Source organism: Chryseobacterium sp. Leaf394, assembly GCF_001424105.1.
Taxonomy (GTDB): Bacteria; Bacteroidota; Bacteroidia; order Flavobacteriales; family Weeksellaceae; genus Chryseobacterium.
This window is the reverse complement of sequence record NZ_LMQH01000006.1, coordinates 3,556-61,226: the sequence shown is the minus strand read 5'-3', so window position 1 is coordinate 61,226 and position 57,671 is coordinate 3,556. Positions and strand designations below refer to the sequence as shown.

Below are 57,671 nucleotides of genomic sequence, written 5' to 3'. Positions count from 1 at the left end.
ACTTTCCAGATCTTCGAGCTCAAAATTTTCTTCATCCACTTTTTGGGAAGCAAAGAAACTCGTGGGCGGCATCTGCTTCGGGTCGCCCACAATAATCGCCTGTTTTGCCCTTGCCAAAGCACTTACTGCCTCAGAAGTCGGCAACTGCGACGCTTCATCGAAAATTACCAGATCAAAATGCTCTTCATTCACATCAAAATACTGCGCTACCGAAATCGGACTCATCAACATACACGGTTTCAGCCGCGGGATTAAAGTTGGAATCTGGTCAAATAATTTTCTGATGGATAAACCTCTACCTTTGTTCCGGATTGCTTTCTGCAAAATCCCGATTTCTGAGCTCTGAACGGCTTCCTGAGAAAAATTCGGGATGCGGTCGCTGAGCTTCATCGTCAGCTGGTTTTTCGTCAGTTCAGTAAATTCTTTATGCAGATTTTTATACTGCTGAATCTGAGATTCATAAATATTGGCATCAAAACCGTTCAAAGTTCCCGAGCTGTAAATGGTTTTAATGAATAAATTCAGATGAATGATTTTTTCAAATTCGAGTTCCAAAGATTCCGTGTCAAGCCAGCCTTTTTCAAGGAAATCGATGAACCAGGTGAGGTTCAAATCCTTCGCTTTCTCTTTTAAGCCATTAAAATTAATCCAGTCTTCCAGCTGATTAATATTCTGAACAACGGTCTGCAGATCAGCATCGCCAGGAATTTCTTCTACATATTCCAAGAGATTATTTTCGGCATCGTGGAGCTCTTTCAGCTTTTCAACATTTTCAGAAATGTTCTGACTGTTATTCTGTTTTAAAGAAAAATCTTTCAGCCATTCCGGGAAATTTCTGATGGATATTTTTTGGGCTAAATCTTTCGCATTTTCAATGGTTTTTAAATCTTTTTCAATCGCCGAAATATCAAATGCACTTCCATTAAAATAAAGATTCGTCACCGGTGAAAGCGCGTTGTAATGGAGATTGGAAAGTTGATTTTTAAGCTGCTGATAATTTTCAAGCTTCTCAAAAAGTCCGTCAATCTGCACATCAGATTCTATTCCTGATTTGGCGTAACCGTTCAGCTGTTGCTTGACTTTCCTCTGTTTAAACCATTTTGGAATAAACCAGGTATGTTTCGCCTGATTCCACAACAGTTTTAATGAAGCAAAATCAATATTTAAGATGGAAGAATTAAAATTGGAAGTGATTTGACTTTCAGTTTGTTGAAACTGCGTCTGTTGCGCCATCCAGTTTTTAAATAAATTCAGCTGACCTTCATTAAAAACCAGATCAATCAACCCTGATTTTACCGGATTATCTTTTAAAAACTCAAGTAGTTCCACACTATCCGCATTCGAAACTTCCTCGAGCTGAAACAGTATTTTAATCTGCGTAGCCGCATTTTTCTTTTCATTAAACTGAGAAATTGCCGACAGAATCAGGTTTTTATTTTCAAACTGATGGCTCGATGTTTTGATCGGTCGCAAAGAATGAAGCGAAGGCTGCCCAACCTTTTGCACAATCGAAGCGAATGGAATCAACCAGTCTTTCCACTGATTCCAGTTGAAAACATCAGCACTTTCCAGAGGAAAATTGATGTGAAAACGTTCGTCTGCTTTTACGTGATTGGTTTCCAGAAAGGCAATCGTATCAAATAAACTCCAGCCAATCGGGAATTTCTGATGCAGATCATTCACATATTTTCCGAGTTCTTTTCTGCGCTCGTCAAGGCGTTTTGCCTCTTCGTGATAATCAGCGTTGATTTTATATTTCGGAACTTCCAGTGTTCTTTCAAACTGTTTCAGAACATCCGATTTCTTCGATTTATTGGAATGCAGTTCGAGACAGAATGCGCCCAGACCAATATTTTCCAGACGGTTGTGAACCACATCCAAAGCGGCTTTTTTGGCAGCCACGAAAAGCACTTTTTTATCATTCGACAAAGCGTCGGCGATGATGTTGGTAATCGTCTGTGATTTTCCGGTTCCGGGAGGCCCGTGGAGAATGAAACTTTTGTTGAGGTTGGCATTTTTTACGGCATTCAACTGAGAATTGTCCGTTGAAATCGGCAAAACCAATTCAGAAGCAGAGATGTTTTCCAGACTTTCCACATCATTTTCCACGCTTTCCAAAGTTCCGGTCAGGCGGCCGTCGATCAGACTTTTTACAATCGAAGATTTCTGAATTTCTTCTGAATACTTTGAAATATCCTGCCAAAGAATCAATTTATTGAAAGAAAAAATACCCAAAACCAACTGCTCCAGAACATCCCAACCTTCAAGATTGAGAACGGCATTTCGGATAATCGCCAAAACTTTCGGAACATCAACTCCCGATTCGTCCATCGGAAGATTTTCGAGGCTGTTGATGTTGAGTTTGAATTCCTGTTTTAAATATTCAAGCAGCGTAATGTTGATCATGGTTTCCTCCTCACGGCTTCGAAGCGTAAATTTAGAATTCACTGACTTCCGCGACAGTTCCACGGGAATTAATAAAATAGGAGCGAGCCTCGGAATGTCTTTATTTTTAGGTTCAAACCATTTCAGCAATCCGATTCCCAGATAGAGTGTACTTTTTCCGTTTTCTTCTTCGGCAAGTTTGGCGCTTCGGTAAAGGTTCGTGAGAATATTGTCGAGGTCGTCCTGATGATAATACGTTAAAAGTCGGTTGTATTTGAACTCATCTTCCGCCAGTTTGAAAAGCGGTTGCGATTGATGCAGAGGTTCGCCGTACAGACTGTATTTTCTCAGCACCGCCTGATTGTTATCGGAATGAATCGTGAATGATTTTCCGTCTGCTAAGCTGTCTTCGAGCACATTTATTTTCGTGTCAATCAGCTGAAGCATACTTTTGGTAAAGCGAAGATTCAGAAGATTGTTTCTGAGCGAAAGATCGAGCAGTTTTCTTTCCCAGACTTTCTGTTTGGTTAAATTTGAAAAATCGGTCAGCTCGAGATCGTCGTACTGCGTTCCCAAATTAAAATCCTGATCGAGCTCAGTTGAATGTGGAATTGAACTGAAATCCTGACTCTGAATTGTTTCATTTTTAAGAAGTGGGAGCGGAGAGATTCCTGCTGATCTTGCGTTTTTAATATCCAGTGACAACAGAAATTTCGATGAATCCATCAGCTGGGTCTCCGCAGAGTTCATGGCATCTTTGAATGAAATTTGAGTCCCTCTGCATAAACTGGTTGATTCGATTAAAGCAATTTCTTTAATTCCCGAAGCAATTCTTTTGGAAATCGCCGCCTGATCAAAATTGACGATTCCGTCGAAACGATGATCATCCAACCAGACTCCAACAAAGGCATGACCTTCCGTTACAACGATGATCGGATTGAGATCAATCGCCTCCAGACACGCTGCGAAAAGCAGTGAAATATCAATGCAGTTCCCGAATTTTGTTTCCAAAACGGTGTCTACAAGCCTGATTCTTTGTCCGTTCTTTTCAAAGCTTGGCGGCATTGAGCTGTAAATCAAATCCAGATTTTGAATAGATTTATAAATCGCCGAAACCATTTGTAAAACTCTTTCCTTACTTTTCTGCTGATAGCCCTCAAACGACGGCGTGAGTTTATTTCTCGCTAAAATATCAATGGCATCCGCTTTCAGTTTATACAAAGAAGTGTTGTTGGAAAGAACGTAAGAGGCCAGAAGTTGCGGATACGACTGCAGTCCACCAAAATAATCCATCGGCAAAACTTCTATGCTGAAACTCTTTTCAAAAATAGATTCACCGTCTTTAAAAACCTGAATTTTAATCTGATCTAAATCTTTTTCCGTCAGTCTCTTCAGCAAATTATTATTAAAAACAAAGTTGAAAAGGGAGATTTTATACAGCGCATTCGCCTTAATTTTATCGATATAAACATCGTATTTTTCAAACAAACCTAATGAAGAACTGATCTGAAGATTGAGGTTTTCAAAATCCTCAGTCACGTCTCTGAAGGCAATGCTCTGTAGAAAAGGATATTGGTTCAGGCAAAAAGTATAGTTGAAATAAGGGCTGTGCTGTATCTGTAAGTCAAACGGAATAATCTGATTCATAAATGTATTTTGTGATCACTCTCTTTTTCGGGAGATAATGCAATTTAGAAATAAAAGGGGTAATCACAAAATGGTTTGCCGTAAAGAGAAAAATTAAGACTTAAAATTGTTTTTTTAAGCAGTAAATTCTGTTTTTTCTAAGATTTTTCAAGAAACGAATTAATAATTTTTTCTAATTTGGTTCGATCATCATTGCCAATTTCAGATTCTGTATCGTTTAATACTTCTATTAAAATATTGTACTCGCAAAAATCTTTTATTTTATTTCTTTTTAAAATTTTAAAAATGATATTATTGATTTCTGCAGTTAATATTTCAATTTTAGGAAGATTGTTAGCTATTAGTTTACTATTTAAGGCTTCTGTTTGACCTTTTGTCAAATATTTTATTTGACTTAAATTATCCATTAATCCTACTTTTAATGCTTTATGTGCTCGTACACTACTTTCAGTTTCCCATTTGGTAAGTATTTTTATAGGAGATATTTCATCAGAAAATTCAATACCCATCAAACTTGAATTAAACTCCCAAAGCACTTCTAAAATTGCTTTATATTTGTAGTAATTATTTTTATTTATCTCTAACATTTAGAAGTTTTTTCATTACAAAATTATTAATTTTATTTACTTAAAAACCACATCCAGCGCCAGATAACTCACATCATACGGGTGATTTCCTCCCACCAGATTATTCATATACTTAATACTAAATTTCAGGGTAGTAATTTTTATTTAAGATTATTCCAGATATTTTTTTATCTCATCCTCAATCTGATCCAGCTCGCCTAGTTTTCTGGCTACAATTTTTCCGTTGCGGTCAATCAATATCTGAAGAGGGTATCCTGAGGCGTTGAGTTTTTTCGGAAATTCTTTTTTTACATCGAAATAGTTTTTCCATTCAACATTGTTTTTTCTCAAAATTTCAGTTGCTTTTTCCATGCTTTCTTTTTTATTCTCGTCGGCCACACTTATAAAGTTAATTCCTTTCTCTTTAAATTTCTTATGAAGTTCAACGAGTTTTGGAAGATCCTCGATGCAAGGTTTGCACGTGATAGACCAATAATCAACCAGCGTCAATGTATGTTTGGAAAAGTTATCCTTAGAAATTTCTAAAGTCTTATCGAAGATTACATCGGGAAAATTTCCACCAACACCAGTCGAATTTTCAATATCAATAATCTTTTTAAATTCTGTATAGCTTGAGTTTTTCTTCAATTCTTTAGAGAATAGAGCTAATGATGCAAGATAAGATTTGTTAAACTGATATCTCGAAAAATCACTTACTATTTCCCAAAATGCAACAATAGAGTTAGGGTTTTTCCTGATATAATTTTGCAGAAATTGGTGTTTGGCTTCAATATCATTTGGATCATTATTTTGAAAAATTTTTAATTTGCTGTCAAAGTCTGATAACTGTTTTTTTAATGCAGCGTATTCCTTATTAGCAGGTGTTTCTGTGTCTAAGAATAAGGTGATATGTTCTTTTCTGCTGATTGAAATTTTCATGTCGCCTTTCTCCATGAAAAAAGGTTTTGTCATATAACCACCATTAATTTTGGGATCGTAATAAGAAATTTCAAATGGCTGCGGATATTTAATTATCCCTTCAACATTGTTCTCGGAGTTTATTTTAATTTTTACAGATTTATATTTTTGATCAAAAATGACTTGTTGATCTGAACTGACATCATAATTGTAAATTTTATTAATGTTTCCCGTACTCGTTAAAGGTTGTATGAATAGCGAATCTTTATCGAATTCGGGCGCATTTATTCTTAAATTGAAATTGCTCTGCGCAGACACAAATCCCGTAATAAATATGCTGTAGATTACAAAACATTTTTTCATTTGTTTTTTGTTTTTTTTGTTTTCTCAAAAATAGGTTTTTTGTGAATTCGAAATATAATTTTATTAATTTGTGGCTTGAAGGTAAATTCTACATATATTAAGTACAGTAACGACTGAATCTCAAAATAGAACAACCTACAGACTTGCTATTTCTTCTTTTTTCCACTAAAAACCATATCCAGCGCCAGATAACTCACGTCATACGGGTGATTTCCTCCCACCAGGTTATTCATATAACCAATATCAAAAGTCACAGCGGAATTTTTTGGGGTGACGGAGTAATAAGCGAGAAAACGGCTTTCATGGTATTTCAAATCGCTCCATTCTTTTGACACAAAATCTTTTTCGGTGGAAAATAACTGCTCGGAACTGATAATTACTTTTTTGGTGGCATCTTCATTCAGGTCAACACTCAATTGCAGTCGCAACCGGCTTCTTAAAGCAAAAGTTTCAGCATCTTCCAGACTTTTCGGGGCGAAAAATTTTCTGAATTCCTGTCTGAAAGTGGGTGTTATTTTAAATTTTGAACCTTTAAAAGCATAAGACAGTCTTCCATACAGCCTTATTTCCTGCTGGTCAACCGTTTGATTCGTTGCAGCCATTTTTTCTTTCTGATCCCTCAGACTTAATGCGAACGAATACTTCCAGTTGCTTTTAAATGTTCTGTAAAACTCCTGATTAAGAACCCAAATTGAAGATTTTTGCACAGGATTAAGCAACGTTTCACCCGTTCTTCCCATTGCGACGTAGCTCATGGATTCCCATTTTTTATTGATTTTTTTCTTTATTCCCAAAGCAAACCAGCCCGCCGATTTTGCATGTCCTAATCCCGGCGGACTGATTTGTGCAGAAATATGCAAGACAATGCCTATTAAAGCACTGAGAACCAAAAATTTCTTCATTTTAATCTGCTCTCTTCTCTAAAATTCTTCCCTGCGCGTCAAAAACCACTTTCCATTCCTGAGAAATATTTTTCAGTTCGACATGGTAAATTACTTTTCTGCCTTCCGTAATTTTCTTAAGATCATCGGTTCTGTAGCCTGCAAAAGATTTGTTGATCGAGGCCAATACAGCTTTCGGAAGATTACCTTTAGAAATTTCTTCCTCGTGTCTCACCAGTTTTCCGTCTCTTGAATACAGAACTTTGTGGTCGTCGCCTAAAAATCCTGTTTCAAATTCCACTTCATATAGATTTCCTTTAATTTCCCAGTCGGTATCTGCGGCTTTTGGAAAACTCTTCTGAAAGTTGTTGAGAATCACGGAAGGAACTTCATTCTGATGAATATCCTGCGCTGAAATGTGGGTTAAACTTAAACCAAAAATGCTGATGGCTGCAATTAAATTTTTCATAACGTAAATTTTTTATAATGCTAATTTCCGACACGATTCTGGAAACAATTGGGAATATTTTTTAATTTTTTAAACCATTAAGATTTGTTAAGGAGTTAAAATGGTTTAAGGGAAATAAATTTCTTGAGATTCAACTTTATTTTCTCTCACAGATTAAATGTTTTTGAATGTTTCTTCTGAGTAAAATCTGGGTGTTTTTTTGAAATACTTTAAAGTTTTTAGATCCGAAAACTATTGAAAGCCGGAAATTCAGAACAGAATTGAATATCTTTGAAAAGATTGTTTTAATAATTTAAAAATGAAAATATTTTCACCACTCATCGCTGCCGTCTTCATCATGCTGTTTCAGCAAAAAATGTATGCTCAGAAAGTTGAACAAGCAAAAGTGCCTGGTAATTACACCATCGAAAATTGCGTCAACGAATTTGATTTAGCTCAGGCAAAAAAAACAAATTCCGGTTATCAGTATTGGTTCGCCGACAAAAAGTTTACTGAAGAAAACACCTTAAAGATGAGTATTGTAGAGCCCGGAAAATCTACACATGCACCACATCGTCATCCTGAAGAAGAATTTTTTTATATTTTGGAAGGAAAAGCTTCGTTTTATCTCAACGGAAAAACCGTCGAAGTCGGCCCGAATACCAGTTTGTACTGTCCGCCCAACTCAGAGCATGGAATCAGCAATGCTGGAGATAAAGATTTGAAATATCTGGTGATTAAAAAGGATTTGCGGTAATTTTAAAACCTTTTTATTTGAAAAAAAATATCATACAGATGAAACAGATTGAGCAGAAAAATTAAAAATCTGCGGGAATTTTTAAAAAAAATTAACGATGATCCACAATTTTTACTTTTAAAAGTACTCTGTATTTCTTGTTTAAGTCAACGCCTTTGTATAACTTAAAAACGATCATAATTGGAAATTCTCTGTTTGACTTTGCGTTAAATTAAATTTTATAACTAATCACGGATGTTCAAAAAATTTGATCAAAGATGAATTCCTGCTTTAGAAAGTTTAAGAAATTCAGCGGATTGCGTTGTCAATAGCAATAAAAATTACAACTTTAATCAAGGCTCATATACCAATCTGAAAAACGAAGACATATTTTCTTTATCGTGAGAAACAGGAATTCCCGTTACGATTCCTACCGCAAAATGAGAATCCAGTTTGATTTTGATTTGTGGACGGAGCGTGACAAACATTTTTCCGTGGGTGATTTCTTTATTCACTTCCATCCCGATGAAATGACCGGAGTTGGGTAGCGAATACATCACGGAAGTATTGATCTGCCAGTCGACCAGAGTTCCTTTTTCGCCCAGTTCATGCTGAATCATCGGATAGGTATAAACCAAAGTGTGTATGTTTGAACCCCATTTTTTCGCTGCCACAAAAAACGGACTGTACACCAAGGCGGTAATGAATTTTCCTCTGCCGTAATTTTTAAAATCTGTGAACTCCAGAACCTGCGTGTAGCCCAAAGCCATCGAAGTCTGAGATTTTTCCGAAACAAAAAACGTGTACTGCGCAGAAAGCCTGATTCCGTCTAATCGGTTTCCCGGAATCTGTTCTCTGGCTGAATTGTTTTTCGGAGTGAAAAAAGAAAAATCGGTTTCCACCTCAAGACCTAATCTGTTGACCGGCGCAAATTCGTATTCGGCTAAATATCCGTTTTCTCTGTAATCAGTTCCGCTTGAAAAATCGGCTCCAAGATTAAATTCTTTTTCGCCTTTTCTGGCTCCGAGATCCCGCACCAAATCCTGAAAAATAGGTTCTGCATGAGAAACTTTTACAGGTTTAGACTGTGCTTGTGCAAATGATGAGATGCATCCTAAAATACTTAAAATTCCTGTGAATATAATTCGTTCCGTAGTTTTCATACTGCAAATCAACAGTACGAATCGGGAAAAATTTGGGAAGAAATCTGGAAAGAACTGGGAATTTAGATTTTCATAATTATTTCAGAAAAACTTTTCATTGCCTCGGTTTGATACGCTTCTTTCAGCTGCATTAAAACAGCCTTGCGTTCAGCCTTATTTTCTGTGATCGGAATCGTCACCAGATTTTGTCTGTCATTTACTGTAGAATCGGCAAGTATGGTGTGAAAAATTCCGTTTTCGACAATCTCTATCAAAGTAGGAATGTCATTGATTTTCATTTTTACGTTGGGAGAAATATGATTTTGTTTAAATAAATCCATGACATAATGTGTGGTGCTGAAACCGTCAAAAGGCATTGCCAAAGGGAGTTCAGCAATGGTTTTAAGATTGATTTTTTTCAGTTTTGAAAATTCAGAATTTGTAGAAGTTACGAACATCATTTCAGAAACAAATAGATTCTGATACGTGAAATTTTCTGCCGGATGAGCTTCCTGATAACTTAAAACCAGATCAAGTTCAGCATCGCTTAATTTTTTCAGCAGAATATCGGTAGTTTCAAAAAGGATTTCAAGATTGATCTGAGGATAATTCTGAATGAAATTTTTCACAGCAGGAACCAGTATCGAACGAAGTCCATACGAAACACCAATCATAAGACTTCCGCGTGAGAGTTTTTTTAGATCATTCATCGCCAGTAAAGATTCTTCAGAGCTCCGAATCGATTTTTTGGCAAACTCAGCGAAAACATTTCCGGCTTCGGTAAGCTGAATTCTTTTCCCGATTCTATTGAAAAGCGGCGTATCAATTTCCATTTCCAACTGTTTAATCTGTTGGGAAAGCGTACTTTGACTGATGTGCATCGCATTCGCAGCTTCCGTAAAGTTCATCAGCTCTTTGGCTTTGAGGAAATATTTCAGTTGACGGAGTTCCATTCGTAAATCGGTTTTATAGATTGATGTTATCGAAATAAAGCGTTTTACAAATTTAAAAATTATACTGAACTTTGCTTTATCAAAATAATTTAAACAGCAAATGGACAAAGCGGAAAAAAATACAAAACGGTTATGGGCGATCCAGATCTGTATTTTTCTTTCGGGTTTGTCGGTCTTTTCACAGCTCTATTTATTTCAGCCTCTGCTTCCCAATGTCGCTTCAGAATTCAAGACTTCCGTTGGTGACAGTTCGCTGTTGGTCTCTTCATCGACGATAGGAATGGCTACCGGACTGTTGTTTTTTTCATTTAAAGCTGATGCATTTTCAAGGAAAAAACTCATGCTGTTCTCTTTACTCAGTTCTGCATTTTTAACTTTAATTTCCTCATACGTCCATCAACTTGAAATCCTTGTTTTTCTCGGTGTTTTAAAAGGTTTTGTTATTTCGGGAGTGTCGGCAGTCGCTCTGGCGTACATCACTGAAGAAGTCTCAACCTCAGTGTTGGGTTTGACCTTGAGCATGTATCTGAGCGGAAATATTATCGGAGGTATGAGCGGAAGAATTTTTGCAACCTTACTGGCAGGAGAAGTGGGATGGCGCGACGCTGTTTTAATCATCGGCATTGAAAGTCTTTTTCTGGCTTTGGTTTTCTGGAAATTTTTCCCTGAATCTCAATTTTTCAGACCACAGAGACAGCGTCTGGCTTTAAAAATGCGACAGATGAAAACGTTTTTTTCTGATCCTGATTTTTTAAGTTTATACTTCATCGCTGCTTTGCTGATGGGATCTTTTGTGAGTGTTTACAATTATCTGAGCTTCAGATTGGAACAGCCACCATTTTCGCTTAATCATGTTTTTATCGCATTCATTTTTTTAATGTACACGGTAGGTGTGCTCGGAACGATGCTTTCAGGAAGATGGTCTGTAAAATACAGTCAGCCGACGATTCTTAAAACTTCAGTATTGACCATGATTATCGGAGTTTTCTGTCTGTTTTCGACCAATGTCTGGATCGTTATTGTAGGCTTGGGATTATTCACCTTCATGTTTTTTGCAGCACACACGATGGCAAGCAGAATGGTAGCTGTAAAAGCAAAGGCGGGAAAAACTGCGGCAACGTCAATTTACTGGCTGTTTTATTACTTCGGATCCAGTGTGTTGGGAAGTGGCAGCGGTTATTTTCTACATGCCACATCATGGTTTTGGTTTGTCGGATTGCTCAGTCTGGCAGTTGCAGTATCATTTATTTTAACCTTAAAAACCCAGACAATTAAATCTTAAATTATGAAAGTGATCGCATTGAAAGAAGGAAATTTTTCTGTCAACAAAGAAAAAGAATTTGTGTTTCTGGATGAATCTTCGAAAGGGATTAAAATGTCCATTCAGCCATTTTTGGTGATGACTGGAACTGAAAATATTTTGCTGGATGCTGGTTTGGGATGGCTTGAAAATCATCAGCCTAAAATTTTTGCCAATCTTTCAGAACACGAAATTCAGCCTTCTCAAATCGATAAAATCTTACTTTCACATCTGCATAAAGATCATATTTCAGGTCTGGTCAACACTTCCGCCGAAGAGTGGACTTTAAATTTTCCTGATGCTGAAATTTATATCCAACAGAGAGAATATGAATTTGCTTTAAGTAAAAAAGGCAGTTTATCTTTCGATTTTGAAATTCTTGATTTTATTATTAAAAATGCTGAAATTATCTGGATGAATGAAGATTCCGGAAATATTTCCACTGAGATTACGTTTCAGGTAACCGGCGGACATTCGCCTTTTCATCAGGTTTTCTGGATTAAAAATGAAGAAGAAATTTATTTTTTTGGAGCAGATAATCTTCCGCAATCGGCTTATTTGAAATATCATTTGGCTTACAAAACGGATTTTGACGGTAAAACGGCTAAAGATCAGCGGATAGAATGGGAGATTCTCGCGATAAAAGAACACTGGAAAGTGCTGCTATATCACGATCTCGAACAATCTATTTTGGAATTTTAATACATTTAAATTTAAAACCTGACTTGGAATTCGTGCATTCCATCTTTAAAATCATACGAAACTGAGAAATCATAAAGTTCAGCAATCGCCTGTACAATCGCCAGTCCGAGACCGCTTCCGGACTGATGTTGCTCTGATTTCTGGAATCGGGTAAATATTTTTTCGGAATCCAGAGACTTTTCAATTCCGGTATTCGAAACGATCAGTTTTTTCGCTTCAATTTTCACTTCCACTTTTCCTGATTTGATATTGTGGAAAATAGCATTTCGCAATAAATTGGAAACGACAATATTGATCAATGCGGCATCGGCTTGGACGAAAAGTTCGGTGTTTTGTGAAAATTGAATTTCGACCTGTTTAAATTCGGCAATGTCCTGAAGATCTTCAATATTTCTTCCGACAATTGTATTGACTTTAATTTCCTGATTGTCAAAAAACTGTTTGTTTTCAATTTTGGTAAGCAGAAGAAGCGATTTGTTGAGGCGAACCAGTCTTTCGATGATTTCCATAATTTCTGCAATCTTTTCCGCCTGATTTTCGGTGAGATTCTCTTTTTCAATCAACAGTTCAAGCCTGCTGATGGCGATGGCTAAAGGGGTTTGAAGTTCGTGTGAAGCGTTTCCGATAAACTCTTTCTGTTGCTCATAACTTTTTTCACTGTACTGCAAAAGAGTCGTGACCGCGTCCTGCAAATCGCTGAATTCTTTGGTTTTGGTTTCAACTTTAGGATAAGCTTTGCTGATTCCCAGACGATAATTTTTCAGTTCATGCAGAAGTTCATAAAAAGGCTTCCAAAGCCGCTGCAATACAAGATTGTTAATCACCAAAATGCTGAAAATCAAAAGAACATACAATCCTGCAGCGTCCCAAAGCAGTTCTTTTACAAGATCATCTTCTTCAACCATATTGTTGAAAATTTTAAGCTCGTAGAATTTTCCGTTTTGCTCAAAAACAGTCGTTAGAATTCTTACCGGTTCCAGTTCCGGTGCTTCGTCGTCAGCGTCCTGAGCATAAATTTCGGTGTCTTTGTACGTATCTTTAAAGTTTAATGCCTGGCTTTTGCTTATCGGATTTACAGAAAAGAAACCTTCGTCAAAAGTTTTCTGTTGCAAAATAGTGGGATCTTTTTCTGCTTTAAAAACGATTTGTCTTTTATAATTTTCGAGCTCTTCATCTACGCTGTCTTTGATTTCATCAAGCATATTAAAATAGAAAACCACCGACCATAAACTTACGATCAGCAGAAGCCAGCTCATGAGATGAAGTATAGATTTGTTGAGCAGTTTCATTTTTCTGTCAATTTGTAACCGATTCCGTAGACTGCTTCAATTTCGATCTCGGCATTGGATTGCTGCAGTTTCTTTCTCAAATTTTTAATCTGATAATAAATAAAATCAAAATTATCTGCCTGATCGATGTGATCGCCCCAAACATGCTCTGCCAAAGCCGTTTTCGTCACCAAGCGTTTTTTATTGAGCAGAAAAAAATGGAGAATATCAAATTCTTTCCGGTTCAGCGTGATCAGCTCTCCATTTACGGAAAAGCTGCGTTCGGTAAGATCCATTTCGATATTGCCCAGCTCAATAGTATTTTTGCCGTCCTGATTTTTTCTGCGGAGAACAGCTTTTATTCTGGCGTTGAGTTCGGCATTGTGAAAGGGTTTGGTTAGATAATCATCTGCACCAAGTTCCAGTCCGGCAAGTTTATCATCAAGAGAATCTTTTGCCGAAATAATGATGACATTTTCCGATTTACCCAAGTCTTTCAGCTGCTGAAGAAGTTGCAGTCCATTTCCTCCCGGAAGCATGATGTCGAGCAGGATACAGTCGTAACTGTACAGCGCGATTTTTTCGCTTGCGGACTGATAATTTTCGGCAGTCTCTATCAGAAACTGTTCCTGAATCAGAGAATCATGAATTGATTTCAAAAGTTCTTTTTCGTCTTCTACAACAAGGATTTTCATGAAGCAAATGTAGAGAATGATTCTGGAAAGAGGTGGGAATTTTCTTTTAAACTGATTTCAAGGCCGATTGATTCATCGCATCCAACCTTCAATAATATAATTTTTCTGTTTAATTTTATATTCAGAACTGCTGTTGGGATGATACCAAAGTTCAATTCTCGCTCCGTACTGATCATCCCACGACCCTTCGTAAATTGTAAAATCTCCGGTGTAGATTTTTGTATCTGGCTTTTCGACAACAATTTTTGAATGCTCTGTAATCCTATTTTCAGATAATCTGTCGTTTGAAGTTATTTCAAATGCTTTAATATAAAAATATCCCGATTCTTTAGGTTGATGATTAGTGTAGAAATTATAAATTCCAGGCTGTGAAAGTTCTGCTAGCCTAAAATCGTTTTGCTTTAAGTCTTTTTGTGTCAATTCTTTTTCAGCAGGAATTTCAAATTTTATATTTTTTGGAATTACTTTATTAGCGCCATAGAAATCGGGTGGTGAAAATGCAAGATACATTGATACTGAAAAAAACAGAAACGCAGATACCATAATTTGAGGAAAAAGAAAGTACCATTTTTTTATTACAATTTGCACAACGGCAGAAATAAAATTTCCTAAAATATTTAAGTAGAAAATAGCCAGAGACAAATCAATTATTTCATCTTTTTTAAGAATCATTCCTAACTGGAAAATGAGGTAAGGGATTAAGTAAAATAGTATTGGTATGTACCAAGTGATAAAATATTTTTTCAGGATTTTCATTAAATTTGATTTTGGTCAGTTGAAATAAAAAGAATTAATGTAGAGGTTAAACTTATTTTTACTAAAGTCCGTACATAGTAATAATTTAGTTTTACCGCTTTGTCTGTCATTCCATAGGAATCTAAACCCTTTTGCTTTCTGAGTGTTGAGTTTCCTACGGAATGACAAAACGACGCTGATTTTAGCGCTATATGTAAAAATACGTTAATTAAATTTTTGAATTTCTGCGATAAACTTTTTAATCTCCACCGATTTCTGCGTTCCAATCAAAAGTTTCTTTCCATCTTTAAAAACAAGCTGTAATCCCAAATCACCAGAAACAGTATACGCTTTTCCTCTTCCGAAAGATACAATTCGTAATCCCCAGCCACCATAATCCATCAATGGCGAATATTCTCTGATGTAAGCTTTCTCTATAGATTTCCAAGGGAAATATTTGAACTGAAAATGAAATGGGAAAAGGCGAACTCTGATTCCTAAAGCATCTATTTTAGTTTCTAATTTAATAATGAAAAACAAAAGGAAAATTAAAATGGGAATGGCTAAAAAAATAATCAATTCCGTAGTAGAGAAAAATTCAGCATTACCGATTGAATTGTATGCGGAAAATCCGAGCACAAAAACGATAATCAGCCAAAGCCACCACTGCCTGAAACGTTGGATTCCGTAAAATTCGGGATTGTCTTTCATTGGAATTAATCAATATTTAAAAATAAGAAATTTTTAATTTATATCGCAATTTAAGTTCACACAGATTAGACAAATTAAGCAGATTTTAATAATTCAGTTTAATATTAAACATTTTATAATGGTCGGATGAAATAAAAATTTTCACTGAGAAAACATACAGAGAAATTTGAAGTAACTTTTTAAGAAACATTTAAGGTTTAAAATTCATCCATTATTCAGAATATATTTACTTTTGATAAAACTACATTTTATGTTCGGACAAAATATATCAAAACTGAGTTTAAGTTGTGCAATCGTTTGCATTACTGCAAATTTTATGAATGCACAGACCTCAATTCAGGTAAAAAATACTCAGGATTTTGCAAGAAATGAAATCGTTTCTGTTTCAGCGAAGCAGTTGAAAGCATTTTTAGGGAAAAATAAAGCGGAAGATTTAAGAATAAAAGATGCCCAAAACCAATATCTTCCCATTCAGTGGATTGATAATGACGGCGACGGGAAAAATGATGAACTTCTTTTTCAGGCGAAATTAGACGCAAAGAAAACAAATTCATATACGATTTTAGCAGATGCCAACACGCCGGTTCCTGAAAGTCAGGTAACCACGTATTCCAGACTGGTTCCGGAAAGGGTGGATGACTACACTTGGGAAAACGACAGGGTGGCGTTCAGAGTGTATGGCCCAAAAGGTCAGGCTGAAGCTTTGGCAAAAGTAAAGGGGAGCACACTTTCCAGTGGAGTCGATATCTGGTTTAAAAGAACCGAAAAATCCGTCATCAATGAATGGTACAAAGGCTATCTGACAGATCCGATGTATTATCACAAAGACACGAGAGGCGAAGGCTACGATCCATATCACGTTGGAGACAGCCGTGGAACGGGCGGAATCGGGATTTGGAAAGATGAAAAACTGCAGGTTTCTCAGAATTTTGTGACTTCAAAAACTATTGCAGAAGGTCCGTTGAGAACGGTTTTTGAACTGACCTACGCACCGTGGAGCGAGTTTGGAGTGAAAGAGACAAAAAGAATTTCTCTTGATTTGGGTTCCAATTTTTCTAAGTTCGAATCGACTTTTGAAACTGAAAAACCTGTTCCGAATTACACGGTCGGAATTTCTCTTCATAAAAACGAAGGCGAATCTAGACTGAATGACAAAAATGGGTACTATCTGCACTGGGAAAAAATCGATGATGCCTTTGTGGGCGAAGGAATTGTGGTAGATCCGAAAATTGTTCAGAAATCTGTAGCTTTCAAATCTGAAACTCCGGATCAGAGTAATTTGCTGGTTGTAACGAAACCCCAGAAAAAGCTAACCTATTATGCAGGATTTGCATGGCATAAAAGCGGGCAGATTCAGACACAGAAAGATTGGGAAAATCTTTTGGATATGCAGGCTAAAATAGTTGCCAATCCGTTAGTAATTACGATTAAATAATTAAAATAATAATGAATTTAAAATTCAAAATAGCATCATTCTGTTTAATAACAGCCACATTTTCTGCTCAGGTAAAAGATACTTTGGCCGAAAAAATGATGGTCTATCAGCTTCCGAACGGTGGTTGGGGAAAACATATGAGCAATAAAAAAGAGGTGGATTATAAGAAAAAGATTGATCCTAAACTTTTAAAAATCATTAAAGCCGGAGACAACAATCTTGCAACAATTGATAACAACGCGACCTCGAAAGAGATTAACGGTTTGATTAACGCATACAGCACCACAAAAAATCCCGCATATCTGAAATCAGCAGAAAAAGGAATTGAATATTTGCTTTCGATGCAGTACGAAAATGGAGGTTTCCCGCAGTACTTCCCGAACTCTGCGATTTATAGGAAGCAGGTGACCTACAACGACAATGCGATGATTAATGTATTGACGATTCTGTACAATATTTCTGAAGGAAAAGAAGGCTTTGATGCGGTGAGTTCTCAGTTGAAAGAAAAGTCGAAAGTGGCTTTACAAAAAGGAATTGCATGCGTTTTGAAAACTCAGGTTCTGCAAAATGGAAAATTATCCATCTGGGCAGATCAGTATAATGAAGTTACTTTAGTTCCTGAAAAAGCCAGAGCTTTTGAACCGATGTCACTGGCCACAGGAGAATCGGTGAACATTGTGAAATTTCTGATGTTGCAGCCTGTAACGCCCGAAATTGAGAAGTCAATCAGATCAGCTGTTCAGTGGTTTAAAGAAAGCAAAATTGACGGTTATACCTACAATGTTTCGAGAGAAAGTGATAAGGCCATCCGTACGTTGAGCAAGAAAGAAGGTTCGGCAGTATGGGCAAGATTTTATGATATTCCAACCAATAAACCGGTTTTCGGAGACCGTGATGGAAGTGTAAAATTCAATTATGAAGAGGTTTCAGAAGAGCGCAGAATGGGCTACAGCTGGTACAATGAAGCGGGAACAAAACTGATTGAAAATGAGTTTCCAAAATGGCTGAAGCGAAATAAATTGACGCAATAGATCAAAGTAAACCTCATAGGTTTTCAAAACCTATGAGGTTTGATAGAAATAAAAATCCTGAAGCAAATATGCGTCAGGATTTTTTATGTAATTGTCGATAGCAAATTTTGACATTAAATAAAAGTTCAAAAGGGAAGAGAAATAAAATATTTAATTCCCCACAGACTCCGCAGATTTACACAGATTTTTTTGCGCAACCATCTGTGAAGATATGTAAAATCCGTGGGAAAATCATTTCGCTAAAATCCACAAAAATTCAAGTATCAAAAATTCGCGCATTCGTGGCAGACTACTTCAGCCACTCCCAACGTTTCGCCCAATCCAGAAGAATATCATTTTTCCATTTTGAGATCGTTTTCCCGCCCTGAAATTTCCCTTCATACAGTTTCGGATCAGACTGATCAGAAAACCACGTATTTCCTAATGGAATATCGGTAGGATTTTCCTTTCCCGGCCAAAGATTGACAATATTCAATTTTCCTTCATGACCGTTCAGTTCAGGAATTTCTGAGACAAATTTGTAACTCAAAACTTCTGCACCTTTCGGGACATATTTCAAAGCATAGTTTCCGTCACCAAGATAAGAACCCGACCATTTCTGAACATCTTTTTTGTGCATCGTTTCCATATGAAAAGGTGCCGCGACAGTATTTTCATTTAAAACCGGACCTTTAAAACGAAACTCTATTAACGAACAAAAAGCGATGTCCTCAGAACTTCCTTTGGCTCCGTCAACGATAACCTGCGCACTTCGGTTGATTTTTTCAAAACTTCCGCCCCAGCTTTCTCCGGTAGGATCATTGGGGTTGCCATGCATCAGGTAAAAGAGGGTAGGACTGTCGCCCATTTTGATCTCGCCTTTATAATAATTTTTGAAATCTTTCCCCATCGCTCCACAACCTTTGATGTATTGGTCATAATAATCAGTGCTTTTCAGAATCTTAGGATCATCATTTTTTGAGAAAAAAGCATAATACGTCGAATTAGCTTCAATAAACCAAAGATCAGGAAAGTTCTTTGCGATGTAAGAATAGGAATTGGCACTCCATTTTTTGTTGGGTCCGCCAATCCAGTAGATTTTAATCTTATTCTGAATATCGGGTGCATCGTGCAAAGCCTGAGCGACATCTTCCAATCCGCCCCAAACCAAAACCCAAAGCGGCTGAGCTGATTTTTTTCTGGCAGATTTGATAATCCATTCTGAACCTTCGGTAGGTTTTAAATATCCTTCGTAAGGCGCATTTCCACGCAATCCCTGTTTAGAAACGGAGCGCAGATATTTTGGTGTAGGGAAACCTGAACTGTGTTTTTTTAGTTTTGGAAGATCTTTCTCGTACAGACCAATCATTTTTAAAATTTCATCTTTGCTTCCGTTTCCGAAAGACGGCGAAGAAACCAACCCTTCAATATTAAATTTATCCGCATACATCAGCAAATGAATCATCGACTGATTGTCATCGGGATCAGTTCCGCCAATGTCTGTACTGATCAGGATTCTTGGTTTTAAATCCGAAGATTTTTGAGCTTTTAAGCTTGTGATGCCAAAAATTATCAGTAAAAAATAAATAGTTTTTATCATAATTCAAATTAAATTTTATTTGAAAGAAATTTTGTCTGAATCCTGCACTGATTCCATAGATTTTCACAGATCTTTTGCGTAAATATCTGTGAAAATCCGCGAAATCTGTGCGAATCTACTTCACTTCAAAACTATAAACTCCGCCTTTTTCAGTTTTAAAATCAAACGTTTCTGTTTCCGGAACTGCAAAACCTTTCGGTTCAGCTTTAGCTGATTTTAAGGGCGTTTTAATTACATCCACCTGATAATATTCGTTATTATTAGTTCCTTTTGCTGAAATGAAAGTGGTTTTAGATTTTAAATTTAAATTTTTCGCCACTCTGATTCTTGCATTTCCGCCTAAACTGGATTTTACAACTAATTTCGTTAGCTTAGAATTTTTCCATTCCATATCGATTTCAAAACCACCTCTGGCTTTCAAACCTTTTACAGAACCGTTTGGCAAAGCATCGGGGAGTGCAGGCAACAGATAAATGTATCCATCATAACTTTGCAACAGCATTTCTGCAATTCCCGAAGTGCAGCCAAAATTACCATCGATTTGAAATGGCGGATGTGCATCCAATAGATTCGGATAGGTTCCTCCGGACTGGCCTTTATTTTCCATCGGAGCAGGAGTTAACTGATCTGAAATCAATTTAAAAGCACGGTTTCCGTCTAGTAATCTTGCCCACCAGTTCACTTTCCAGCCCATCGACCAGCCAGTGGATTTGTCGCCACGGTAGATCATTGAGTTTTTTGCAGCCTCAGCCAGCTCAACATTTCTCAACGGTGAGATCTGTCCCGACGGAAACAGTCCGTACAAATGAGAAATATGTCTGTGTTTGTCATCAGTTCTGTCCATATCAGTCAGCCATTCCTGCAACTGACCGTGTTGCCCGATCTGCATGGGCGGAAGTTTTGACAAAGCCGATTTCACTTCATCCAAAAGATTTTTATCCTGATTTAAAATTTTTGAAGCATTGATAAAATTATTAAACACATCAAAAACCAACTGATTATCCATCGTGGTTCCCGCAGTGATGCTTACATTTTTAAAATATTTATTTTCCGGCGACATCGATGGGGAAACCACCAGATATTTTTTTGAAGGATCCTGTTGGAGGACGTCTAAATAAAACAAAGCGCAACCCTTTAAAGCTTCATAATTTTTCTTTAGAAATTCTTTGTCTCCGGTGTACAGGTAGTGATTCCAGACGTGTTGGGTAAGCCACGCTCCGCCCATCGGCCACATTCCGTAGAAACCGCCGTCCACGATTCCCGTGATTCGCCACAGATCGGTGTTGTGATGCATGTTCCAGCCTCTTGCTTTGTACATTTCTTTGGCAGATTCCTGTCCGGTAACCGACAGATCCTGAATCATATCAAACAGAGGCTCATGCATTTCGCTGAGGTTGGTATTTTCTGCCGGCCAGTAATTCATTTCGGTATTGATGTTGACCGTGTATTTGCTGTCCCAGGCAGGATTCAGCTGATAATTCCAGATTCCCTGAAGATTGGCGGGCTGTGTTCCCTGTTGCGATGAGGAAATCAAAAGGTAACGGCCAAACTGAAAATACAAAGCTACCAAATCCGGATCCTGTGAATTTCCAAATTCTTGAATTCTGATATCCGTTGTTTTATTTGAATGTTCCGTTTTTCCTAAATCTAGACTTACCCGTTTAAAATATTTTTGATAGTTGGAGATATGAGCCTTTAACTCAGTATCATATTTTTTACTTAGAGCTTTACTTAAATATTCTGAAACTCTCACATCAGGATTTCCGGAAAGATCATTGTATTTTTTAAAATTGGTTGCAATTGAAACATAAATGACCACTTCATCGGCTCCTGAGATCTGCAGCTGATCTTTTGTTGAGGTCAGTTTGCCACCTTTTAAAACAGGAAATGCGACGGTTTTAAAATTAATTTTCCCGATCTTATTGTCTACCGAACCACTCGTTCCATTGATGACCAATTGATTTTTCTCGATGAAAATTGAATTGATTTTGTGTGGAGTAGAGGCGTTGATATTGAAATTTAAACTTCCTTTTTTGCTGGAAGTCAGTTTAATCATGATCACGTTATCGGCAAAAGAAGAGAGGGTTTCACGTTTAAAAGTTACGCCGTTTACTTCGTAAGAAACTGTGCTGATTGCTTTTTCAATATCTAAAGTCCGTTGGTAATTCGTAAAATTCTCATGGCCTTTAAAATCCAGATACAAATCACCCATCGTCTGGTACGGCATTCCGTAATTCAAATCTTTCGGCGCCTGTCTCGGATAGGTTTTGTTGGTTAAATCCTGTGCTTTTTCAAACTGACTTTCATTGATCAAACGACGGACTTTCTGAATGCTGTCGAATGTGTTTTTCGGAACATTATTTCCAGGTTCTCCTGCCCAGATGGTTTCTTCATTCAACTGAAGATGCTCCTGCACTGCACCACCGAAAACCATTGCACCTAACTTTCCGTTACCGATGGGTAAAGCTTCGTTCCAGTTTTCTGCGGGTTTGCTGTAAGTTAATTTTAAATTTTGCTGAGCAAAAGTTGAGACAGAGATCAACGTTCCGCAAGCCAGTAAGATTATTTTATGTTGAATCAGTTTTAGCATTTTAAAGATGTTTTAGTGAAATAAATTTTAAAATTTAAATGCAGATGTTTTTCTCAGTAGGTAAAAACTCAGCGGTTACTTTGTCATTCCGTAGGAATCTAAACTGTTTTATTCCTGCATGTTGAGATTCCTACGGAATGACAAACGCGCTGAAAAAAAACTGGCGAATATCTATTTTAAGTATGATAAACTATCCTGATACATTGTCAATCTTCATCAGCGATTTATCGTAATCTCTATTCTTAAAATAGAATGTTTATAATCTAAATCTACGTTTTAAATATTACTCATTACCCATCACTTATTACCCATATTCCCCAACCAGTCCGCGCAAATTTTCTTCCAGTTATCCGTCAGTTCAGTTTTATTGGAAATTCCGATGTTATGCTCACCTTCCGGAAAGATGAACATGGCTCCTTTTACTTTATTTTTAATCATTGCCTCGTAGTATAAAATTGAGTTGATAACGGGTACGGCATTGTCATTTTGAGCATGAAATAAAATGGTCGGCGGAGTTTTTTCACTCACGCGATTCTGCATAGAATATTCTTTAATCTTTTCATCGGTAGCATTTTCTCCTAAAAGATTGTCGCGACTTCCTTTGTGAGCAAATTCGCCTAAATCGATGACGGGCGAAACCAAAATTGCAAAGTTGGGAACGGTTGAAATGCTTGTCCAATCTCCTTTCAATTCAGTATAATCGGTTGAGATATTGCTTACCATTGCTGCCAGATGGCCTCCTGCTGAAGTTCCCAAAACTCCGATCTGGTCAGGTGCAATTCCATAATGAGCTGCATTTTTTCTGATCAATTTTATTGCAGCCTGAATATCCTGCAAAGGTCCGATTTCTCTCTGCTTTAAATCAGGAGAAGTCGGTAAACGGTAGTTTAAAACAAATGCTGAAATTCCTAAAGTGTTGAGCCATTTTGCATAAGAATATCCTCCTAAATCATAGGTCAAATGTTTGTAACCACCACCTGGAATGACGATGATGGCCATTTTTTTTCTTTCCTCTTTGGCGGGAAGAAAAGCGAACAGCTCAGCTTCCTGAATTTGGGTAATCCGGCCTTCTTTTTCTTCAATGATGTTTAATTTTAAACCTTTGGAATTAGGCATTTCACCTTTCGGCCAGACGGTTATTTTTTGCTGGGCAGAAATTTGAATTCCAATAAAAATGCTGAAGATAAGGATGAAGTTTTTCATTGTTATTTTTTTAAAAATCCGCAATTGATTATAATCTTTAATTTAACGCAAAGCCAAACAAAGAATTTAAAATGATGACCGTTTCTTAAGTTACACAAAGGCGTAAGCTTAACAAAGAAATACAGTGTTCTTCATGATGACAAGTTGTGGACATTCGTTTTTTTTAATCTGAATTATTGTCGGTTAAAGACAAATTTTGTTTTGATGACAAATCTGCAGCCCGACTTGAACGGAGCTCTTTTTGCGAGGAGGAACGACGAACAAAAAAGCGGGAGTGGAAGGCGGAATAGCTGCCCAAATCAACTTCTCATAAATCTATTTTTAAATTACTCACTACTTATTACCAATACTCAAAAGCCAGTCTGCACACAGTTTTTTCCAGTTTTCATTGATCGGGTCTTTATCGGTTACAAAAAACCGGTGGCCACCTTTCGGGAAAATAAACATGGCACCTTTCACTTTATTTTTCGTCATCGCCTTGAAATACAAAATGCTGTTCATCGGCGGAACGGCCGTATCATCCTGATTGTGAAACAAAATCGTTGGCGGTGTTTTATCGGTTACCACATTCTGCATGGAAAATTCCGCAATTTTCTCTGGAGAAACGTTTTCGCCCAGCAAACTGTTGCGGCTTCCTTTGTGAGCATATTCGCCCAGATCAATGACCGGACAAAAAAGAATGGCAAAATTCGGAATGGTAGAAATGCTTTCCCAATCGCCTTTTAATTCTGTGTAATCTTTAGAAATATTGCTGGCCATTGTCGCCAAATGTCCGCCTGCTGAGGTTCCGACAACGCCCACCTGATCGGGAGAAATTCCCCACTGATTTGAATTTTTTCTGATGTATTTGATGGCAGCCTGAAGATCCTGCAAAGGCGCAATTTCTTTTTGAATTAAATCGGGTGAAGTAGGTAGTCTGTAATTTAAAACAAAAGCCGAAATCCCCAAAGTGTTCATCCATTTTGCAATTTGAAAAGCACCTTCATCATAAGTCAGTTTTGAATATCCACCGCCGGGAATGATGATGACGGACTTCTGATTTCTCTCCTTCACGGGAGGCAAAAATGCAAAAAGTTCAGCTTCTTTCAGTTCTGCCAGTTCTTTTTTCTTTTTGGTCTTTGATGCTAAAATTTTTGAATTGGGCATTTCACCTTTAGGCCAAAACGATATTTTTTCCTGTGCGGAAAACTGAGTGAAAAGGAAAATAATGATTAAAAAAAATACTTTTTTCATTGGCGTTAAATAAGAAACCTCATAGGTTTTCGAAACCTATGAGGTTTAATTTTATAAAATTTAATCTTTCAGAAAATCCTCTCTAAACGGTGTAAATGCATCTATCAACTGACCAGCTTCCAGACATTTTACACCATGGAAAATATTGGGTTGTGCAAAAAATCCGTCACCTTTCTGCAGGATTTTGGTTTCGCCGTCTACGCTTACTTCAAACTTTCCTTCAGCCACATACGTGATTTGAGAATGAAAATGCTGATGTACAGCTCCAATAGCATCTTTTTCAAATTTAACGATGACCATCATGACCTGAGAGTTGTATCCCACAAACTGTCTGGAAACACCGGCTCCCAAATCTTCCCATTCGGTATTGCCATCGAAAAATGGTTCTTTTTTGAAATTCATATTGTGATTTTTGAATTTTTGTAATTACTTAAACATAAACTTTGTCATTCCGTAGGAATCTATACATTTGAATCTTCTGTGATTCCACGCTACACTCCGTTTCGCTCTGGATGACAAACTGAGTGTTGATTTCTCTCACAGACTTTGCAGATTGAGCAGATTATTTTCTACAAATCAATCTGTGAAAATCTGTGCGATCTGTGGGATATTATTTAATATATTTCTCCAGACCTGTCTTTAAGTTTTTTAAAGACTTTGTAGCCAGTTTGGCAACCGTTTCTGCTCCCAGTTTTGATAAATGCGTATCATCCGCTTTATCTTTGTCGTAATATGCATTTTCACCTGCCTTGAAATGAAGGTGCAATAATTTTGACTTTTCCGGACCTGCAGCGATTTCCATCTGTTCGGTCAGTAACTGCATGTCTACAAACGCGACTTTCATATCATTCGCCACCATTCTTACCACCAAAGGATAATCGGTGTGCGTATCAATTAAAACCCCATTTTCGTTGAAGTTTCTTCTGGTAATTGAAGTCATCAGAATGGGCGTTGCACCTTTTGCACGGGTTTCATTCACATACCTTTCCAAATTGGCTCTGTACTGAGTATGTGGATTGGTAAATTTCGTTGAATCTTTCAGTTTCTGATCATTATGACCGAACTGAATAATCACGAAATCACCTTTTTTCAATTGCTTTTCAACTTTGTCCCAGCGGCCTTCTGTTCTGAAACTTTTTGAGCTTCTGCCATTCATTGCATGATTTTGAAGCTCAATATTTGGAGTTAAAAATTGTCCTAAAACCTGTCCCCAACCGTGTTCCGGATTTTTTTCGGGATTGTCTTTATTAGACATCGTGGAGTCGCCAATTAAAAATAAGGTTGGTTTTTTCTGAGCTGTCGATAATGCTGAAATTATGATGCTTAGGACTAAAAGTATTTTTTTCATTTTTAAAATTTTTATTTAATGTGAAAAATTTTAAACCGCAAAAGAGTCAAAAGAAATAATTAAAAATAAGACTGTCAAAAGTTTACAAAATGTAAAAGTTTCATTTTGCAAACTTTTGATTATCTATCATTCTCAAACGTCTTTTGTTTCTTTTGCGGTAAAATAACTTTTCATTCTATGGTTTTATTATTGTGAAATGCTTCGACAGGCTCAGCATGACATCGCTAATACTAACTGTTATATTTAAATGGCTTTGAGATTGCTCATTACCAATTACTTATTACTCATATCCGGATTCCAGTCTCCGAAAATGTTTTTGATCGTGTATTTTTTTGCTTCTTTTTTTGTCAGCTGATGCGACCAGGCTACACGGTTTTCGGTTTTTCCGCCTTCGCCTTTGCTTTTGTATTCTGCGTAGTAGGCAGTTTTGTCTTTGTCCGGGAACATTTTGTCGCCTTTCCACGGGTTCCAGCCTTCAGGAAGGATGTGGTTGCCCATTTCGGTATTGATGAAAACGGTTCTTGCGTAAGATCTCCACGGTCTTCCCAAAAATACTTTGTTGATGCCTTCTTTGGCAATTAATTTACAGTCAAAAAATACATGTCCAAAACTTTTAGACTGATCAGTTGATGCCGCCGTAATATAAGAATTGGCTAAACTTTTTATCGTACAGTTTTTGAAAACCACGGTTGCCGAACCGAAAATAAAGTCGGTAGTTCCTTCAATGAAACAATTTTCATAGTATTGTCTGCTGTGATTTCCACCGGTATAAACAGTGTCCTGACATCCCAAAATATTGGAATTTTTAATTATAAAACGGTCACCTTCCACATGAAGCGCAACGGCTTGTCCCTGATTGCATGAAGCATTTTTTATAGTCAGATTTGAAATTTTAACATCATCTGACATCACCAACAAAGTGTATGAATTGAAAGTCGTCATTTTCTCATTCAAAGCATCCAGTTTTCCTGAATAATCATCATTGGAGATAATCGTATTTTCTTTGCTGTCGCCCTGTAAAGTGATTTTATGTTTTGAAGATGGGATGACGATCTTCTCATTGTACGTTCCAGCTTTTATTTTAACCAAAGCTTCACCAGGACCTAAATCTCGGATCGATGTAATTGCTTTTTGAATAGAAGTGAATTGTCCGCTGCCATCTTTTGCAACGGTCACTGTGATGTAAGGATCAGTTCCGGCCAATAAAAAATTGGTGATAGAAACGAAGAGTATTAAAAATATTTTTTTCATTGAAAAATTATTTTAAATGTATGTTTTTTAACGCAAAGTTTTAATTTATTATAAGTAATTTTTAAAGAGCAAAGGATGCGAAGAAGTCGCTTAAGCTTGAAAATAACCGTGAGCTTACAATCAATTTATTGATTATTTTTTGCTCCTTAAAATTATATTATCACTAGATTAAATCTTTGCGTTTTAATTTTGCCTTAACCTTAACCTTAACCTTAACCTAAATCTATTTCAAAGTTTTATCTAAAAACTCCAGCGTCAGATTTAAAGTTTCTGTAAACCAAGGTTCGGCAGACCAGAAGGAGTGTGGAGTGTCTTTGATTTCGTGAAATTCTGTGAAAGTTCCGTAGCTTTTCAGTTTTTTCATCATATCATCTCTTCCAGCGTGAAAACGGGGTTGCGAAGAATTGATAAATAGAGTAGGAGGTGTTTTTTTATCCACGAATTCCAATGGGGAAGCATCTTTCCAGATTTCAGGATTATCTTTGTGAGCGTAACCCAACCAAAAAGCATCGTAAGTTCCTTCTTTACCCGATTCTTCATGAATAAATGAAACGACACCATCTACATTCACAATCGCTTTTATCTTTCCCTTAGATTTTACTCCAACCAAAGTCGCAATCTGGGCACCCGCTGATTCGCCTAAAATTGCGACCTTTTTGGTGTCTACAGAATATTTCTTTTTGTTTTTCTTTAAATATTCAATGGCATTGTTTACATCATCAATCGCTGCGGGATATTTTGCAACTTCGCTCAATCGGTAACCGACTGCAATAGCAACATATCCTTTTGCGGCCAATTCCTGAGCCATGTATTTTTCATTTTCCTTGCTTCCTGAAATCCAGCCACCACCATGAACCATTGCGATTGCAGGATGTTTATTGAATTTATCAAGAGGGTAGTAGATGTCGGCTTTCAGGGAAAGTCCGTTAATGTTGGCATATTCTATATCTTTATCGATCCCGATGTTGGGCGGAACCGGTCTGTTCAAAGGCGTGATGAACGGATGTTTCTTTTTAAGTTTTTCGTATGTTGCTTCGTTTGTGTAAGGAGTAGCATTCGGCTTTGTCTGACCGAATGCTGTTGCTCCTACAAAAAAAACAAAAAGAAAATATAGTTTGTGAAAACTCATTTTTAAATTAATTTGGTTTTGTTCAACCGCAACTTTTTAGTTTAACCACAAAAGTCACAAAAGATTCTCGCAATTTTTAAGTTTAAAACTTTGAAAATACAAGTTCAAAAAAGCTTGTGTTTCAATTTCACCAAAAATCTGTTGACACATTAGAAAACTTGAAGTTTTTTAACTTTGAAAATATTTAAGATACATGAAATTGAAAAATTAAAATTCTCTTCTATATTGAATCTTAAATTTTAAATCTTGAATTCAAAAACCCGAATCCAGAATCTCAAATCTCAAACGTCAAATCTTAAATTATTTAACCGCATTCTTCGCAATCTCTTTCGAGATGCTCAGCTGCTCACCTTTTACATCTTTTGGAAGTTTTACCGATGTGGTTTTTGCTCCTAAAACTTTGATGGTTGGTTTTTGACTTGATTCCAGCTGAAGGGAAGAAAGATCAACGTTTTTACTGTTATAGATCGTAGCTCCAGTTCCTTCTGAATATTTCAGTTTTACGTTTTTCAGCTGAATTCCGTCTGCGTCTACGATGCTTAGTCCTTTTTTAGTTTCGAACTGAGAATCTTCAATCACGATATTTTTAAGGTTCATTTCTGCCAATCCAAATAAAGTAATCGCTTCGTCAGAATTCGTTGCTGTGATATTTTTAAAGTAAATATTTCTGAAAACAGGCGTTTCCTCAGTCACCGGATATGTTTTTTCCGGAGCTTTGTTTCCTTCCGCTTTTTGTCCGTCCTCCAAAACCGGAGAAGCACCTTCGTAGAACATATTAAAACCAATCGTCTGCGTCGGAATGTTGATCATATCGATGTTTTTGATATAAATATTTTCAACTACACCACCTCGTCCACGGGTTGTTTTGAAACGCAGACCGATGTCTGTTCCGATGAACGTACAGTCTGAAACATGCATATTTCTTGCTCCACCAGACATTTCACTTCCGATTACGAAACCACCGTGACCGTGATACACCATATTGTTTTTGATGATTACGTTTTCAGTAGGCATTCCTCTTTTTCTACCGTCTTCATTTTTCCCGGATTTAATACAAATCGCATCATCACCCACGTCGAAAGTATTGTCGTAGATCAGAACATTTTTACATGATTCCAAATCTACACCGTCACCGTTTTGAGAATACCAAGGGTTTCTAACGGTAAGATTTCTTAAAATTAAATTTGAAGTCATGAGTGGGTGAAGGTTCCATGCCGGAGAATTCTGGAAAGTCGGGCCATCCAAAAGTACCTGATCGCAACCTACGATGCTCACCATTACCGGACGTAGGAAATCTTTCACAGATTCCAGTTCAGATTTGTTGATTTTATCGGGAACGTTGAAACTTGAGCTGCCTTCAAATCCTTTTTTATAGCTTTCTGAAGGGTACCAGGTTTTTCCATCTTTAGAAACGATTCCGCCTGATGCAACGAATTTTTTCCATTCCACTTCAGATAATTTCGATTTTTTCACGGCTCTCCATGCATCACCGCTTCCGTCGATCACACCTTTTCCTGTAATCGCAATATTTTTCGCATTTCTCGCAGAAATCGGAGACTGGCAACGGATGGTATTTAAACCTTCAAAACTCACGTCTACCAAAGGATAATCGCTCTTGTCTGTGCTGAAAATAATCATCGCACCGTCTTCTACATGAAGGTTGATGTTGCTCTGCAAAACGATGGGTCCGGTTAACCAAAGCCCTCTTGGAACCACCAGTTTACCGCCACCTTTTTTTACCAAAGCGTCGATTGCCTTTTTGAAAGCTTCTGTATTTTTCACACTTCCCCCTGCAACACCACCGAAATCTTTGATCGATACGGTATTTGCTGCGAAAGAAGTTTCTGCCACTTTAGGCATTTTAAACTCAATTCCTTTATAAATATCTGTATTCTGAGCGTAGAACTGTCCCGAAAACATCATTGCCGCGACAAGACCTATTATTTTGAATGACTTCTTCATTATTTCTTTATTATTTAGTTTTAATTATATTTTTAAATTCTGTGAACACCATCTGTGCGACCACTTTTGCTCCTTCCGGCTGAAAATGGGTATTGTCTTTATTGCCTTTAGGATACGCTTCATACACGCCTTCAGGAAGATTCATAAAATAATGACTGCTCGCATAATCCTGACCTTTTTTGGTGAAAAAATCCATGGATATTTTGTTTAAATCGATATATGGAACATTCATTTCCTTCGCAATATCGATTGGAGCCTGCCAATATTCTCCATGAATATTTTCCAGTTTGCCATCTTTCCATGGAAAGTTTCTTGCAACCGGAGTGATGATGATGGGTTTGCCGCCTTTCTGAATGGTTTGAGCAACGAATAATCTTAAAAATTCTTTGTACCCTTCGATATTTACGTAACGTTCTGTATGTTTTTCTGAACCGTCGTTGTGACCGAACTGCATCATCACGTAATCGCCGGGTTTTAAGTTTTCATAGACATATCTCCATCTTCCTTCCTGGAAAAATGTTCTTGTGCTTCTTCCGCCATGCGCACGGTCGATGATTTTTACTGAATCTTTTAATGAGGTTAAACTTTTCAAACTGTCTTTCACAAAAAACGGCTGAAAAACCTGTCCCCATCCTGTAACAGGATAACGAACTTTCATGTAATCTTTGCCAGGCTCATAATTTCCCGTGTAATCGGCCATTGTAGAATCGCCGACGAGGAAAATGCGGGTGACTTTTTTATCGGATTTATTTTTAGCAACTGCATTTTGCGACTGACATGACGACAGAAGAAATGCGGCAACTAAAAATAAAAAGATATGATTGAATGTTTTGTTCATTATTGAAATTATTAAGCACAAATTTTTTAAACCTTTGATTTCATAAACCTAACGGGTTTTCAAAACCCGTTAGGTTTCGTAGCCTTTTTACTCCCGCAGACTCAGCAAATCAGACAGAATTTTCTGTAAAATTTATCTGTGAAAATCCGTGAGATTTGTGGGAAATATCTAATTTTTTGTTATTCTAAAATATTCAAAATCTGCGTACCCACCACGGTTTGCTTTCTGTGTGCTTACAGAATATAACCCTACTTTCGCACCAATCCATTTTCCTGGTTTTGCCTGAAACGGTTCGCCCACTTTAATGAAATTTTTACCATTTTCGCTGTAGCTGAACGTGCAAATTCCATTCGGTTCGCTGACGTTTACTTTAAAATACGCTTCGTTTCCTTTTAATTTGGTTTCAAATAAAACTTTTTCCTCACCACCTTTTTCAGCCTTTTCAGCTTTTCTCAACTGAACATAATATCCATCGGTTTTATTGGTAATAACAAGGGATGCGTGATCCATTCCCATAACCAAAAGACCGGCAGTTTTTCCTTCTTTAGCATCTTCGGGTGTCAATTTAACTTTGGTTGACGCCACAAAATTCGGAGCCGGAAATTTTTGAGTCAAAAGATTCGGAACATTCCAAAGGTTTTTATCGTTTTCGCCCATTTTCATGGAGAATAATCTCAGGAATTTCTGTCCGGGAAGTTTGGATGACCAAACGATGTTTTCGTTGGCACTCCATTGCCACTGCAAACCTAATTTTTCACCATCAAACTCATCCGTTTCAGCCGGAGTTACGACTGGATAGGTTTTCCCAACGTTTGGTTTTTTATACGTTAAAACCGGTTCGCCAATTCCGTTTTTATCGTTGTCGATTCCCATTACAGGCCAGTCTTTTTCCCATTTCATCGGCTGCAAATGCACGATTCTTCCTCCTGCATCCACGTCCTGAAAATGGTAGAACCAGTCTTCACCGGAAGGTGTATCTACCCAAGCTCCCTGATGCGGACCGTTTATTTTTGTTTTGCCCTGCTCAAGAACAATTTTCTCTTCGTAAGGACCGTAGATATTTTTTGATCTTAAAACCAACTGCCAACCTGTAGCCACACCTCCCGCCGGAGCGAAAACGTAGTAATAGCCGTTTCTTTTATACATTTTTGGACCTTCAACCGTCGGATGAGCATCGTGACCGTCGAAAATATGAACGCCTTTATCCAAAACTTTTGTTCCTTCAGGATTCATTTTGTTTAAAGATAAAATACTTTTTACACCGGCTCGGCTTCCTGCCCAACCATGAACCAAATAGGCCTGTCCGTCTTCATCCCAGAACGGGCAGGAATCGATTAAACCTTTTCCTTCCATGACCAAAACGGGTTCGTCCCATTTTCCAAGAGGATCTTTGGTTTTTACCATATAAATTCCGAAATCCGGGTCGCCCCAGTAAATGTAGAATTCCCCTTTGTGGAAACGGATACTTGGTGCCCAAACTGCATCACCTCTTCTCGGAACGGAGAAATGCTCTTTCGGTAAAACATCCTGGATTGCATAGTTGACCAATTTCCAGTTGACCATATCTTTTGAATGGAGAATAGGCAATCCCGGAGCTTCGTTGAAACTTGAAGCGGTCATATAATAATCATCGCCAACGCGCGTAACGTCTGGATCTGAATAATCTGCGTATAAGATCGGGTTTCTGAAGTTTTTCCCCTGATCGGCAGTCCAGACTTCTGAAACGTAGGGTTTTTCCTGTGCATTCAAGTATGTTGATGCAATGGAAAATGCGGTGATTGAAAGTATATTTAAAATTTTGTTTGTCATAAAATCAGATTTTTGATCTGTTTAGATTTTTAATCCCGAAATTTTGGGACAAAGATTTTTTTAAAGTTGCTCTGCATACTTTTAGTTCGCAAAAGCGTTCTGCTTAGCAAAGGCTTTATGTTTTTAAAATAATATTTTAACCATTAAGTTTTTATTAAGAAGTTTAGAAAAATTAAGCTGAGCTTCGCTTTAAGCAAGTAGCTTAATAAAATCTCAGATTTAAGCCTTAATAAATCTTAACTTCTTAAATCTCCTTAATGGTTTAATGGTTTTAAAAATTATTTTTCAAATTCCAAACTTGCCAAAATAAATGGTCCCGTTCCTTTTCCGTCATTCGAACGGATCTCTTCATTCACGTAATATTCGTAAGAACCGTCTCTGTAAGGTTTTCCTCCCAGACCGGCAACAGCACAACATTTATTTAAATTTACAACGCCATTTTCATCAACTGTAATCAGATTTTTGATAATTCCGTCATAGCCTTTTTTAGCGGCAGCTTTGTATGATTTTGGCAGGTAACCTTTGTTCACAGATTTAATCATGGTGTAAACAAACATCGCTGAAGCAGTCGCTTCTTCATAATTTTTGTTTGCCAATGGCTTATCTAAAACCTGATACCAAAGCCCTGATTTTTTGTCCTGATATTTGATAACCGCGTCAGAATAAGATTTAATGTAAGAAATAATTCTCGCTCTTCCCGGATGATCCTTAGGTAAATAATCCAAAACGTCTACCATTGCCATTCCGTACCAACCCATGGCTCTTCCCCAGAAATTTGGTGAAAGTCCGGTTTGTTTATCTGCCCATGCCTGTTCTTTGCTCTCATCCCAGGCGTGATACAGCAATCCTGTTTTTTTGTCTAAAAGATTTTTCTGAACTGAGTCGAACTGCATAACAATATCATCGTAAGCTTTCGTTGCATCTGCACCTTTTGTAAAATCTTTCGTATAATGCGTGTAGAAAGGCATTCCCATGTACAAACCATCTAACCAAACCTGGTAAGGATAGATTTTTTTGTGCCAGAAAGAACCTTCATTCGTTCTTGGCTGTCCGTCGATTTGAAGACGAAGCGTTTGAAGTGCCTTCAGGTATTTGTCTTTTTTCTCTTTTTCGTAAAGATAAAGCAATACGTTTCCACTGTTCAGCATGTCGATGTTGTACTTGTCAAGATCGTAAGTAACGATTGTACCGTCGTCCTTGATCAAAGTTTCGCCGAAACCGCTGATGTAGTCGTAGTATTCTTTTTTACCTGTTTTGATGTAAAGCTGCTCAGCTCCATCCAACACAATTGCTGATGGATACGTCCATTTCGGGCTTTTGCTGAAATCGAGCATCCAAGCTTCAGGGAAACGCTGCATTTCAGAAAGCATCATTCTTTCAGACCATTTCAGGTTTGTAGGAACTACTTTTCCTGATTTTGCAGTTTGGGTTGTCGCTTTGGCAGCCGTTGCTGTTTTTGTCTGTGCACAGGCAAGGAACATTCCCGAACCTAAAACCGCAACAGCGTATATTTTTAATTTTTGATTAATAAAACTCATTGTAAGTCAATTTTAAAGTTGATTGTTATTATCTAAAATTTCTAATTTTTTATCTAAATCTCTGTAGAATTCTTCTTCAGTTTTTATTCCGTTCGGTTCCTGTGACCAGGCTCCCATAAAGTAATACGAAACATTTTTGGTCTTTTTAAAAACCACAACGTGAGTCGATTTGGTTTTTACAATTTTATCTAAATTTCCGATAGGGTAGAAGATCACCATTCCCAGATTATCTTCTTTTTTAGCCAAAGTCTGCGTTCCGTATGTTGCAATGTAGCCCCATTTTTTGTTTTTACTGACCGCCTCTTTCATGGGAATATCTTTAAAAGCGACAATTCCGGTACATAATCCTGAAACTGTTTCATTTAAATTTAAATCAACCTTCACAAAACGGTCTCTGTTGAAAATTGTCAGCTTCGACTGAAGGTCAACTGCCTTTCCCCACGTTTTCCAGCCTTTGTAATCGATGGTTGCGAAAGATTTATCGCTGTCATTGACAACTTTTGCGGTGGTGTTTTTTAAGGTTTTAAAAGTTTCTACAAAATCATTCTGATCATCATATCTTCCGTAAGAACCGACTCCGATGGTACGGCCTGATTTCAAAATATCCTGTCCCCAGGGTGCGTCGTGATGATAGGTTTCAAAGCCATCCTGTCCGACATCCGGCAACACCAGAGTATTCACTTTTTTCCCGAAAATATCTGTAGCATTTCTCCAGTCAAGGTATAATCTGTAACCGATCTGATTGTTTTCCAAACCGATTCCTTCGTATCTGATGTAGTAAGAATGGTCGGTATGTTCGGCCGGAAGTTGTAACTCATTGATGTTTTTGAAAGTTCCGCCGATGTACTCGTTGCCCTCCCATTTTCCGCCGTCTTTTATTGATAATTCTGCGTAGGAAAAAGGAGCTTTCGGGTTTTTGCGGATTTTCTCAATCACATTTTTCTGAGCGAACGATGAACCGCTTGCGAAGACAGCTCCCGCCAGAAGTATTTTGAATAGTTTTGATTTTATCTGTACTGACATTATTTTTTATTTTAGATAACCTTCAAGTCTGAAAGTTCAGTGACTACCACTGATTTTCGGTTATTTTTTTCACGAGGTCGTTCATATACACCTCGATATTATCATAGTTTTTATCTAAATCTTTTCCGTTGGCATTGGCCGTTTTCGGATCAAGATTATTTTTGATTTCCCAATCATCGGGCATTCCGTCGTTGTCTGAATCAAGAGGTGCTTTTCCGGCTTTTAAATCAGGAAATCCGCCTACATCTTCCTGAGAATCGATGATTCCATTATCACTTCCGTGCGAACCTTTGTGAGAGAACGTTCCTTTTTTTACATGTTCCAAAACACGTAAATCTACAGCATCTCTCACCAAACTTGCGCCCCCGATTTTTAATATTTTTTCGTAAGCCTCCTTAGGAGAATCAGTTTTTACGTTATTCTGAATATCGTGAGGCTGATTGATTTTAATTGAATTTTTATCAGCATCCGTCAACTTATACGCAGGTTTCATTTGATTAAAAACGCCTAAATTCCAATTGTCTGCGGTAACTTCCGGACTTCCCTCCACAACATTTCCGCTGATGTAATATTTCCCCCAGATATTGTAAACCTCAGTTCCTTCTTTTTCATTTTTATCAATTGCTACAATTCTCTTGTTGGTCATTGTCGCAGGACCCGGTTTGTAGTAATTGTTGACCATATTTACATTCATTCCTTCACCTCCGTAGACATTATTGTGACCCCAGTTGTAAATGACATTATTTCTGAAATCGGTCAGATCGGTCAGCGCAAATTTACTTCCCGCATATTCTCCCAATCTTGGATTTCTGCTGTCGTGGTTTGCGTAGATATTATGATGAAAAGATGCGAATTTTCCACCGGCAATTCCGCCATAGCCGTGAGCGCCTTTTTGGTGGGCAGAGTTTCTAAGGCTTTCTGTAATTACACACCACTGAAGCGTCGTATTTTCGTTGACGTAGATTGAAACCGTTTCGTCTGTTGACCAGCTCATCGAACAGTGATCAACGATTAAATTTTTTATAAATCTTGCCCCTAAAGCATCACCTTCATACTTTTTCTTATCACCCATTCTGAAACGCATGTAGCGGATAATCACATTGTCTGCTGCCACAAAAGTTTCGTAGTTGGCAACGGTAATTCCGTCTCCGGGAGCGGTTTGTCCGGCAATCGTAACGTCGCCTTCTTTTATTCTTAATGGGGATTCAAGGGAAATCGTTCCTGCAGTTCTGAAAACAATATATCTCGGACCTTTTTGTTCTAAAGCGTGTCTTAACGTACCTTCCGAACCGTCATCTGTCAGTTTAGTAATGAATAAAACCTTTCCACCACGTCCGCCGGTTGTAAATCTTCCAAAACCTTCAGCACCGGGGAAACTGATAAGCTTTCCTGAAACCACTGTTTCGGAATTGGCTGACGTCTTTACCTGACTGGTGCAGCTTTGTGAAGATAAAATTCCCAAAAGGAAGAGTGAAGAAAAAGCGTATTTCATTGAAAACTTTTTGAGATTATTGAGCGGCTTTTTTGTAGTTCCAGTTGTCTTTTCCGGAAAGAATATTTTTGGCAGTATATTTTTTACTTTGTTCTTTTGTCAGTTGGTGTGACCATGAAACGCGTTTCTCAGCGTTAGCTCCTGAACCTTTAGAATTGTATTCTGCGTAGAAAGTAGTCTTCTCTGCATCAGGTTTAGACCAGTTGTGCCAACCTTCAGGTTTTATTGTGGAATCGATTGCACAATTGATATAAACTGTCTTTGCAAATGGTCTCCACGGACGACCCAAATATACAGAATTTGCGTCGGCATCGCCTGTTAAATTACAGTTAATAAATACATATCCAAACTCATTTCCTTCAATTGTGGAGGCGGCTGTAACGTAGGATGCATTTTTTTTAGAGTAGACAGTACAGTTTTCAAAAACGGCGGTTCCGGCTCCGAAAATATAGTCAGTCGTACCTTCGATGTAGCAGTTTTTAAAATAGTTTCTGGAAATTTTAGTTTTATCCGGATTGTCCTGAGCACCTTTAGTATAAAGTGTATCCTGAAATCCTAAGAATTTGCAGTTTTCAAAAGCTATTCTGTCGCCTGTCGTTAAAACGGCAACGGCCTGTCCAACTGGTCCTGCATCGTTTTGAAACGTAATATTTTTAGCTGAGAAATCATCAGAGAAAATAAAAATGCTTGATGAACCTGTGGTCCCAATGTTTTTACCTTCAGCATTCTGCTTTGACGCATGATCGCCGTAAACTAAAATAGTATTTTCTGCATTTTCTCCAATCAGAGTGATTGGACTTTTTGCAGGATCTACTGTGATTTTTTCTCTGTAAGTTCCGGGTTTAATGATAATTTTTGTCCTGTTCTTTGTATTATTTTCAACAGAATTTACCGCTTCCTGAATGGTTTTGAAATCTCCTTTTCCGTCTTTCGAAACCACGATTGTTCTGTCGGAAGTTTTGAAAGAAAAAACAATTAGAAGAATTACAAATGCTGAAATTGCTGTGAGAAAATTTTTGAAAATCGCTGACATAAAATTTTTCTTTAGGAAAAATACAGACTTGCTCCCGTGAAGGAGAAAGTCTGTATTAAAATCAATTTAATATGAATGTGTATTTTTACTAGTAGCCATAATCCTGAGTAAGATTGTAGTTATTCTGAATGTATTCAAAATAAATAGGCAATAATTCTCTTTTGTTAACCTGGAAATACTGTGCGTATCCTGAAGCTGGATTATCTACATAGGTAGCAGTAATTCCTGATCTCCATGCAATAGATTTGTAACCTGCAGGAGTAGTGGCAGACTGGTTTGGAAGGTAAAATACCGCACTTTTATCTGTTCCTGTAGTATACACATCGATTGCAGCGATATTCTGCTGAGCCGTTTTAGTAGGATCGTAAACAGAATTTTTATAATAAATATTCAAAGGTACGTTAGCATAAGCTCCTGTGCCGTTGATAAATGCTGTAAGTTTCGCTTTTGTTTCAGCAATTTTAGTTGCTAATAAATTCCAACGGATCAAATCATATTTTCTGATTCCTTCTGAACCTAATTCTAATAATCTTTCCTGTACAACAGCGTTGAAGAATCCTACTTTATCAGAAGGAATTGCACCTACCTGACCAAGATTTCCTGCGTAAGCTCTGTTTCTTACTGCTAATAAAGCATTTTTTGCTTCCTGAGAAGGAGCTCCGTTGATTTCGTTGTCTGCTTCAGCAAACATCAGCATTACATCTGAAAGACGGAGTAAAGGCCAGTCAACAGCTAACGTCTGAGAAGGACCTGTAATACTTGTCCATGATTTTCTGTATTTAGAATCTGTCCATGCATTGGAAGCAGCCAATTCCGCTTGATTTGCAGCGTTAATGGTAAAGATTCCAACATTCATGTCTCTTCTTAAGTCAAATTTTGAAAACTCGTAGAAGTAAGTTGGAAGTGCATTAATACCTCCACCACCTTTCCATACAGAATTATCGTGATGCTTTAAGCCATTGTAATATCCGATTTTAGAGTCTGTTCTTACTCCACCTCCAAATGCTCCCACTGCAAAAATAACTTCATTGGTTGCATCCTGAGCATTGGTATGTAAAGCTCTGAAAACACTTTCATAGCTAGGGTTGAGACTATGTTCGCCAGAATGATTCATGATGTCTTTACATTCAGTTAAAGCAATCTGATAATATTTTTGAGGGTTTGACCCCTGAGCCATAATCTGCGGGTTTCTTCTAAGAGAATATCCTGCTCTTGCCAAAGCAATCCTTGCTCTTAAACCTTTTACAAATCCTTTAGAAATCCTGTTACTCGTTGTACCACCTTCAGACCTCCATGGAACTAATGTTGCTGCTTTTTCAAGATCGTTAATCATTTGATCATAAATGATATCGCGGTCTGTCTTAGGCTGGTTCTGTTCAGGTAATTCAGATGCAGGTACTAAATAAAATGGCACGTCGCCCCAGTTTCTGATTAATTCGTAATAATACTGAGCTCTAAGCGTTAGTGCCTCACCCAGGTATCTGTTCATTAGAGCTTTTTCCTGTGCAGATCCTGTCTGCATGACAGGAGATAGTGGAATATTTTTCAGAACAAGGTTAGCACGCTCAATTCCTGTATATAATTTCCCAAACGGATTGTTGAGTTCTGTATTGGTTGCACAAGCTCCGAAAGTTGCAACACCTCTTCTGTCGTTACAGTTGTAGTTTCCTGAGGTTCTGAAGTCGTCTCCAGACTGAGGAAGAATGAGAGATAATCTCTGTCCGTACCCATCATCACCACCTAATTGAGCATACACACCAATTAATGCTGAAAAAGTATCGTCTGTACTGTCAAACTGTTGCGCTTCAGATATACTTGAAAGGTTTTCCGGATCAAGGAAATCGTTACAGGAATTAGTAAAGAAAAGTGCTCCAACGAGGCAACTTGCAAATAATATTGATTTTGTTTTTTTCATGATAATAAATTTTAGAAAGTGATATCTACACCTGTTACAAAGAATCTGCTGCGTGGGTAAGCTGAATAATCAACTCCCGGAGTCAGAGGATTTCTTCTCGTACTTGCTTCAGGATCGTATCCAGAGTATTTCGTAAGAACGAAAACGTTGTTTACTGTTGCATACAGTCTGAAGTTTTTAACACCTACTGCCTCAAGGGAACCTTTAGGTAATGTGAAACCTAAAGTTACGTTATTTAATCTTAAGAAAGATCCGTCTTCGATTCCGTAAGAGTGTAAGATGTACTGTCCACTTGGAGGTGTCCACATTGTTGTGTTAGCGTTTAATGCTGCCAAAGCAGTAGGATCATTCACTTTCACCCCATTGTTGTCAAACCATCTCCATCTGTCTGCCACTTCTGCAGCCATGTTGTTGTCTCTGTAAAGATATTGAGTTGTATTTTCTATCTTATTGGCATTGTACACTTTGTTTCCTACAGAGAAGTTGAAGAACAAACTCATATCAAAGTTTTTGTATCTGAAAGTTTGGTTAAAACCTCCAAAAAACTTCGGCTGGGCGCTTCCTAATTCCTGTCTGTCTGCATCAGTAATCTGTCCGTCGCCATTTAAATCTTTTAATTTAAGATCTCCAGGCTGCACAGCTCTTGCTCCCAAAGCGATTGCGCTTGTACTTGGTACACCTGCTTTCAATGTATAAACCTGAGTTGCGGCATTGTAATCAAAATCGCTCACTTCGTATCTTCCTTCAGTTACATATCCGTAATATGTTCCTACAGCGCTTCCCACTTTTGCGATAAAGTCAAATCCGCCGATACCTCCAGATTGAACAAGATAATAATCCTGTCCTGGACGTACACCGCTTCCTAAACTTAAAATTTTATTTTTGTTTGCAGAAAGGTTGATGTCTGTTTTCCACGTGAAATCTTCTTTGTTGACGATAGCTCCACCCAAAGTAAATTCTAAACCTCTGTTTTGAGTTTTACCTGAATTCTGGAACTGGTTAGCATATCCCGGGAAAGGAACTTTAGCCAAAACCAACAGATCTTTTGTGTCGGTAATATATCCGTCTACACTACCATATAATCTGCCGTTGAAAAATCCGAAGTCAATACCCGCATTTTTAGATACCGTAGCTTCCCATTTCACATTAGGGTTTGCCTGTGTAGTGGAGATTCCGGCTCCCGGAGTTACAGAAGTTCCGAAAACATATCCGTTATTTGCACCGATGTTGTAGAAATTAGCCCAAAGGTAAGATGTAATTCTGTTGTTACCCGAAAGACCGTAACCAACACGAAGTTTCAATTCTTCAAGCCATGAAACATCTTTTAAGAATTTCTCTTCGTTAACTTTCCAGGCCAATGAAGCTGCCGGGAAATATCCCCACTGATTTCCTTTCATGAAAACGTTAGATCCATCAGCTCTTACAGACGCGGTAAGAATATATTTATTATCAAAAATATAGTTTACACGTCCGAAAAATGAAGCTAAACGGTCAGGAGGCAAAGCTGCTGTTCTTGCCGCATCCTGAATTAAACCAGCCGGTGGTGTTGCTGCAGCAATGTTAGAAAATGCTTCTTGCGGAAGAATAGACTTTGGAAACCATTTTACATAAGTATTACTCGTTTCTCCGTCAGTCTGAATTATTTCCTGACCCAGCAAAACATCCAGTTTATGTCTGCCAAATTTTTTGGTGTAATTTAAGGTATTTGTATTGGTAATTCTTCTCGATTGGGATCTGTCTAGCTGTACAATCGGCATATCAGCATTAGCTCTTGCCTGTGATGTTACCGTACCCCAAAACTGATTGGTGATAATATCTCTCTGTACATAACCAATAACACTTCGGAACGTGAAGTCTTTTGAAATGTTCCAGTTGATGTAACCGTTTAATAATAAGTCATTTGAGCGGTTGGTTCTAACTTCGTTCTGATTTAGAATTAAAGGATTAACCAAGTTAGTATTGGTTGCGTAATCTGGGTCAAAATCATCAACAGGAATATTAGATCCTCCTTCGAAAGGCTGGTATCTCACGGCATTTCTTAATCTGTTGTTACTCTGAGAACCGGTGCTTGAAGTACCTACACCATCTATTAAAGATCTGCTGTATCTTGCATTAAAACCAAACTTTAATTTCTTGCTGATATCATAATCGTACTTAAAGTTAACCATACTTCTCTTGAATCCAGAGTTGAGCATGATCCCATCTTCGTCCACATGATTTAATGTTAAAGCAAAAGCCGATTTTTCTGAACCACCATTTACAGTAAGGTTATGTGTAAAATTAAAAGCTTCACGACCGAATAATTCATCCTGCCAATCTCTTCTTTTAACGTTGCTGTATTTATTATACAGCTCATTATAAGTTCCATATCTGGTTGCAAAAGCCAAAACATCAGCTGCCACGCCATTTTTGTTGTACAATTCGTACTGATACATTACAAATTCATAAGGATCAAGAACATCTAATGTGTTCATGATTTTTCTCACACCTGTAAATCCGTTGTAATTAATTGAGGTTGTAGCTCTTTTTTTACCACTTTTCGTAGTAATCAAAACTACACCATTTGCTCCTCTTGATCCGTAGATTGATGTAGATGAAGCATCTTTCAGAACTTCGATTGATTCAATTTCTTTCGGAGTCAAAAGAGACATTGCATTATCCATCTGCACACCGTCTACAATGTAAAGCGGTGCATTACTTCCTGTAATAGAAGTTCCACCTCTTACTTTGATATCCACTTCTGCACCCGGGGAGCCTTCACTCGCCTGCACCTGAACCCCTGCCAGTCTACCCTGAATTGCTTCTGCAGCACTGTTTACAGGCATATCTTTCAGAGCTTCAGCTTTTACAGATGATACAGCGTTGGTAACATCTTTTTTAGAGACTTTGGAATAACCTACCAAAACTACTTCGTCGATAGTTTTCTCCTTATCTTTTTCCTGCGCCATAGCGAGCATAGGCAAAAGAAAAGCGGAAAGATATAACCACTTTATCTGTTGAACTTTTTTATTCATTATATATCCTTAAATTTTAATTACTGTATTCTTCTGTTGTCGTTTTTTTTAAGAAAAAAGCAAGTACTAATATCGTTCAGTGGTAAATTTTCTATGTAAAAATTACGCTCTCCGGTGTGCAATCGATTGCGTAACTTTTTTTGGACATAGAAATTCCTGGCTCCTAAACTAATATTATTTTCCAATACGCAAAAGAAATTGATAAAATTAATTGTTAATTTAATTGTTTAATTACTTAACTGATACAGAACAATTGTTAGGTTTTTATATTTAAAATACTAATTTTCAGTTGTTTATATGGTGGTTTAATTTTGACAAATAGTGGATAACTTTTTTAAAAATTTTATGTGTTTAACTAAAATTTAGGTGGTTTTTATGGTAATTTAACTACATTTTTCAGCTATCAAAATTCCCCAAATGTGTACGCAACATTAAATATTTGTCAATTTAAGATGATTTTTGTCACGTTTTTGCTTGAAGTTTTGATATGAATTTAGCAGATAAATCGTGCCAATCAATTACAGCAGGGTTCTCATGAAAAACATGCGATTTGTCATGTTGTTTTTGGACGGGTTTTTGGCACGATATTATCTCATTCTGGAGATTGCAATCCTTTTCCGGTAAAATTATTCTTTCTAAAAGTTTCTTTTTTAGCTAAATTCAAAATAATTAAACATTATAATGTATTGATTATAAATAGATTACGAATTAATATTAATTTTTTGTTACGCAATTAAAATTTAATTTTATATTTAACACCAAGTATTTCTATCGGTAAAAATGTGTAGTTTTATGCAATCGATTACACATTAAAAATTAATGGTTCAAAAACCCATAAAAAATTCAAAATTAAGAGTATGACAAAATCAGAATTTCGTTACGCCCATCATCCTGAAGATGTAAAAAAATATACAACTGAAGACCTGAGAAGGGAGTTTCTAATCAATGATTTATTTAATGAAGATCAAATCAATGTAGTGTATTCTATGTACGACAGAATGATCGTAGGTGGTGCAATGCCTGTAAAAAGCGCATTGAAACTTGAACCTACAGATGATCTGAAGGCAGAAAACTTTCTTGACAGAAGAGAATTGGGAATCATCAACGTAGGCGCTGCCGGAAAGGTAACTGTTGACGGAGAGGTTTTCGAACTTGGAAATAAGGAAGCTTTATATATAGGAAAAGGCGCAAAAGATGTTGTTTTTGAAAACGGAAATGAAGGTCAGACTTTATTCTATTTCAATTCTGCACCTGCGCACCACACTTTCCCTACAAAGAAAATCACTAAAAATGAAGCCGAAATTGTAGAATTAGGTGAAGCAAAATACGCCAACAGACGTACTATAAACAAACTAATCGTCAACAGCGTATTGGAAACCTGCCAGCTACAGATGGGAATGACCGAGCTGCACGAAGGAAGTGTTTGGAACACCATGCCTTCTCACACGCATACCCGAAGAATGGAAGCTTATTTTTATTTTGATCTTGAAGAAGGGCAGGCGGTAAGTCATTTTCTTGGCCAGCCAAACGAGACCCGTCATATCTTTATGAAAAACAATGAAGCAGTCTTGTCTCCGGAATGGTCTATTCACTCAGGAGTTGGTACTTCCAACTACACTTTTATCTGGGGAATGGCAGGAGAAAATATGGATTATGGCGACATGGACGCTGTTAAAACTAACGAACTAAAGTAATTTTTTCTACATGAATTTATTCGATTTATCCGGAAAAGTAGCCGTTGTAACCGGCGGTACTCACGGATTAGGAATGGCAATGGCTGAAGGTCTTGCCTCTGCAGGTGCTGAGCTGGCAATCACAAGTACAACTCCCTCAAAATTAGATGAAGCCTTAGAATATTATCGCAGTAAAGGATATAATGCTACAGGTTATCTTTTTGATGTGACAGACGAGCTAGAAGCCGCTCAGAAAGTAGCTTTAATGCTTGCTACACATGGGAAAATAGACATCTTAGTCAATAATGCAGGAATCATCAAACGTGTTCCGGCTTTAGAGATGGATGTTGCAGACTTTAGAAAAGTAATCGATGTAGATCTTACCGGTCCTTTCATTATGTCTCAACTGGTTGGGAAACACATGATCAAAAGACAGTCCGGTAAAATCATCAATATTTGCTCAATGATGAGTGAGCTTGGCCGTGATAATGTAGTAGCGTATGCTTCTGCAAAAGGCGGTTTAAAAATGCTGACCAAAAATTTAGCAACAGAATGGGCAAAACACAATATTCAGGTGAACGGTATCGGTCCCGGATATTTTGCGACAACCCAAACAGAACCTATCAGAGTAGACGGGCATCCGTTTAACGATTTTATCATCAGCAGAACTCCGGAAGGTAGATGGGGAAACCCGGAAGATCTTGCAGGAACGGCTATTTTCTTAGCTTCAGACGCAAGTAAATTTGTCAACGGACACATTATTTATGTGGATGGAGGTATTTTGGCGACCATCGGAAAACCTGCTAATGAATAACACAAGAATTTTACAGAAATGAAATCTTTTATTACAGATAACTTTTTATTACAAAATAAATACGCGGAAGAATTATACTTCAATTTCGCAGAAAAACAGCCGATCATCGATTATCACAATCACTTGATTCCAAAAGATATCGCTGAAGATACGGTTTTCGAAAATATTTCTAAAGTCTGGATTGCTGGCGATCACTACAAATGGCGTGCAATGCGTACGATGGGTGTGAACGAAAAATTCATCACAGGCGACGCTTCAGACAAAGAAAAATTCGAGGCTTGGGCAAAAACGGTTCCTTACACATTAAGAAATCCTCTGTACCACTGGACACATTTAGAATTAAAGCGTTATTTCGGAATTGATGAATTATTGAACGAAAAAAATGCATCAGATATTTACGACAACATCACGGCACAGCTTCAGACTCCTGAAAAGTCAACAAGAGGTTTGCTGAAAATGATGAACGTAGAATCTTTGTGCACCACAGAAGATCCGATTGATGTTTTAAATTACCATCAGGATTTGGCGAAAAGTAATTTCAGCATTAAAGTAAGTACAGCTTTCCGTCCGGATAAAGCGATCTTAATTGAAAACCACAACTTCGCAGATTATATTTCCAAATTGGGCGAGTCGGCAGGAATTGAAATCAATTCTTACCAGACTTTGTGCGATGCTTTATTAAAAAGAGTAGAATATTTCCACGAAAACGGATGCAGACTCTGCGACCACGGACTGAACAATATTTCTTTCGAGGAAGCTTCAGAAGCTGAAGTGAGCGCAATTTTCAATGATAAAATTTCAGGAAAAGTAATCGCTGAAAAGCAGGTGAATCAGTTCAAAACTGCTATTTTATTATTCTTAGGCGAAACGTATCATAAATTCGGATGGGTTCAGCAGTTCCACTTGGGAGCTTTGAGAAACAACAACGAAAGAATGCACAGAATCTTAGGTCCTGATACAGGCTGGGATTCTATCGGTGATTTCGTTCAGGCTGAAACTTTGTCTAAATTGTTAAATGCTTTAGACGGAAAAGATAAACTGACCAAAACAATTCTATATAACTTAAATCCTGCCGACAATGAAATTTTCGCGACTATGATCGGGAATTTTAATGACGGCAGTATCAAAGGAAAGGTACAGTTCGGTTCTGGATGGTGGTTTTTGGATCAGAAAGACGGAATGATCAAGCAGATGAATGCCCTTTCAAATATGGGATTAATCAGCTGTTTCGTAGGAATGTTGACAGATTCCAGAAGTTTCTTATCTTACCCGAGACACGAATATTTCAGAAGAGTATTGTGTAATCTTTTCGGAGAAGAAATGAAAAACGGCGAATTGCCGGATGACATGGAACTGATCGGGAAAACCATTTCCGATATCTGTTATCATAATGCTAAAAATTATTTCGATTTTTAAATTTCGAATTAAATAATAAAATTGAACCATTAAGGATAATTAAGGAGTTAAGGTTTTTTAAGCATAAAATATTAGATTTTATTAAGCAGACTGCTTAAAGCGAAGCTAAACTTATCTATTCTCAACTCCTTAATAAATCTTAATGGTTTAAAAAAAGTAAATTTTTAATATTTAAAAGGTCAAACGTGCAGAAAAATCTTTGATTTTTAAACTTACGTGATCTTTATATTTTCAATATTTTAAACTTCAAAAAAATAAAGCAATAAAAACTTTTGTGCTTTTTGTGGTTTAAAAAGAAGTCAATTAAAAGTTATGGGTAAAATACTTACTTTCGGTGAAGTAATCATGAGGCTTTCACCTCCCGGGAACAAAACGATGAAACAGAGTCACGAGATGGAATTCTTTTTCGGCGGAACTGAGCTCAACGTAGCTTCCTCACTGGCAACAATGGGTTGCGACGTGACGCACATCAGTAATGTTTCTGATGATTTTGTGGGAGAATCTGCACTGTCTTTCATCAAAAGTTTTGGGATCGACACGACTTTCATCAATAAAAACGAACATCCTTTAGGTTTATATTTCCTTGAAGTAGGTGCATCCGTTCGTGCGAGCAGAATCGCGTACAACAGACTGAACGGTTCTTTTGCCAACATCAAACCGGAACAGGTTGACTGGAAAAAAGCTTTGGAAGGTTGTGATTATTTTCACTGGACAGGCATTAGTCCCGGAATTTCAGAAGGCGCTTACGAAACTTTGAAAGAAGGTTTGTTGACTGCAAGAGAAATGGGAATCGAAGTGACCACCGATCCGGCTTACCGTTCCAATCTTTGGAAATATGGTAAAAATGGAAATGAGGTTCTAAAGGAATTGGTTTCTTACTCAACGATTTTCATTGGTGGTGTGAATGAGATCAATGAAATTCTGGGAACTCAGTTTTCATCAGACCAAAAAGGTTTCATGGAAGCTTGTGAAGAATTAAAAAAACAGTGTCCATCCATTCATAAAATTTTTGACAAAATAAGAATCGGCGTTACGGCAAGTTCTCAGCAGACGCAGGGAAGAGCTTTGATTGACGGAAATTATTTTGAAACCAAATTTTTAGAAATAGACAACGTTGTCGACAGAATAGGAACGGGAGATGCCTTTGCTGCAGGTCTTATTTATGGTTTATTAAATTTCGATGACGAAAAAGCATTGAATTTTGCCAACGCAGCCTGTGCCATCAAACACACCATTTTAGGCGACATCAATTACTGTAGCGCAGAAGATATTCTCGAAGTAATGGCTGGAAATTCCGGAGGACGCATCAAAAGGTAGCTTTTGCTTTTGGCTTCTCGCTTTTGGCAATTGGCTTATTGCAACAACTAAAACATTGTGGACTTAGCTGAGTGAAATCGAAGATTAGACGTAGTCAACGCCTTTGCGAACTTAAAAATATACATCAGGTTTTAAAAGAAATCTTTGCGCTCTTTGCGTTAAAAAAGAAGTGCTGAATTTACAGCATACCAAAGGATGGATAAAACCCCATCAAAGATTATTTTCAACAAAATAATTAAAACAAAATGACAAAAATTCAATTGGTTACAAACACCATCATCAATCAGGGAGCTTTGCCTCTGTATTACAATGCTGATGAAACGGTAACTTTAGAAATATTAAGATCGCTTTACAAAGCAGGAATCCGTGCGGTAGAATATACCAGCCGTGGGGAAGCCGCGTTGAGCAATTTCACAAAAATGGTAGAAGTTCGTAATGCAGAAATGCCTGAAATGCTTCTCGGAATAGGAACCATTAAAAATGTACAGCAAGCTGAAGAATATTACAAAGCAGGAGCGGATTTCTTTATCAGTCCTGGTTTTGTGGCTGAAGTTGCAGCATTTTTAATTCCGAAAGACTTGTTGTACAGCCCGGGTTGTATGACTCCGACTGAAATTATTGAGGCTGAAACGGCTGGGGTAACTTTCATTAAATTATTCCCGGGAAATGCTTTGGGACCAGGATTTATGAGTGCCATCAAGGATGTTTTCCCGAATCTGAAATTTATGCCGACCGGTGGTGTTGATACCACGAAGGAAAGCATTGAAAGCTGGTTTAAGGCCGGAGTTTCTGCAGTAGGAATGGGAAGCAAGCTGGTAAGCAAAGAATTGATGCTTGCGAAAGACTATGCGACAATAGAAATTGAAACCAAAAAAGTGCTGGATATCATTCAGACTTTAAAATAAATACATTGACTATGAGTTCAGTTAAATCTATTAAGCCGACACAATACAGGTGGACGATCTGTCTTCTTTTATTTCTCGCAACAACGATCAATTATCTGGATCGTCAGGTTTTATCTTTGACGTGGAAAGATTTTATCGCACCGGAATTTCACTGGAATAACAACGATTACGGAAATATCACGGCATTATTCTCCATATTTTATGCGGTGGGAATGCTTTTCGCAGGAAAATTCGTGGACTGGATGGATACCAAAAAAGGTTTCCTTTGGGCAATCGGAGTTTGGTCGATCGGTGCCGTTTTACACGCATTCTGTGGAATCGCAACTTCAGGAATCCTTACAGGAAACTGGATGGCAGGTTTTCATGGATCTAAAGAATTAATCGGAACCGTTTCTAATACTGGGGCAATCATCAGCACGAGTGTAACTTTATTCATATTTGCACGTTTCGTACTGGCAATCGGTGAGGCGGGAAATTTCCCGGCAGCAATCAAAACTACAGCAGAATATTTCCCTAAAAAAGACAGAGCATTCTCTACAAGTATCTGGAACGCAGGAGCAACAGTTGGAGCTTTGGCAGCACCGCTTACCATCCCGTTTATTGCGAAGTCAATGGGTTGGGAATGGGCATTTATCATCATCGGTGCGTTAGGATTTGTATGGATGGGACTTTGGGTATTCGTATACAAAAAGCCACATTTACACAAGAGAGTTAACGAGCACGAATTAACGTATATCAATCAGGATCAGGACGATCTTCCGAATGAAGACACTTCAGTTCCGGAAAAAGTATTCACGTTCAAAGAATGTTTCAGCTACAGACAGACCTGGGCTTTTGCTTTCGGAAAGTTCATGACAGACGGCGTTTGGTGGTTCTTTTTATTTTGGACTCCGGCTTACTTAAGTTCGGTTTACGGAATGGATTCCACTCAAAGTGCACTGCCATTATTCGTGTTGTACATGATCACTTTGCTGTCGATTGTCGGTGGATGGCTTCCAAAATATTTTGTTGAAAAATTAGGAATGAACGCCTACACAGGAAGAATGAAAGCGATGTTGATTTTCGCATTTTTCCCTCTGTTAGCACTTTTAGCACAACCTTTAGGAACAATTACCTATTGGATTCCGGTTTTAATTATCGGAGTTGCAGGAGCAGCGCACCAGGCATGGTCAGCAAACATCTTCTCAACCGTAGGAGATATGTTCCCTAAAAAAGCCATCGCAACCATCACAGGAATTGGCGGAATGGCAGGCGGAATCGGATCGTTTATCATCAATAAATCTTCAGGAGTTCTATTCGATCACGCTCACAAAGCCTGGTCAACCGTAGACGGAGTTCCTTTATTGGAAAAATATCCTCAATACGTCAACGATCGTTTGCCGGATGGATTCTTTGAGCAGTTGGAAAAGTCAGGAGCCGTAGTTTCAGACGGTATAGACAAAGGATACATGATTATTTTCTCCATCTGTGCAGTAGCTTATCTGATCGCATGGACAGTAATGAAAATGTTGGTTCCTAAATATAAAGTGATCAGTAAGTAGAAATAAGATTTAAACCATTAAGGAGAATTAAGAAGTTAAGAAAGATTAAGAATTTGCAGGCAAATTGAAGTTCAATCTTAAGAAATTTATTTCTCTTAACTAGCCTTAACTCCTTAATAAATCTTAATGGTTCAAAAAAAACTTTGAGTTCTTAGCTAAGTGAAACGCCTTTGCGAACTTAAAAATATACATCAAGCATTAAAAAAAATCTTAGCGGACTTTGCGTTTAAAAACAGTATTCCGCATAAGGATTTAGCAGAATTAAAAACACAATTTAATTCAAATTAGAAAAATGGAAAATCAGACAAAACAACAGTTAAACCGTCAAAACAGCGGTATAGATACAAAATTACCAATCAAAATCGTACAGTTCGGGGGAGGAAACTTCATGCGCGGATTCACAGATTATGTGATTGATAAATTAAATAAAGAAGCAGATTTCAACGCAGGAATTGTAAACATTCAGCCGACACCCAACGGTTCAGTTCACAAGCTTGAAGAACAGGGGAATCTTTACACTTTATTTTCAAGAGGAATTAAAAAAGGAGAAATCATTGACGAGAAATGTGTGATTTCAGCGATTCAGAAGTCAATCAATCCTTATGCAGATTATAACAGCTTTTTAGAGTTAGCGAAAGAAGAAGATCTTGAATTTGTTTTTTCAAATACAACCGAAACAGGAATTGCTTACGACGAGACTGAAAATTCGTATGAAGGACCGCACAAAAATTTCCCTGCGAAAGTGGCGGTTTTACTTCACGAAAGATATAAGCATTTCAATGGAGCGGCAGACAAAGGTTTAAGAATTATTCCCTGCGAGCTGATTGAAGAAAATGCTATCGTTTTAAAAGGTATTATTTTAAAATATGCCCAACTTTGGAATTTAGAAGAAGGTTTTGCGCAATGGGTTGAACAGAGCAATCACTTCCACAATACACTGGTTGACAGAATTGTCCCGGGTTATCCGAAAGATGATGCGGCGACGTATGAAGACCAGTTGGATTATGAAGATCCGATGATGGTGGTTTCTGAAACATTCCTTTTGTGGGTGATTCAGGGAGGTGAAGATTTAAAACAGAGAATTCCATTCGATAAAATCAACGAACAGATTTTGGTGGTGGATGATATTCAGCCTTACCGTTTGAGAAAAGTAAGAATCCTGAATGGCGGACATACCTTGATGTTGGCTCCGGCCATTTTAGCAGGAAAAGAAATCGTAAAAGAAGCAATCGATGATCAGTTTATCGGAACTTTTTTAAGCGAATCGATATTTAATGAAGTCAATCAGACTTTAGGTTTAGATGAAACTGAACTGAAAGAATTTGCGGAAGAAGTGTTCGACAGATTCAGAAATCCTTTCATTAAGCACCATTTGGCGAGTATTGCTTTATATTTTGTTTCTAAATTTAAAGTGAGAGTCGTTCCGAGTTTGTTGACTTATGTTGAAAGAAATAACAGACTGCCACTGAACTTAACGTTCTCTCTGGCAAGTTTAATCAGATTCTATCAGGGAAGTTTTGGTGAAAAATCTCTTCCTCTGAATGACGAAGAAGCGATCGTAAACAGATTCAAGGAAATCTGGAAAAACGAAGATTATGAAGTAGTTTCAGAACAGGCATTAAGCGAAAAACTGTTTTGGGATACAGACCTTACACAGGTAGAAGGCCTGAAATCCGCAGTAGCAAAAGCATTGTACGAAATCGACCACAATGATATGGAAACTGCCTACAAAAATTTTATTCAATTTTATTCTTAAACAATCATGCAGAAGAAAGTACTGAAAGTAAATCCCAAAGATAACGTTATTGTAGCGTTGATGGATTTGCCTGCCGGAGAATCGGTACATTTAGACGGTACAGATTATACGATTCTTAAAGATATTAAAGCAAAACATAAATTCGCTGCCGTAGATTTTGAGGACGGCGACCATATTTTAATGTATGGCGTAATCGTTGGGAAAGCCAACCAATCCATCAGTCAGGGCGAAGTGATTACCACCGAAAACGTAAAGCACCAGAGTGCAAAAGTGGTCGGCAAAACCGATACTTTGGGCTGGACGCCACCCAATGTTGACAAGTGGAAAGACCGTACGTTCATGGGTTACCACCGTGAAGACGGGCAGGTAGGTACAGAAAACGTCTGGCTGTTTTTCCCGTTGGTATTCTGCGAAAACAAGAATATCGAAACACTGAAAGATATTTTTGAAAAAGAACTGCTTCACGATAAAGCCAGCAAACACCAATTGTTACTTCGTTCTTTACTGAATGGCGGTACAACTGCAGATGTTGCGGTGGAAGAGGAAGAACCGGATACGAGAATATTTAAAAATATCGACGTAAGATTCATCACACATCAAGGTGGTTGTGGCGGAATCCGTCAGGATGCTGAAGCATTGGGAAGACTGTTCGCAGGATATGTCAACAACCCGAATGTTGCGGGAGCTACGGTACTCAGCTTAGGGTGTCAGAATCTTCAGGTTCAGATTTTCATGGATTCACTGCACGCACTGGCTCCAGATAATAAAAAACCAATCGTCGTTTACGAACAGCAAAAATCGGGTACCATCGATGAAATGCTGACCGGCGTGATTAAAGATTCATACGAAGGCATTAAAAAAGCCAACGAAATAGAGAGAAAACCGGCATCCATCACCAAACTGAACATTGGTTTGGAATGTGGTGGCTCAGACGGTTTCTCAGGAATTTCTGCGAACCCTGTTTTGGGGGAAGTTTCAGATATTATGGCTGCAGTTGGCGGAACAACCATGTTGGCCGAGTTCCCTGAATTGTGTGGAGTAGAGCAGGAGTTGGTCAACCGTTGCATCAACGATGAAGACGGTGTGAAGTTCCTGAAACTGATGAAAGATTTTGAAGCCTCTGTAGTTGCTGCAGGATCAGGATTTGATATGAATCCGTCTCCCGGAAATATCAAGGATGGTTTAATTACCGATGCCATGAAATCTGCCGGAGCATCCAAAAAAGGTGGAGCTGCACCAATCGTAGAAGTTCTCGATTTTACAGAATACGCCACAAAACCAGGTCTGAATCTTCTGTGTACTCCCGGAAATGATGCCGAATGTACTACGGCTTTAGTAGGTTCAGGTGCAACGGTGGTACTTTTTACCACAGGTCTTGGAACACCGATGGGAAATCCTATTTCGCCTGTTGTGAAGATTTCTTCCAACACGGTTTTGGCAGAAAAAATGTCAGACATTATTGATTTCAATGCAGGTACCGTAATCAGCGGAGAAAAAACAATTCCCGAAGCTGCAGACGAACTTCTGGAACTCATCATCAACGTAGCCAGCGGCGAAGTAAAAACCAAGGCTGACGTTCTTAATCAGAATGATTTCATTCCATGGAGACGCGGTGTCTCTCTGTAATGGGTTAATTATATTAAATATTAGGGTTGAAAATGCTTCTTGCTTCGGTGAGGAGCATTTTCTTTTTTTGAGTATCGGGAATTTACAAATTTCTAAAATTTGATATTTATGGTTTATTTACCAATACTTTTTAGGAAAATAGACATTTGATGAAGGATATCTAATACTTCGTCAAAACTTAATGTAAGATATTCTTTATCATTATACTGTCCAGTTACGAAAGCACCAATATCGTTAAACACGGTTATTATCCCTGGCGAATATTCAAAGCCAATATCAAATCCATCATTTCCATCTTCATCACTAAATATTCCAGCCTTACACTGGTTAGTCCATTTTATATCTTCTTTTAAATCTTCTGAATACCAGTTCTTACCACTTAACAATTCAAGTGATTTATGTTTTTTTTCAAATGGTTTAATATAAAGCCAATTAGATTCTCGATCGTATTCAAATTTTAATTTTATCATGAGTTTTTTTATTATTAAATTGAATTAAATCAAGAAAGAATTTATTACATTGAGAATTCTATGGAGATGCGGCGTCTCACTATAATGAGTTAATTATATTAAATATTAGGGTTGAAAATGCTTCTTGCTTCGGTAGGGAGCATTTTCTTTTTTATTGATAGCGCGGATTTGCAATCCGTGCTTATTTCCTACGTACAATAATTAGCTTTAACATTTTGATAGCGTTACAGTACTGCAAAGTCACGGATTGCAAATCCGCGACATCGTATAGAATTAAATTAATCTAAACTCATTGCAAATAAATGGGTGAAATTTTCCCATATATTAAGTTCATTTTTTCTAAATAACTCCACACATTCTGATCCTTTTAAATTACTTTCTCCAAAATTGTTTTGATATGTCACTTTAATGATTAATAAATCTCTGTCCAAAGTAATGATGGGTTTAGAAAATCTGAAGTGTGTATCTCTTTTTTGAAGAATTTGACTTTTTGGAATAAACTCAATATTTAATTGTTTCTTATAATTTTCGGCATCCCAAGAAACTGCATTTTGTTTAAAATTGAATTGATCATTAAGGAAAATCTTTTCCTCCTCATTTTTTGAAAGATATTTCAATATTTGATTTTTTGTGAAATCATCATATTCTTCGATTTCTAATTGATAAATGTTTGTGGTGCGATGAATATTTAAAATTTTAGAGATGAAATTAATAATGGTTTCATTTACTTCATTATTTGTAATTTGTGTAGAATACATAATTTTAAAGAAGATTTATAATAATGACGATAAAAATTTGATTTTAAATATTTAGACGTTGTTATTCATTAAAATAATAAAATAAACAATAATAGGCAATTTTGAATTTCAAATCGATATTTCGATTTACAACTTGATGTCGCGGATTTGCAATCCGTGACTACAACGCACAACAATCAGCCGATAGCGCGGATTTGCAATCTGTGCTTATTTCCTACTTGTAATTAGTAGCTTTAACATTTTGATAACATTTCATTAAGCGTAAAGTCAAGGATTGCAAATTTGCGACATCGGGTACTACAGGCCACATATAACGTTTCTGAGCATTTTCTTTTTTAATAAACTAGCGTTTGTTTTTCATATTATCAAAAAATATTTTATTTAATATTTGTATAGACAATTGCCCATAAAGTATTTTTGCTAACTCAATAGAAATATCTTTGTCTTTATTTTTATAAGAAATTTTTAATGATTCATATCCATTAGTTTTTATAGTAATTTCTAATAAATTTTCATTTACAGTAGAAACGTAATTGATATTATATTTTCTGCAAATATTTAAAAATTGTTCAAAAAAATAAAGTTCTTTTGAATTCGTTAATTCTTTTTCGATAATATTAACTACGGTTGAATTATTACCTTCATTTTGCTGAATCTCTAAAATCTCATTTTTAAATATACTTCTATTAATATTTGGATTAAAATTAGTCATTTATAAATTTATTTGATCTATTCATTCATCAGGCCAAATCCGTCTGGAACTTTTTTGGAATTTATTCTGTTGTATGGCAAAATATAAATCGTTTTAATAATATTTGAATTTGCGTCTATTAAATTATATTCATCAATTGGGGCACTGACGATACTACATTTCATCGAACCGGTTCTTTCCCAAGTATACTGAGAAGAACCTGGTTTTATATAGATTAATCTATTTAAATATTTTCTGGATTCAGAAACACTTGTTAACAGAATAGGATTGTCTTTTGAGTAACCATATTCACCTACATGATTAGGTAGTTCATCATTGTCAGTACCTTCTTCTTCTTTAATCTTTTTTACCATGGCTTCCATTCTTGCCATAAAATATGTCGAACTTGTTTCTTCTGATGATTCTTTTTTATTTTTCCTGAAAAAATTAAATATTCCCATTATATTATGGATATTTTATTAGCTTATTTATTTTGAAAATCAAATACAATAATAGTCTCACGTAAGTCGTCGATCCAATTATATTTTAATAAAAATACTAAAATAAAGAATGACAGCAAATTTTGCATTTATATTCTACTTATTATTCAGAAAATTACAAAATGTTTCATTCCGATGTCGCGGATTTGCAACCGTGACGACAACACACAACAAATCACCCCATAAAAACCACAAAAACATCTAAAGCATTATCTAATTCTGCATAATTTCTGGCACTGCTGAAATAGTAATGCTCCGCTTCTGCCACTATTTTCTGTTTTACGGGATTTTGATGAATATAATTGATCTTCTCTATAATCCATTTATTTGAAAAAACTTCTTCAGCATGGTAGCCATCTTGCCAAACTTTAAACTTTTGTTCTCTGGATAAATGTTCACAGGATTTTTGAAAGTATTGCAGCATCCATTCTTTTCTGCTTTCAGGCTCAGACTGTATGGTTTCAATTATCTTTTTTGAAGTAAATTTTTTAAAATCTCTCATGATTTCAGATACTGTGTATGTACCGTCTGCCCGACAAAATAAATGAAGATGATTTGACATTAAGCAGTATGCAAAAATTGAAAGGCCTTTTTGATTTTGACAGTATTTTAAAGAATCTATGATTACCATTTTTTGCGATAACCTTGTGAATACATCAACCCAGCCTACCGTTGTAATTGTAATAAAGTACGCTTGATCGATATCTAAAGCTTTGTATTTTGTAGACATCTGTGTTTTTATTTAAAAGTACAAAATTTTATAATTGAAAAAGTCACGGATTGCAAATCCGCGACATCGGATTGCAAATCCGCAACATCGGTAATAGATTTATCTTCAAAACTACAAACTTCTCGATACGATTTTTTTCAAAAATCTACTCGAAGTGACGGGAGTATGTTAAAATGTAAAACGGCATTATAATAATTTATAGAAAATACATAAGGCTGAAATTTTCACTTCAGCCCCGCATGGTAAAACATNNNNTTTTCCGTCAGCAATTTTAAAATGAAATTTCAAAATCAGAGGACTTCCCGGAAATGATCCTGCAATTTTTGCAGACAGTATATCTTCTTTTTCATCATAATCTACCGGCTCCAACGTATCTTGATATTCTTTATTGGATTTGTCTATCCACTGTTCGATTTCGTTCCTGCCTGTATGCGTTTTACCTTCGTCAAAAACTGTGGCTGTATCTGCAAAACACTGGGCAAAGGCAGAACTTTCAAAGCTGTTCTTCGCTTTTACTAATTCTTCAATTACTTTTGGTAATATCATATTTTCGGTTTTAAAAGTGATAAAATATTGATACTTGTAATGATATTAAAAACAG

Annotated in this window: 47 protein-coding genes (1 of these 47 running past the window's edge); 13 read left to right on the top strand and 34 right to left on the bottom strand. The window is 37.2% G+C overall.

All coding sequences use genetic code 11. The features are described from left to right. The 5 genes from ASG21_RS02520 to ASG21_RS02500 form a co-directional block, all read right to left on the bottom strand. Positions 1–4,032 carry the 5' portion of a DUF3320 domain-containing protein gene (locus ASG21_RS02520; RefSeq protein WP_056075412.1) on the bottom strand. The gene continues 1,662 nt to the left of window position 1, outside the view, so only the first 4,032 of its 5,694 coding nucleotides appear in the window; it begins with the start codon at positions 4,030–4,032; its stop codon lies beyond the left edge, outside the window. A 137-nt stretch (positions 4,033–4,169) separates the two neighbouring features. Continuing rightward, positions 4,170–4,619, bottom strand: coding sequence for a hypothetical protein (locus tag ASG21_RS02515; protein WP_056075409.1), 450 nt, complete (start codon positions 4,617–4,619; stop codon positions 4,170–4,172). A 150-nt stretch (positions 4,620–4,769) separates the two neighbouring features. Beyond that, positions 4,770–5,879: a TlpA disulfide reductase family protein gene (locus ASG21_RS02510; RefSeq protein ID WP_056075406.1), complete on the bottom strand. Its 1,110-nt coding sequence runs from the start codon at positions 5,877–5,879 to the stop codon at positions 4,770–4,772. 146 nt (positions 5,880–6,025) lie between these two features. Next, a complete protein-coding gene (locus tag ASG21_RS02505; RefSeq protein ID WP_056075403.1) occupies positions 6,026–6,781 on the bottom strand; it encodes a DUF2490 domain-containing protein in 756 nt (251 codons plus the stop codon). Between the two features lies 1 nt (position 6,782). Then, positions 6,783–7,229, bottom strand: a complete 447-nt coding sequence (locus ASG21_RS02500) for a PepSY-like domain-containing protein (RefSeq protein WP_056075400.1) — start codon at positions 7,227–7,229, stop codon at positions 6,783–6,785. Between the two features lie 298 nt (positions 7,230–7,527). Between ASG21_RS02500 and ASG21_RS02495 the strand changes: the two genes are divergently transcribed. Then, positions 7,528–7,965, top strand: coding sequence for a cupin domain-containing protein (locus ASG21_RS02495; protein WP_056075396.1), 438 nt, complete (start codon positions 7,528–7,530; stop codon positions 7,963–7,965). Positions 7,966–8,297: 332 nt separating this feature from the next. On the opposite strand, the gene ASG21_RS02490 is transcribed toward ASG21_RS02495, so the two are convergent. Both ASG21_RS02490 and ASG21_RS02485 read right to left on the bottom strand, forming a co-directional pair. Next, on the bottom strand, positions 8,298–9,107 hold the full coding sequence (locus ASG21_RS02490; protein WP_056075393.1) for an HAEPLYID family protein: 810 nt from the start codon (positions 9,105–9,107) through the stop codon (positions 8,298–8,300). A gap of 62 nt (positions 9,108–9,169) precedes the next feature. Further along, positions 9,170–10,039: a LysR substrate-binding domain-containing protein gene (locus tag ASG21_RS02485; RefSeq protein WP_056075390.1), complete on the bottom strand. Its 870-nt coding sequence runs from the start codon at positions 10,037–10,039 to the stop codon at positions 9,170–9,172. Between the two features lie 100 nt (positions 10,040–10,139). Here ASG21_RS02485 and ASG21_RS02480 point away from each other — a divergent pair, with 100 nt between their 5' ends. Both ASG21_RS02480 and ASG21_RS02475 read left to right on the top strand, forming a co-directional pair. Then, positions 10,140–11,321: an MFS transporter gene (locus ASG21_RS02480; protein WP_056075387.1), complete on the top strand. Its 1,182-nt coding sequence runs from the start codon at positions 10,140–10,142 to the stop codon at positions 11,319–11,321. 3 nt (positions 11,322–11,324) lie between these two features. Continuing rightward, positions 11,325–12,041 (top strand): MBL fold metallo-hydrolase, encoded by a 717-nt coding sequence (locus ASG21_RS02475; protein ID WP_056075383.1) that lies wholly within the window; start codon positions 11,325–11,327, stop codon positions 12,039–12,041. An 11-nt stretch (positions 12,042–12,052) separates the two neighbouring features. Here ASG21_RS02475 and ASG21_RS02470 read toward each other — a convergent pair whose 3' ends face one another. The 4 genes from ASG21_RS02470 to ASG21_RS02455 all read right to left on the bottom strand — a co-directional run bounded on the left by ASG21_RS02470 (position 12,053) and on the right by ASG21_RS02455 (position 15,450). Beyond that, complete coding sequence (locus ASG21_RS02470) at positions 12,053–13,330, bottom strand: HAMP domain-containing sensor histidine kinase (RefSeq protein WP_056075380.1); 1,278 nt, start codon at positions 13,328–13,330, stop codon at positions 12,053–12,055. Next, positions 13,327–14,004: a response regulator transcription factor gene (locus ASG21_RS02465; RefSeq protein WP_056075377.1), complete on the bottom strand. Its 678-nt coding sequence runs from the start codon at positions 14,002–14,004 to the stop codon at positions 13,327–13,329. The genes ASG21_RS02470 and ASG21_RS02465 overlap by 4 nt, the downstream gene beginning before the upstream one ends. Before the next feature lie 72 nt (positions 14,005–14,076). Continuing rightward, complete coding sequence (locus ASG21_RS02460) at positions 14,077–14,760, bottom strand: hypothetical protein (RefSeq protein WP_056075374.1); 684 nt, start codon at positions 14,758–14,760, stop codon at positions 14,077–14,079. 204 nt (positions 14,761–14,964) lie between these two features. After that, positions 14,965–15,450 carry a hypothetical protein gene (locus ASG21_RS02455; protein WP_056075371.1) on the bottom strand — a complete coding sequence of 162 codons (486 nt, stop codon included), beginning with the start codon at positions 15,448–15,450 and terminating at the stop codon, positions 14,965–14,967. Between the two features lie 250 nt (positions 15,451–15,700). Between ASG21_RS02455 and ASG21_RS02450 the strand changes: the two genes are divergently transcribed. Both ASG21_RS02450 and pelA read left to right on the top strand, forming a co-directional pair. Continuing rightward, on the top strand, positions 15,701–16,885 hold the full coding sequence (locus ASG21_RS02450; RefSeq protein WP_241773438.1) for a DUF4861 domain-containing protein: 1,185 nt from the start codon (positions 15,701–15,703) through the stop codon (positions 16,883–16,885). A gap of 11 nt (positions 16,886–16,896) precedes the next feature. Then, the gene (gene pelA / locus ASG21_RS02445) at positions 16,897–17,916 is read left to right on the top strand and encodes a pectate lyase (protein ID WP_128414199.1); all 1,020 of its coding nucleotides are present in this window, start codon (positions 16,897–16,899) and stop codon (positions 17,914–17,916) included. A gap of 289 nt (positions 17,917–18,205) precedes the next feature. Here the strand turns inward: pelA and ASG21_RS02440 are convergent, their stop codons facing one another. The 17 genes from ASG21_RS02440 to ASG21_RS02360 all read right to left on the bottom strand — a co-directional run bounded on the left by ASG21_RS02440 (position 18,206) and on the right by ASG21_RS02360 (position 42,873). Continuing rightward, on the bottom strand, positions 18,206–19,495 hold the full coding sequence (locus tag ASG21_RS02440; protein WP_056075365.1) for a DUF1593 domain-containing protein: 1,290 nt from the start codon (positions 19,493–19,495) through the stop codon (positions 18,206–18,208). A 115-nt stretch (positions 19,496–19,610) separates the two neighbouring features. After that, complete coding sequence (locus ASG21_RS02435) at positions 19,611–22,085, bottom strand: glycoside hydrolase family 95 protein (protein ID WP_056075362.1); 2,475 nt, start codon at positions 22,083–22,085, stop codon at positions 19,611–19,613. Positions 22,086–22,382: 297 nt separating this feature from the next. After that, a complete protein-coding gene (locus tag ASG21_RS02430) occupies positions 22,383–23,288 on the bottom strand; it encodes an alpha/beta hydrolase (RefSeq protein ID WP_056075357.1) in 906 nt (301 codons plus the stop codon). Between the two features lie 333 nt (positions 23,289–23,621). Beyond that, entirely contained in the window at positions 23,622–24,521 is a 900-nt protein-coding gene (locus ASG21_RS02425; protein WP_056075354.1) for an alpha/beta hydrolase, read from the bottom strand. 60 nt (positions 24,522–24,581) lie between these two features. After that, positions 24,582–24,923, bottom strand: a complete 342-nt coding sequence (locus ASG21_RS02420; RefSeq protein WP_056075351.1) for a cupin domain-containing protein — start codon at positions 24,921–24,923, stop codon at positions 24,582–24,584. A 208-nt stretch (positions 24,924–25,131) separates the two neighbouring features. Continuing rightward, positions 25,132–25,869 (bottom strand): rhamnogalacturonan acetylesterase, encoded by a 738-nt coding sequence (locus ASG21_RS02415; protein ID WP_056075348.1) that lies wholly within the window; start codon positions 25,867–25,869, stop codon positions 25,132–25,134. Between the two features lie 273 nt (positions 25,870–26,142). After that, on the bottom strand, positions 26,143–27,120 hold the full coding sequence (locus ASG21_RS02410; RefSeq protein ID WP_056075345.1) for a pectinesterase family protein: 978 nt from the start codon (positions 27,118–27,120) through the stop codon (positions 26,143–26,145). A 223-nt stretch (positions 27,121–27,343) separates the two neighbouring features. Then, positions 27,344–28,249, bottom strand: coding sequence for an alpha/beta hydrolase (locus tag ASG21_RS02405; RefSeq protein WP_082482336.1), 906 nt, complete (start codon positions 28,247–28,249; stop codon positions 27,344–27,346). 300 nt (positions 28,250–28,549) lie between these two features. Further along, a complete protein-coding gene (locus tag ASG21_RS02400; protein ID WP_056075342.1) occupies positions 28,550–30,211 on the bottom strand; it encodes a glycoside hydrolase family 28 protein in 1,662 nt (553 codons plus the stop codon). Between the two features lie 10 nt (positions 30,212–30,221). Continuing rightward, positions 30,222–31,049 carry a rhamnogalacturonan acetylesterase gene (locus ASG21_RS02395; RefSeq protein ID WP_056075340.1) on the bottom strand — a complete coding sequence of 276 codons (828 nt, stop codon included), beginning with the start codon at positions 31,047–31,049 and terminating at the stop codon, positions 30,222–30,224. 168 nt (positions 31,050–31,217) lie between these two features. After that, the gene (locus ASG21_RS02390; RefSeq protein WP_056075336.1) at positions 31,218–32,858 is read right to left on the bottom strand and encodes a glycoside hydrolase 43 family protein; all 1,641 of its coding nucleotides are present in this window, start codon (positions 32,856–32,858) and stop codon (positions 31,218–31,220) included. Between the two features lie 278 nt (positions 32,859–33,136). After that, positions 33,137–34,396 carry a glycoside hydrolase family 88 protein gene (locus ASG21_RS02385; protein WP_056075333.1) on the bottom strand — a complete coding sequence of 420 codons (1,260 nt, stop codon included), beginning with the start codon at positions 34,394–34,396 and terminating at the stop codon, positions 33,137–33,139. Between the two features lie 12 nt (positions 34,397–34,408). Then, on the bottom strand, positions 34,409–35,419 hold the full coding sequence (locus ASG21_RS02380; protein ID WP_241773437.1) for a DUF4861 family protein: 1,011 nt from the start codon (positions 35,417–35,419) through the stop codon (positions 34,409–34,411). A 43-nt stretch (positions 35,420–35,462) separates the two neighbouring features. Next, a complete protein-coding gene (locus ASG21_RS02375; protein ID WP_056075330.1) occupies positions 35,463–36,911 on the bottom strand; it encodes a hypothetical protein in 1,449 nt (482 codons plus the stop codon). 16 nt (positions 36,912–36,927) lie between these two features. After that, positions 36,928–37,944, bottom strand: a complete 1,017-nt coding sequence (locus ASG21_RS02370; RefSeq protein ID WP_056075327.1) for a pectinesterase family protein — start codon at positions 37,942–37,944, stop codon at positions 36,928–36,930. A gap of 88 nt (positions 37,945–38,032) precedes the next feature. Next, complete coding sequence (locus tag ASG21_RS02365; protein ID WP_056075324.1) at positions 38,033–39,859, bottom strand: RagB/SusD family nutrient uptake outer membrane protein; 1,827 nt, start codon at positions 39,857–39,859, stop codon at positions 38,033–38,035. Positions 39,860–39,870: 11 nt separating this feature from the next. Beyond that, complete coding sequence (locus ASG21_RS02360) at positions 39,871–42,873, bottom strand: TonB-dependent receptor (protein ID WP_056075321.1); 3,003 nt, start codon at positions 42,871–42,873, stop codon at positions 39,871–39,873. 857 nt (positions 42,874–43,730) lie between these two features. Between ASG21_RS02360 and kduI the strand changes: the two genes are divergently transcribed. From kduI to ASG21_RS02320, 8 genes are all read left to right on the top strand, one after another. Continuing rightward, entirely contained in the window at positions 43,731–44,567 is an 837-nt protein-coding gene (gene kduI / locus ASG21_RS02355) for a 5-dehydro-4-deoxy-D-glucuronate isomerase (protein ID WP_056075318.1), read from the top strand. A 10-nt stretch (positions 44,568–44,577) separates the two neighbouring features. Continuing rightward, positions 44,578–45,360: a gluconate 5-dehydrogenase gene (locus tag ASG21_RS02350; protein ID WP_056075317.1), complete on the top strand. Its 783-nt coding sequence runs from the start codon at positions 44,578–44,580 to the stop codon at positions 45,358–45,360. 18 nt (positions 45,361–45,378) lie between these two features. After that, complete coding sequence (uxaC, locus tag ASG21_RS02345) at positions 45,379–46,776, top strand: glucuronate isomerase (protein WP_056075314.1); 1,398 nt, start codon at positions 45,379–45,381, stop codon at positions 46,774–46,776. 312 nt (positions 46,777–47,088) lie between these two features. Further along, a complete protein-coding gene (locus ASG21_RS02340) occupies positions 47,089–48,093 on the top strand; it encodes a sugar kinase (RefSeq protein WP_056075312.1) in 1,005 nt (334 codons plus the stop codon). 245 nt (positions 48,094–48,338) lie between these two features. Then, the gene (locus tag ASG21_RS02335) at positions 48,339–48,998 is read left to right on the top strand and encodes a ketohydroxyglutarate aldolase (RefSeq protein ID WP_056075310.1); all 660 of its coding nucleotides are present in this window, start codon (positions 48,339–48,341) and stop codon (positions 48,996–48,998) included. An 11-nt stretch (positions 48,999–49,009) separates the two neighbouring features. Then, the gene (locus tag ASG21_RS02330) at positions 49,010–50,539 is read left to right on the top strand and encodes an MFS transporter (RefSeq protein ID WP_056075307.1); all 1,530 of its coding nucleotides are present in this window, start codon (positions 49,010–49,012) and stop codon (positions 50,537–50,539) included. Between the two features lie 292 nt (positions 50,540–50,831). Continuing rightward, positions 50,832–52,295, top strand: coding sequence for a tagaturonate reductase (locus tag ASG21_RS02325; RefSeq protein ID WP_056075304.1), 1,464 nt, complete (start codon positions 50,832–50,834; stop codon positions 52,293–52,295). A gap of 6 nt (positions 52,296–52,301) precedes the next feature. Further along, positions 52,302–53,921, top strand: a complete 1,620-nt coding sequence (locus ASG21_RS02320; protein ID WP_056075302.1) for an altronate dehydratase family protein — start codon at positions 52,302–52,304, stop codon at positions 53,919–53,921. Positions 53,922–54,034: 113 nt separating this feature from the next. On the opposite strand, the gene ASG21_RS02315 is transcribed toward ASG21_RS02320, so the two are convergent. The 6 genes from ASG21_RS02315 to ASG21_RS02290 all read right to left on the bottom strand — a co-directional run. Next, a complete protein-coding gene (locus ASG21_RS02315; RefSeq protein ID WP_056075298.1) occupies positions 54,035–54,391 on the bottom strand; it encodes a hypothetical protein in 357 nt (118 codons plus the stop codon). A gap of 278 nt (positions 54,392–54,669) precedes the next feature. Beyond that, on the bottom strand, positions 54,670–55,149 hold the full coding sequence (locus ASG21_RS02310; protein ID WP_056075295.1) for a hypothetical protein: 480 nt from the start codon (positions 55,147–55,149) through the stop codon (positions 54,670–54,672). Positions 55,150–55,492: 343 nt separating this feature from the next. Beyond that, a complete protein-coding gene (locus ASG21_RS02305) occupies positions 55,493–55,861 on the bottom strand; it encodes a hypothetical protein (protein WP_056075293.1) in 369 nt (122 codons plus the stop codon). 17 nt (positions 55,862–55,878) lie between these two features. After that, positions 55,879–56,301 carry a hypothetical protein gene (locus ASG21_RS02300; RefSeq protein ID WP_056075291.1) on the bottom strand — a complete coding sequence of 141 codons (423 nt, stop codon included), beginning with the start codon at positions 56,299–56,301 and terminating at the stop codon, positions 55,879–55,881. A 214-nt stretch (positions 56,302–56,515) separates the two neighbouring features. After that, complete coding sequence (locus tag ASG21_RS02295; RefSeq protein WP_056075288.1) at positions 56,516–57,070, bottom strand: transposase; 555 nt, start codon at positions 57,068–57,070, stop codon at positions 56,516–56,518. Between the two features lie 255 nt (positions 57,071–57,325). Then, positions 57,326–57,616, bottom strand: a 291-nt coding sequence (locus ASG21_RS02290; protein ID WP_056075529.1) for a hypothetical protein, incomplete at its 3' end; no start/stop codon positions are given. Between the last annotated feature and the right edge of the window lie 55 nt (positions 57,617–57,671).

Excerpts from the sequence above, each read along its gene's own strand:
- ASG21_RS02515 (WP_056075409.1), bottom strand. The coding sequence starts at position 4,619 with ATGTTAGAGATAAATAAAAATAATTACTACAAATATAAAGCAATTTTA.
- ASG21_RS02510 (WP_056075406.1), bottom strand. The coding sequence starts at position 5,879 with ATGAAAAAATGTTTTGTAATCTACAGCATATTTATTACGGGATTTGTG.
- ASG21_RS02505 (WP_056075403.1), bottom strand. The coding sequence starts at position 6,781 with ATGAAGAAATTTTTGGTTCTCAGTGCTTTAATAGGCATTGTCTTGCAT.
- ASG21_RS02500 (WP_056075400.1), bottom strand. The coding sequence starts at position 7,229 with ATGAAAAATTTAATTGCAGCCATCAGCATTTTTGGTTTAAGTTTAACC.
- ASG21_RS02495 (WP_056075396.1), top strand. The coding sequence starts at position 7,528 with ATGAAAATATTTTCACCACTCATCGCTGCCGTCTTCATCATGCTGTTT.
- ASG21_RS02490 (WP_056075393.1), bottom strand. The coding sequence starts at position 9,107 with ATGAAAACTACGGAACGAATTATATTCACAGGAATTTTAAGTATTTTA.
- ASG21_RS02485 (WP_056075390.1), bottom strand. The coding sequence starts at position 10,039 with ATGGAACTCCGTCAACTGAAATATTTCCTCAAAGCCAAAGAGCTGATG.
- ASG21_RS02480 (WP_056075387.1), top strand. The coding sequence starts at position 10,140 with ATGGACAAAGCGGAAAAAAATACAAAACGGTTATGGGCGATCCAGATC.
- ASG21_RS02475 (WP_056075383.1), top strand. The coding sequence starts at position 11,325 with ATGAAAGTGATCGCATTGAAAGAAGGAAATTTTTCTGTCAACAAAGAA.
- ASG21_RS02470 (WP_056075380.1), bottom strand. The coding sequence starts at position 13,330 with ATGAAACTGCTCAACAAATCTATACTTCATCTCATGAGCTGGCTTCTG.
- ASG21_RS02465 (WP_056075377.1), bottom strand. The coding sequence starts at position 14,004 with ATGAAAATCCTTGTTGTAGAAGACGAAAAAGAACTTTTGAAATCAATT.
- ASG21_RS02460 (WP_056075374.1), bottom strand. The coding sequence starts at position 14,760 with ATGAAAATCCTGAAAAAATATTTTATCACTTGGTACATACCAATACTA.
- ASG21_RS02455 (WP_056075371.1), bottom strand. The coding sequence starts at position 15,450 with ATGAAAGACAATCCCGAATTTTACGGAATCCAACGTTTCAGGCAGTGG.
- ASG21_RS02450 (WP_241773438.1), top strand. The coding sequence starts at position 15,701 with ATGTTCGGACAAAATATATCAAAACTGAGTTTAAGTTGTGCAATCGTT.
- pelA (WP_128414199.1), top strand. The coding sequence starts at position 16,897 with ATGAATTTAAAATTCAAAATAGCATCATTCTGTTTAATAACAGCCACA.
- ASG21_RS02440 (WP_056075365.1), bottom strand. The coding sequence starts at position 19,495 with ATGATAAAAACTATTTATTTTTTACTGATAATTTTTGGCATCACAAGC.
- ASG21_RS02435 (WP_056075362.1), bottom strand. The coding sequence starts at position 22,085 with ATGCTAAAACTGATTCAACATAAAATAATCTTACTGGCTTGCGGAACG.
- ASG21_RS02430 (WP_056075357.1), bottom strand. The coding sequence starts at position 23,288 with ATGAAAAACTTCATCCTTATCTTCAGCATTTTTATTGGAATTCAAATT.
- ASG21_RS02425 (WP_056075354.1), bottom strand. The coding sequence starts at position 24,521 with ATGAAAAAAGTATTTTTTTTAATCATTATTTTCCTTTTCACTCAGTTT.
- ASG21_RS02420 (WP_056075351.1), bottom strand. The coding sequence starts at position 24,923 with ATGAATTTCAAAAAAGAACCATTTTTCGATGGCAATACCGAATGGGAA.
- ASG21_RS02415 (WP_056075348.1), bottom strand. The coding sequence starts at position 25,869 with ATGAAAAAAATACTTTTAGTCCTAAGCATCATAATTTCAGCATTATCG.
- ASG21_RS02410 (WP_056075345.1), bottom strand. The coding sequence starts at position 27,120 with ATGAAAAAAATATTTTTAATACTCTTCGTTTCTATCACCAATTTTTTA.
- ASG21_RS02405 (WP_082482336.1), bottom strand. The coding sequence starts at position 28,249 with ATGAGTTTTCACAAACTATATTTTCTTTTTGTTTTTTTTGTAGGAGCA.
- ASG21_RS02400 (WP_056075342.1), bottom strand. The coding sequence starts at position 30,211 with ATGAAGAAGTCATTCAAAATAATAGGTCTTGTCGCGGCAATGATGTTT.
- ASG21_RS02395 (WP_056075340.1), bottom strand. The coding sequence starts at position 31,049 with ATGAACAAAACATTCAATCATATCTTTTTATTTTTAGTTGCCGCATTT.
- ASG21_RS02390 (WP_056075336.1), bottom strand. The coding sequence starts at position 32,858 with ATGACAAACAAAATTTTAAATATACTTTCAATCACCGCATTTTCCATT.
- ASG21_RS02385 (WP_056075333.1), bottom strand. The coding sequence starts at position 34,396 with ATGAGTTTTATTAATCAAAAATTAAAAATATACGCTGTTGCGGTTTTA.
- ASG21_RS02380 (WP_241773437.1), bottom strand. The coding sequence starts at position 35,419 with ATGTCAGTACAGATAAAATCAAAACTATTCAAAATACTTCTGGCGGGA.
- ASG21_RS02375 (WP_056075330.1), bottom strand. The coding sequence starts at position 36,911 with ATGAAATACGCTTTTTCTTCACTCTTCCTTTTGGGAATTTTATCTTCA.
- ASG21_RS02370 (WP_056075327.1), bottom strand. The coding sequence starts at position 37,944 with ATGTCAGCGATTTTCAAAAATTTTCTCACAGCAATTTCAGCATTTGTA.
- ASG21_RS02365 (WP_056075324.1), bottom strand. The coding sequence starts at position 39,859 with ATGAAAAAAACAAAATCAATATTATTTGCAAGTTGCCTCGTTGGAGCA.
- ASG21_RS02360 (WP_056075321.1), bottom strand. The coding sequence starts at position 42,873 with ATGAATAAAAAAGTTCAACAGATAAAGTGGTTATATCTTTCCGCTTTT.
- kduI (WP_056075318.1), top strand. The coding sequence starts at position 43,731 with ATGACAAAATCAGAATTTCGTTACGCCCATCATCCTGAAGATGTAAAA.
- ASG21_RS02350 (WP_056075317.1), top strand. The coding sequence starts at position 44,578 with ATGAATTTATTCGATTTATCCGGAAAAGTAGCCGTTGTAACCGGCGGT.
- uxaC (WP_056075314.1), top strand. The coding sequence starts at position 45,379 with ATGAAATCTTTTATTACAGATAACTTTTTATTACAAAATAAATACGCG.
- ASG21_RS02340 (WP_056075312.1), top strand. The coding sequence starts at position 47,089 with ATGGGTAAAATACTTACTTTCGGTGAAGTAATCATGAGGCTTTCACCT.
- ASG21_RS02335 (WP_056075310.1), top strand. The coding sequence starts at position 48,339 with ATGACAAAAATTCAATTGGTTACAAACACCATCATCAATCAGGGAGCT.
- ASG21_RS02330 (WP_056075307.1), top strand. The coding sequence starts at position 49,010 with ATGAGTTCAGTTAAATCTATTAAGCCGACACAATACAGGTGGACGATC.
- ASG21_RS02325 (WP_056075304.1), top strand. The coding sequence starts at position 50,832 with ATGGAAAATCAGACAAAACAACAGTTAAACCGTCAAAACAGCGGTATA.
- ASG21_RS02320 (WP_056075302.1), top strand. The coding sequence starts at position 52,302 with ATGCAGAAGAAAGTACTGAAAGTAAATCCCAAAGATAACGTTATTGTA.
- ASG21_RS02315 (WP_056075298.1), bottom strand. The coding sequence starts at position 54,391 with ATGATAAAATTAAAATTTGAATACGATCGAGAATCTAATTGGCTTTAT.
- ASG21_RS02310 (WP_056075295.1), bottom strand. The coding sequence starts at position 55,149 with ATGTATTCTACACAAATTACAAATAATGAAGTAAATGAAACCATTATT.
- ASG21_RS02305 (WP_056075293.1), bottom strand. The coding sequence starts at position 55,861 with ATGACTAATTTTAATCCAAATATTAATAGAAGTATATTTAAAAATGAG.
- ASG21_RS02300 (WP_056075291.1), bottom strand. The coding sequence starts at position 56,301 with ATGGGAATATTTAATTTTTTCAGGAAAAATAAAAAAGAATCATCAGAA.
- ASG21_RS02295 (WP_056075288.1), bottom strand. The coding sequence starts at position 57,070 with ATGTCTACAAAATACAAAGCTTTAGATATCGATCAAGCGTACTTTATT.